This window comes from Streptomyces sp. NPDC055103, from assembly GCF_053607625.1.
Window position 1 is genome coordinate 1 of the sequence record NZ_JBSGTX010000003.1, and the last position, 55553, is coordinate 55553.

The 55553-nt window shown below is 71.7% G+C and carries 56 protein-coding genes, 1 tRNA gene and 2 pseudogenes; 30 read left to right on the plus strand and 29 right to left on the minus strand.

Features of this window, described 5'->3' with window-relative positions; translation table 11 throughout:
• Positions 1-120: 120 nt before the first annotated feature.
• The 4 genes from ACWFR1_RS03030 to ACWFR1_RS03045 form a co-directional block, all read right to left on the minus strand.
• A complete protein-coding gene (locus tag ACWFR1_RS03030) occupies positions 121-924 on the minus strand; it encodes a peptidoglycan-binding domain-containing protein (RefSeq protein WP_453545790.1) in 804 nt (267 codons plus the stop codon).
• Between the two features lie 198 nt (positions 925-1122).
• A complete protein-coding gene (locus ACWFR1_RS03035; protein WP_453545792.1) occupies positions 1123-1701 on the minus strand; it encodes a TetR/AcrR family transcriptional regulator in 579 nt (192 codons plus the stop codon).
• Positions 1689-2423: an enoyl-CoA hydratase family protein gene (locus ACWFR1_RS03040; protein ID WP_453545794.1), complete on the minus strand. Its 735-nt coding sequence runs from the start codon at positions 2421-2423 to the stop codon at positions 1689-1691. The genes ACWFR1_RS03035 and ACWFR1_RS03040 overlap by 13 nt, the downstream gene beginning before the upstream one ends.
• Complete coding sequence (locus tag ACWFR1_RS03045; RefSeq protein WP_453545796.1) at positions 2420-4027, minus strand: 4-coumarate--CoA ligase family protein; 1608 nt, start codon at positions 4025-4027, stop codon at positions 2420-2422. The genes ACWFR1_RS03040 and ACWFR1_RS03045 overlap by 4 nt, the downstream gene beginning before the upstream one ends.
• Positions 4028-4306: 279 nt before the next feature.
• Between ACWFR1_RS03045 and ACWFR1_RS03050 the strand changes: the two genes are divergently transcribed.
• Together ACWFR1_RS03050 and ACWFR1_RS03055 are read left to right on the plus strand one after the other, a co-directional pair.
• Positions 4307-4765 (plus strand): hypothetical protein, encoded by a 459-nt coding sequence (locus ACWFR1_RS03050; protein ID WP_453545799.1) that lies wholly within the window; start codon positions 4307-4309, stop codon positions 4763-4765.
• A 9-nt stretch (positions 4766-4774) separates the two neighbouring features.
• On the plus strand, positions 4775-5590 hold the full coding sequence (locus ACWFR1_RS03055) for a sporulation protein (protein WP_453545801.1): 816 nt from the start codon (positions 4775-4777) through the stop codon (positions 5588-5590).
• Positions 5591-5592: 2 nt separating this feature from the next.
• Here the strand turns inward: ACWFR1_RS03055 and ACWFR1_RS03060 are convergent, their stop codons facing one another.
• The 6 genes from ACWFR1_RS03060 to ACWFR1_RS03085 form a co-directional block, all read right to left on the minus strand.
• The gene (locus ACWFR1_RS03060) at positions 5593-6135 is read right to left on the minus strand and encodes a hypothetical protein (RefSeq protein WP_453545803.1); all 543 of its coding nucleotides are present in this window, start codon (positions 6133-6135) and stop codon (positions 5593-5595) included.
• Positions 6136-6232: 97 nt separating this feature from the next.
• Entirely contained in the window at positions 6233-7366 is a 1134-nt protein-coding gene (locus ACWFR1_RS03065; protein ID WP_453545805.1) for an acyl-CoA dehydrogenase family protein, read from the minus strand.
• Positions 7363-9309, minus strand: coding sequence for an ATP-binding protein (locus tag ACWFR1_RS03070; RefSeq protein ID WP_453545807.1), 1947 nt, complete (start codon positions 9307-9309; stop codon positions 7363-7365). The genes ACWFR1_RS03065 and ACWFR1_RS03070 overlap by 4 nt, the downstream gene beginning before the upstream one ends.
• Positions 9310-9316: 7 nt before the next feature.
• Positions 9317-10924, minus strand: coding sequence for an acyl-CoA carboxylase subunit beta (locus ACWFR1_RS03075; protein ID WP_453545809.1), 1608 nt, complete (start codon positions 10922-10924; stop codon positions 9317-9319).
• Positions 10921-12606 carry an acyclic terpene utilization AtuA family protein gene (locus tag ACWFR1_RS03080; protein WP_453545812.1) on the minus strand — a complete coding sequence of 562 codons (1686 nt, stop codon included), beginning with the start codon at positions 12604-12606 and terminating at the stop codon, positions 10921-10923. The genes ACWFR1_RS03075 and ACWFR1_RS03080 overlap by 4 nt, the downstream gene beginning before the upstream one ends.
• On the minus strand, positions 12606-13397 hold the full coding sequence (locus ACWFR1_RS03085; protein ID WP_453545814.1) for a TIGR03084 family metal-binding protein: 792 nt from the start codon (positions 13395-13397) through the stop codon (positions 12606-12608). Before ACWFR1_RS03085 ends, ACWFR1_RS03080 begins: the two co-directional genes overlap by 1 nt.
• A gap of 200 nt (positions 13398-13597) precedes the next feature.
• Between ACWFR1_RS03085 and ACWFR1_RS03090 the strand changes: the two genes are divergently transcribed.
• Positions 13598-13912: a trypco2 family protein gene (locus ACWFR1_RS03090; protein ID WP_453545816.1), complete on the plus strand. Its 315-nt coding sequence runs from the start codon at positions 13598-13600 to the stop codon at positions 13910-13912.
• A 7-nt stretch (positions 13913-13919) separates the two neighbouring features.
• A complete protein-coding gene (locus tag ACWFR1_RS03095) occupies positions 13920-17801 on the plus strand; it encodes a hypothetical protein (protein WP_453545817.1) in 3882 nt (1293 codons plus the stop codon).
• A 79-nt stretch (positions 17802-17880) separates the two neighbouring features.
• On the opposite strand, the gene ACWFR1_RS03100 is transcribed toward ACWFR1_RS03095, so the two are convergent.
• On the minus strand, positions 17881-18063 hold the full coding sequence (locus ACWFR1_RS03100) for a DUF1272 domain-containing protein (protein ID WP_453545819.1): 183 nt from the start codon (positions 18061-18063) through the stop codon (positions 17881-17883).
• A 330-nt stretch (positions 18064-18393) separates the two neighbouring features.
• Between ACWFR1_RS03100 and ACWFR1_RS03105 the strand changes: the two genes are divergently transcribed.
• The 10 genes and pseudogenes from ACWFR1_RS03105 to ACWFR1_RS03150 all read left to right on the plus strand — a co-directional run bounded on the left by ACWFR1_RS03105 (position 18394) and on the right by ACWFR1_RS03150 (position 23858).
• Positions 18394-19185 carry a recombinase family protein gene (locus ACWFR1_RS03105; protein WP_453545821.1) on the plus strand — a complete coding sequence of 264 codons (792 nt, stop codon included), beginning with the start codon at positions 18394-18396 and terminating at the stop codon, positions 19183-19185.
• Positions 19186-19315: 130 nt separating this feature from the next.
• Positions 19316-19381, plus strand: a pseudogene (locus ACWFR1_RS03110) (hypothetical protein); the annotation flags it as partial.
• A gap of 2 nt (positions 19382-19383) precedes the next feature.
• Positions 19384-19758 (plus strand): hypothetical protein, encoded by a 375-nt coding sequence (locus tag ACWFR1_RS03115; RefSeq protein WP_453546229.1) that lies wholly within the window; start codon positions 19384-19386, stop codon positions 19756-19758.
• Positions 19723-19795: transfer RNA gene (locus ACWFR1_RS03120), tRNA-Leu, on the plus strand. The genes ACWFR1_RS03115 and ACWFR1_RS03120 overlap by 36 nt, the downstream gene beginning before the upstream one ends.
• A 42-nt stretch (positions 19796-19837) precedes the next feature.
• Complete coding sequence (locus tag ACWFR1_RS03125; RefSeq protein WP_453545823.1) at positions 19838-20191, plus strand: HNH endonuclease; 354 nt, start codon at positions 19838-19840, stop codon at positions 20189-20191.
• A 1233-nt stretch (positions 20192-21424) separates the two neighbouring features.
• Complete coding sequence (locus ACWFR1_RS03130; RefSeq protein WP_453545825.1) at positions 21425-21619, plus strand: hypothetical protein; 195 nt, start codon at positions 21425-21427, stop codon at positions 21617-21619.
• Positions 21612-22130: a DUF6879 family protein gene (locus ACWFR1_RS03135; RefSeq protein ID WP_453545827.1), complete on the plus strand. Its 519-nt coding sequence runs from the start codon at positions 21612-21614 to the stop codon at positions 22128-22130. The genes ACWFR1_RS03130 and ACWFR1_RS03135 overlap by 8 nt, the downstream gene beginning before the upstream one ends.
• On the plus strand, positions 22127-22960 hold the full coding sequence (locus ACWFR1_RS03140; RefSeq protein ID WP_453545828.1) for a helix-turn-helix domain-containing protein: 834 nt from the start codon (positions 22127-22129) through the stop codon (positions 22958-22960). Before ACWFR1_RS03135 ends, ACWFR1_RS03140 begins: the two co-directional genes overlap by 4 nt.
• A 60-nt stretch (positions 22961-23020) precedes the next feature.
• Positions 23021-23233, plus strand: coding sequence for a hypothetical protein (locus tag ACWFR1_RS03145; protein WP_453545830.1), 213 nt, complete (start codon positions 23021-23023; stop codon positions 23231-23233).
• A gap of 415 nt (positions 23234-23648) precedes the next feature.
• On the plus strand, positions 23649-23858 hold the full coding sequence (locus tag ACWFR1_RS03150; protein WP_453545832.1) for a DUF397 domain-containing protein: 210 nt from the start codon (positions 23649-23651) through the stop codon (positions 23856-23858).
• 240 nt (positions 23859-24098) lie between these two features.
• On the opposite strand, the gene ACWFR1_RS03155 is transcribed toward ACWFR1_RS03150, so the two are convergent.
• On the minus strand, positions 24099-24356 hold the full coding sequence (locus tag ACWFR1_RS03155; RefSeq protein ID WP_453545835.1) for a GntR family transcriptional regulator: 258 nt from the start codon (positions 24354-24356) through the stop codon (positions 24099-24101).
• A gap of 171 nt (positions 24357-24527) precedes the next feature.
• Between ACWFR1_RS03155 and ACWFR1_RS03160 the strand changes: the two genes are divergently transcribed.
• Together ACWFR1_RS03160 and ACWFR1_RS03165 are read left to right on the plus strand one after the other, a co-directional pair.
• Positions 24528-24890: a hypothetical protein gene (locus ACWFR1_RS03160; protein WP_453545837.1), complete on the plus strand. Its 363-nt coding sequence runs from the start codon at positions 24528-24530 to the stop codon at positions 24888-24890.
• A complete protein-coding gene (locus ACWFR1_RS03165) occupies positions 24887-25090 on the plus strand; it encodes a hypothetical protein (protein ID WP_453545840.1) in 204 nt (67 codons plus the stop codon). Before ACWFR1_RS03160 ends, ACWFR1_RS03165 begins: the two co-directional genes overlap by 4 nt.
• A gap of 56 nt (positions 25091-25146) precedes the next feature.
• Here the strand turns inward: ACWFR1_RS03165 and ACWFR1_RS03170 are convergent, their stop codons facing one another.
• On the minus strand, positions 25147-25524 hold the full coding sequence (locus ACWFR1_RS03170; RefSeq protein ID WP_453545842.1) for a VOC family protein: 378 nt from the start codon (positions 25522-25524) through the stop codon (positions 25147-25149).
• Positions 25525-25695: 171 nt separating this feature from the next.
• Positions 25696-26580 (minus strand): annotated as a pseudogene (locus tag ACWFR1_RS03175) (EamA family transporter); the annotation flags it as partial.
• Positions 26581-26772: 192 nt separating this feature from the next.
• On the opposite strand from ACWFR1_RS03175, the gene ACWFR1_RS03180 reads away from it, so the two are divergent.
• Positions 26773-27630: a LysR family transcriptional regulator gene (locus tag ACWFR1_RS03180; RefSeq protein ID WP_453545845.1), complete on the plus strand. Its 858-nt coding sequence runs from the start codon at positions 26773-26775 to the stop codon at positions 27628-27630.
• Positions 27631-27705: 75 nt separating this feature from the next.
• Here the strand turns inward: ACWFR1_RS03180 and ACWFR1_RS03185 are convergent, their stop codons facing one another.
• Both ACWFR1_RS03185 and ACWFR1_RS03190 read right to left on the minus strand, forming a co-directional pair.
• Positions 27706-29766, minus strand: coding sequence for a GDSL-type esterase/lipase family protein (locus ACWFR1_RS03185; protein WP_453545847.1), 2061 nt, complete (start codon positions 29764-29766; stop codon positions 27706-27708).
• A gap of 355 nt (positions 29767-30121) precedes the next feature.
• Positions 30122-32956 (minus strand): FAD-binding and (Fe-S)-binding domain-containing protein, encoded by a 2835-nt coding sequence (locus ACWFR1_RS03190; RefSeq protein WP_453545850.1) that lies wholly within the window; start codon positions 32954-32956, stop codon positions 30122-30124.
• A 51-nt stretch (positions 32957-33007) separates the two neighbouring features.
• Between ACWFR1_RS03190 and serC the strand changes: the two genes are divergently transcribed.
• Positions 33008-34126: a phosphoserine transaminase gene (serC, locus tag ACWFR1_RS03195; RefSeq protein ID WP_453545852.1), complete on the plus strand. Its 1119-nt coding sequence runs from the start codon at positions 33008-33010 to the stop codon at positions 34124-34126.
• A 106-nt stretch (positions 34127-34232) separates the two neighbouring features.
• On the opposite strand, the gene ACWFR1_RS03200 is transcribed toward serC, so the two are convergent.
• Together ACWFR1_RS03200 and ACWFR1_RS03205 are read right to left on the minus strand one after the other, a co-directional pair.
• Positions 34233-34598: a hypothetical protein gene (locus tag ACWFR1_RS03200; RefSeq protein ID WP_453545854.1), complete on the minus strand. Its 366-nt coding sequence runs from the start codon at positions 34596-34598 to the stop codon at positions 34233-34235.
• Between the two features lie 68 nt (positions 34599-34666).
• Positions 34667-35668: a WD40 repeat domain-containing protein gene (locus ACWFR1_RS03205; RefSeq protein ID WP_453545856.1), complete on the minus strand. Its 1002-nt coding sequence runs from the start codon at positions 35666-35668 to the stop codon at positions 34667-34669.
• A 91-nt stretch (positions 35669-35759) separates the two neighbouring features.
• Between ACWFR1_RS03205 and ACWFR1_RS03210 the strand changes: the two genes are divergently transcribed.
• The gene (locus tag ACWFR1_RS03210) at positions 35760-36611 is read left to right on the plus strand and encodes an alpha/beta fold hydrolase (RefSeq protein ID WP_453545858.1); all 852 of its coding nucleotides are present in this window, start codon (positions 35760-35762) and stop codon (positions 36609-36611) included.
• Positions 36612-36697: 86 nt separating this feature from the next.
• On the plus strand, positions 36698-37384 hold the full coding sequence (locus ACWFR1_RS03215; protein ID WP_453545860.1) for a GDSL-type esterase/lipase family protein: 687 nt from the start codon (positions 36698-36700) through the stop codon (positions 37382-37384).
• Here the strand turns inward: ACWFR1_RS03215 and ACWFR1_RS03220 are convergent.
• Together ACWFR1_RS03220 and ACWFR1_RS03225 are read right to left on the minus strand one after the other, a co-directional pair.
• A complete protein-coding gene (locus tag ACWFR1_RS03220) occupies positions 37378-37515 on the minus strand; it encodes a hypothetical protein (protein ID WP_453545862.1) in 138 nt (45 codons plus the stop codon). The genes ACWFR1_RS03215 and ACWFR1_RS03220 overlap by 7 nt on opposite strands.
• Positions 37516-37609: 94 nt before the next feature.
• On the minus strand, positions 37610-38029 hold the full coding sequence (locus tag ACWFR1_RS03225; protein ID WP_453545864.1) for a carboxymuconolactone decarboxylase family protein: 420 nt from the start codon (positions 38027-38029) through the stop codon (positions 37610-37612).
• Positions 38030-38181: 152 nt separating this feature from the next.
• Here ACWFR1_RS03225 and ACWFR1_RS03230 point away from each other — a divergent pair, with 152 nt between their 5' ends.
• Positions 38182-38661, plus strand: a complete 480-nt coding sequence (locus tag ACWFR1_RS03230) for a MarR family winged helix-turn-helix transcriptional regulator (RefSeq protein ID WP_453545866.1) — start codon at positions 38182-38184, stop codon at positions 38659-38661.
• 12 nt (positions 38662-38673) lie between these two features.
• On the opposite strand, the gene ACWFR1_RS03235 is transcribed toward ACWFR1_RS03230, so the two are convergent.
• Complete coding sequence (locus ACWFR1_RS03235) at positions 38674-39663, minus strand: aldo/keto reductase (protein WP_453545868.1); 990 nt, start codon at positions 39661-39663, stop codon at positions 38674-38676.
• 175 nt (positions 39664-39838) lie between these two features.
• Entirely contained in the window at positions 39839-40447 is a 609-nt protein-coding gene (gene thpR / locus ACWFR1_RS03240) for an RNA 2',3'-cyclic phosphodiesterase (RefSeq protein WP_453545871.1), read from the minus strand.
• A 37-nt stretch (positions 40448-40484) separates the two neighbouring features.
• Here thpR and ACWFR1_RS03245 point away from each other — a divergent pair, with 37 nt between their 5' ends.
• Entirely contained in the window at positions 40485-40985 is a 501-nt protein-coding gene (locus ACWFR1_RS03245) for an N-acetyltransferase family protein (protein WP_453545873.1), read from the plus strand.
• 65 nt (positions 40986-41050) lie between these two features.
• Here ACWFR1_RS03245 and ACWFR1_RS03250 read toward each other — a convergent pair whose 3' ends face one another.
• The 3 genes from ACWFR1_RS03250 to ACWFR1_RS03260 all read right to left on the minus strand — a co-directional run bounded on the left by ACWFR1_RS03250 (position 41051) and on the right by ACWFR1_RS03260 (position 44497).
• A complete protein-coding gene (locus ACWFR1_RS03250) occupies positions 41051-42490 on the minus strand; it encodes a phage baseplate protein (RefSeq protein WP_453545875.1) in 1440 nt (479 codons plus the stop codon).
• A 198-nt stretch (positions 42491-42688) separates the two neighbouring features.
• The gene (locus ACWFR1_RS03255) at positions 42689-44026 is read right to left on the minus strand and encodes an MFS transporter (protein ID WP_453545878.1); all 1338 of its coding nucleotides are present in this window, start codon (positions 44024-44026) and stop codon (positions 42689-42691) included.
• Between the two features lie 27 nt (positions 44027-44053).
• Entirely contained in the window at positions 44054-44497 is a 444-nt protein-coding gene (locus ACWFR1_RS03260) for a MarR family winged helix-turn-helix transcriptional regulator (RefSeq protein ID WP_453545880.1), read from the minus strand.
• A 221-nt stretch (positions 44498-44718) separates the two neighbouring features.
• Here ACWFR1_RS03260 and ACWFR1_RS03265 point away from each other — a divergent pair, with 221 nt between their 5' ends.
• On the plus strand, positions 44719-44970 hold the full coding sequence (locus ACWFR1_RS03265; protein ID WP_453545882.1) for a hypothetical protein: 252 nt from the start codon (positions 44719-44721) through the stop codon (positions 44968-44970).
• Here ACWFR1_RS03265 and ACWFR1_RS03270 read toward each other — a convergent pair.
• Entirely contained in the window at positions 44940-46385 is a 1446-nt protein-coding gene (locus tag ACWFR1_RS03270; protein WP_453545885.1) for an NCS2 family permease, read from the minus strand. The two genes, ACWFR1_RS03265 and ACWFR1_RS03270, sit on opposite strands and share 31 nt — an antisense overlap.
• 144 nt (positions 46386-46529) lie before the next feature.
• Here ACWFR1_RS03270 and ACWFR1_RS03275 point away from each other — a divergent pair, with 144 nt between their 5' ends.
• Together ACWFR1_RS03275 and ACWFR1_RS03280 are read left to right on the plus strand one after the other, a co-directional pair.
• On the plus strand, positions 46530-46898 hold the full coding sequence (locus tag ACWFR1_RS03275; RefSeq protein ID WP_453545887.1) for a DUF2530 domain-containing protein: 369 nt from the start codon (positions 46530-46532) through the stop codon (positions 46896-46898).
• Positions 46899-46986: 88 nt separating this feature from the next.
• A complete protein-coding gene (locus ACWFR1_RS03280) occupies positions 46987-49395 on the plus strand; it encodes an HAD-IC family P-type ATPase (RefSeq protein ID WP_453545889.1) in 2409 nt (802 codons plus the stop codon).
• A 20-nt stretch (positions 49396-49415) separates the two neighbouring features.
• Here the strand turns inward: ACWFR1_RS03280 and ACWFR1_RS03285 are convergent, their stop codons facing one another.
• The 3 genes from ACWFR1_RS03285 to ACWFR1_RS03295 form a co-directional block, all read right to left on the minus strand.
• Positions 49416-49781 carry a hypothetical protein gene (locus tag ACWFR1_RS03285; RefSeq protein ID WP_453545891.1) on the minus strand — a complete coding sequence of 122 codons (366 nt, stop codon included), beginning with the start codon at positions 49779-49781 and terminating at the stop codon, positions 49416-49418.
• 125 nt (positions 49782-49906) lie between these two features.
• The gene (locus tag ACWFR1_RS03290) at positions 49907-50749 is read right to left on the minus strand and encodes a hypothetical protein (RefSeq protein WP_453545893.1); all 843 of its coding nucleotides are present in this window, start codon (positions 50747-50749) and stop codon (positions 49907-49909) included.
• A 282-nt stretch (positions 50750-51031) separates the two neighbouring features.
• Positions 51032-52372, minus strand: a complete 1341-nt coding sequence (locus tag ACWFR1_RS03295; RefSeq protein WP_453545895.1) for a tetratricopeptide repeat protein — start codon at positions 52370-52372, stop codon at positions 51032-51034.
• Between the two features lie 112 nt (positions 52373-52484).
• Between ACWFR1_RS03295 and ACWFR1_RS03300 the strand changes: the two genes are divergently transcribed.
• The 5 genes from ACWFR1_RS03300 to tgmC are packed head-to-tail and all read left to right on the plus strand — an operon-like array spanning position 52485 to position 55363.
• A complete protein-coding gene (locus ACWFR1_RS03300) occupies positions 52485-52667 on the plus strand; it encodes a hypothetical protein (RefSeq protein ID WP_453545897.1) in 183 nt (60 codons plus the stop codon).
• Positions 52664-52927, plus strand: a complete 264-nt coding sequence (locus ACWFR1_RS03305; protein ID WP_453545899.1) for a hypothetical protein — start codon at positions 52664-52666, stop codon at positions 52925-52927. Before ACWFR1_RS03300 ends, ACWFR1_RS03305 begins: the two co-directional genes overlap by 4 nt.
• Before the next feature lie 50 nt (positions 52928-52977).
• Positions 52978-53295, plus strand: a complete 318-nt coding sequence (tgmA, locus tag ACWFR1_RS03310) for a putative ATP-grasp-modified RiPP (protein ID WP_453545901.1) — start codon at positions 52978-52980, stop codon at positions 53293-53295.
• Positions 53292-54242: an ATP-grasp ribosomal peptide maturase gene (gene tgmB / locus ACWFR1_RS03315; protein ID WP_453545903.1), complete on the plus strand. Its 951-nt coding sequence runs from the start codon at positions 53292-53294 to the stop codon at positions 54240-54242. The genes tgmA and tgmB overlap by 4 nt, the downstream gene beginning before the upstream one ends.
• On the plus strand, positions 54239-55363 hold the full coding sequence (gene tgmC / locus ACWFR1_RS03320; RefSeq protein WP_453545906.1) for an ATP-grasp peptide maturase system methyltransferase: 1125 nt from the start codon (positions 54239-54241) through the stop codon (positions 55361-55363). The genes tgmB and tgmC overlap by 4 nt, the downstream gene beginning before the upstream one ends.
• Positions 55364-55553 lie beyond the last annotated feature (190 nt).

Here is a 55553-nt window from a genome sequence, read left to right on the forward strand (position 1 = left end):
GCGACGACCCCGTCCAGCAGCGCCTCGGGCGTGGGCGGTCCGGCGGGGTCGGCGGGGGGGGGGGGGGGCGCGGGCCCCGCCCCCCCCCCACCCCCCTTCCTCCGTGACGGAGCTACCGGCTCAGTACCAGTTGTGGCTCTGCCAGAAGGTCCACGCCGCGCACGGCGAGCCGTAGCGCTCCTTGATGTAGCCCAGACCCCACTGGATCTGGGTCGCGGGGTTGGTCAGCCAGTCGGCGCCGGCGGTCGCCATCTTCGTGCCGGGCAGCGCCTGCGGGATGCCGTACGCGTCGGAGGTCGGATTGTCCGCGTACACCTTCCAGTTGCTCTCCCGGAACCAGAGCTGGTCCAGGCAGGAGAACTGGCCGGAGACGGACCAGCCGAACTGCCCGAACTTCCACTGGGCGGTGATCTTCACCGTACGGGCTATGCCCATCGCGTTCATCGTGGCCGGGCCCGTGATGCCGTCCACGGAAAGGCTGTGCGACCGCTGCCAGTTGGCCACCGCCGTGGTGGTGCCGTCGCCGTAGGCGCCGTCGGCGGTGACGCCCGCCTTCCGCTGGACCTCCTTGACCTTGTTGTGCAGGCCGAGTTCGGTACGACCGCCGTACGTACCGTCCTCGTCAAGGCCGTTGTCGCGCTGGAACGCGCGGACCGCGCTGGTGGTCTGGCTGCCGTAGACGCCGTCGGCGGAGCCCTGGGGCAGGTAGTTGAGGCCGATCAGATTGCGCTGGATCCAGGTGGTGGAGTCCAGGGCCTGCGCCGCCGGCGCCTGGACGAGACCGAGGGAGACGGCGAAGAGCAGGGCGAGTGCCGCGGCGACGCAGGAGACGAGCCGTCCGCGTCGGTCGCGGCCGTCGCGTCGGTCGCGGCCGTCGGGGACGAGGGGTTGGGGGCGGGCTGTTCTTCGGATGGTGGCCGGCATTCCGGGGGCTCCTCGGGATTCGGATGATGTCCGGAGGTACGGGACCCGGCCATCGTGGAGGCGCCCGCGGGTCGGAAAGGGCCTCGAACGGCGGGTACGGGACAGTGCGGGACAACCACGGGATGTCCCAGGACGCCCGGGACGCCTCCCCCGGCCGGACGCGGCTCCCCGATCAGCGCACGACGCCCGGCACCGCCGTTACGCCAGGGCCTCGTTCACCAGCCGCGCCCACTGGGCCACCACCCGTTCCCGGCGCGCCCGATCGTCCGTCAGGAGGGTGGCGAGGCCCAGGCCGCGGGCCATGTCCAACAGGCCCTGGACCGTTTCCCGTACACCCGGGCGGGACTCGTCGGCGCCCAGGACCTCGACGGCGATCCGGTGGGACTCGCGGCCGACGCGCGCCTCCAGCTCGGTGACCCGGTCCCGGAGCTGGTCCTCGCCGGAGGCCGCGACCCAGAGGTGCAGCGCCGCCCGGAACAGCGGCCCGGTGTAGAGGTCGACGAGGGCCTCGACGGCCTCGGTGCGGTCCCGGGACGGGAGGCCGCGCAGGGCCTGCGAGCGTTCCTCGGCGACGTACTCGACGGCCGCCGTGAAGAGGTCCTCACGGGTCGGGAAGTGGTGCTGCGCCGCGCCCCGGGAGACGCCGGCCCGCTCGGCGACGACGGCCACCGTGGACCCCGCCCAGCCACGCTCGGCCAGACAGGCCACGGCGGCCTCCAGGAGCCGCTGCCGGGTGGCGCGGCTCCTGTCCTGCTTGGGTGCGGTCACAGCCGCCATTCGGGGTCCCGTCGTTCGAGGAAGGCCGTCATCCCCTCGCGCGCCTCGGCGGAGGCGAAGAGCGTGGCCGACCTCCGCACCAGGTCCTCCGCGTCGCGCTCGAAGGCTTCCAGGACTCTAGCGGTGACCAGCCGTTTCGCCTCCCGCAGGCCCTGCGGGGAGGCCGCGCGCAGGGCGTCGACGATGCCGTCGAGCTCGGTGTCGGGGGCTGTCACGAGGCCCATGGCGAGGGCCTCGGGGACGCCGAACCGCTCCCCCGTGAGGTAGTAGCGGGCGGCCGCGCGGCTGTCGAGCTTCGGGAGGAGGGTGAGGGAGATGACGGCCGGCGCGACCCCGATCCGTACCTCCGTGAGCGCGAAGTCCGCGGCCTCCCCCGCCAGCACGATGTCGCAGGCCCCGAGCAGGCCGAGGCCGCCGGCCCTGGCGTGGCCCGTGACGAGGCCGACGACGGGTTTCGGCAGTTCGACGAGCTGCCGGAGCAGGTCCACGAAGGCGTACGGGCTGGGCGGGGCCTTCAGGTCGGCGCCCGCGCTGAACGTGCCGCCGGTGTGGGTGAGGACCACCGCCCGGACCGCCGGGTCCTTGCCGCAGGCGGTGAGGGCGTCGGCGAGCTCGGTGACGAGGTGCGTGGAGAGGGCGTTGCGGGTGGCCGGGGAGTTCAGGGCGAGGGTGGTGATTCCCCGCTCCTCGGAGACGTCCAGCAGTGGCGTACGCGAGGTCATGCGCGGTCCCTCAGTTCTCGGCGGAGGATCTTGCCGGACACCGCCCTCGGGATGCTCTCGACGAACTCCACGCGGCGGACCTTCTTGTACGGGGCGACGCGTCCGGCGACGTACGCGATGACGTCCTCGGCGGTGAGGCCGGGCGCGGGGAGGCCGGGGGCAGTGGAGCCGGGCGCGGTGGGCTGGCGGACGACGAAGGCCTTCGGGATCTCGGTGCCCTCGGCGTCGGTGACGCCGATGACGGCGGCGTCGGCGATGCCGTCGTGCGTGAGGAGGAGCGCTTCGAGCTCGGCCGGCGCGACCTGGAAGCCCTTGTACTTGATGAGCTCCTTGACCCGGTCGACGACGAACAGCCAGCCGTCGTCGTCGACGCGTCCGATGTCGCCGGTGTGGACCCAGCCGTCGCCGTCGATCATCGCGGCCGTGGCGTCTGGACGGCCCAGGTACCCCTTCATGACCTGCGGCCCCCGGATGGCGACCTCGCCCGCCTCGCCCGGAGCGGCGTCCTTCGACGGGTCGTCGAGGGAGAGGATCCGCAGCTCGGTGGAGGGCAGCAGCTTGCCGACGGTGCCGGGCGGCGGGTTCTCGACGGAGAGCGGGGTGACATGGGTGCCCGGGGAGAGCTCCGTCATGCCGTACGCCTGGCGGACGGGCGGCAGCCTGAGGCGGGCCGAACAGGCCTCGGCGAGAGCCGCGTCGAGCGGGGCGGCGGAGCAGACGATGTACTCCAGGGACGACAGGTCGTAGTCGGCGACGGCCGGGTGCTTGGCGAGGGCGAGGACGATCGGCGGAGCCACGTACAGGCCGTTGATGCGGTGCTTCTGGATCGCGCCGAGGAAGGTGTCGAGGTCGAAGCGGGGCAGGACGACGACGGTGGCGCCCTGGCGGAGCGGGGCGTTCATGAGGGCCGTGAGGCCGTAGATGTGGAAGAAGGGGAGGACGGCGAGGACGCGGTCGCCCGGGCCCATCGGGACCAGCGGCGCGAGTTGGGCGAGGTTGGTGGCGATCGACGTGTGCGTGAGCATCACGCCCTTGGGGACGCCGGTGGTGCCGGAGGAGTACGGGAGCGCCGCGATGTCCTCGTCGGGGTCGATGGAGGGCTCCGGGACGGGTCCGGTGGAGGCCAGGAAGGACTGCAGCGAGCGGATCCCCTCGCCTTCCGGCGCCTGGTCGCAGACGAATATCTCCGCGATGCCGCCGACGAGTTCGGCCGCCGCCCGGGCCGCGGGGAGCAGCGGCGAGACGGTGACGATCCAGCGCGCTGAGGAGTCGCGGAGCTGCTTCGCGAACTCCTCGGGCGTGGCGAGCGGGTGGACGGTCGTGACGGAGGCGCCGGCGCGGGTGGCGGCGTAGAACGCGATCGGGAAGAGCACGGTGTTGGGGCTGTGCAGGGCGAGCACGTCGCCCTTGCGGACCCCCGCCTCGGCGAGACCGGCGGCTACCCGCCGGTGGAAGGCGTCGACCTGGGCGTGCGTGAGGGTCAGTTCGCCGGCTCCGTCGATGAGGGCCGGGGTGTCGCCGAACTCGGCGGCGCGGCCGAGGACCGCGTCGTGGATCGGGAGGGAGACGGTGGGAACGTGCTCGTACTCGCTGTGGAACACCATGTGTTGCCCCCTGAGCGGCGATGGAAGATGAGACCTCTCGGCACCGGAAAACAATCAAGCACGCTTGCATGGTTGTTGGGAAGACGTGGGGCGGCGGGGGCGGCGGCGGGATCCGGCAGGGAGCGGGGGGCGGGACCCGGGAGGGCCGTCGGCGGGATCCGGCAGGGAGCGGAGGCGGGATCCGGCAGGGAGCGGAGGCGGGATCCGGCAGGGAGCGGGGAGCGGAGACTGCCGTGTGCGGGTAGTGCGGTGGGTGGGCGCGGGCGGGACCCTGCCTCCATGCGAACGAGCTTCAAGGTCCAGGCCGCCCTCTCCGGCGGACTGAGCGCGCTGATGCTGCTGGCGGCGGCGCTGACGCTGCTGCCGGGGCGGCTGCCGCTGCCGTCCCCGCGGACGCTGACGGTCGTGGACTTCGCCGTGCTCTTCCCTCTCCTCGGGGTCGCCGTCCTCTGGGGGATGGCGTACGGGGCCGACCGCGGCAACCCGTGGCCGGCCTTCCGCTGCCTGCCCGGCCGGGTGCAGGTGGCGACCGGAGCGCTGTTCGGGGCCGGGATCGCGATGAGTGTCGCGGCCTTCGCGACGGAGCGCACGGCGGCTCCGGAGAGCCTCCAGTGCTTCGCGCTCGCCCTCCCGGGGACGGTGCTCGCCGGAGCGGCGGTCCTGATCCTCGTCTGCGGGGAGTTGCGGCGGGCGGACGATGCCGTGGCCGCCGACGCCCGTGCGGCAGTGGGTGGTTGACCTGCACGCATGGTCTTCAAGCGTCTGTTGGGCAGGGGCGGCATACCGCTCGAAATCGATACGATCATTCATTCCGGGCCGGCTCGGCCGGGCGGCCGGCTCTCCGGAGAGGTCGTGGTGCGCGCGCCCGAGCGGGACGTGGAGGTGGGGTCCATCAGCATGCGGCTCGCGGCCAACGTCTCGGTGGCGCACAAGGGCGACGGCGACGGTGAGCATCGCGGTGAGACCTTCGCCTTCCCCGACGCGAGCGGCTGGTTCACGCTCAAGAAGGGCGAGGAGCGACGGCTGCCCATCAAGCACCGGCTCAAGTGGGAGAGTCCGCTGTCCGAGGTGCGGGGGCGGGAGGTCGCGACGCTGGGCGTGCATACCGAGGTCGAGGCCGAAGGCGTCAAGGACCAGACGGACGACGACTTGGTGCGGATCACCTCGACGCCCCTGCACGACGCGGTGTTCGAAGCTTTGGCCACCGCGGGATACGAGCTCCGGACCTCGCGGATCGTCCCGGACACGATCCCGGGCACCGAGTACCACGTCTACCTCGCGCAGAGCTTCCTCCTCGTCGACCAGTCGCCGAGCGGCGAGTCGTCGAGCGGGGAAACGCGCGCCAAGAGTCTGGAGTTGGTGTTCCACGCCAACGCCGTCGGCTGCGAGATCTTCCTCCGCAGGGGAGCCCTCCGCGAGAAGACCTGGAGGGAGAAGAAGCCCGCACTGCGGTATGTCGCCGCCCATCACGACGTCGGCCGGGTGGACTTCGAGGCCGAGGTGCGGCGCTGGATCTCCGAGGTCACGCTGCTCGGTGACCGTCAGGGCGACGACGAGGACTGACGTCACCGGCCGCCCGTGCGGGTCACGCGGCGGTCCAGCGCGGCCTGGCCGCGCGCGAGCCACCGCACCGGCCAGTGCAGCAGCACGGCGAGGCACAGCAGCCAGCCGAAGGCGTGGACCGCCCAGACACCGGCCATGGTCGGGCCGCCCCAGGCCTGGTGGTAGTCGGTGTCCAGGTACCAGATCGGGTAGCCGAGGTTGCGGACGGTGTTGAACAGCGCGTAGCCGACGAGCACGAAGGCCGCCGTGTCCAGCGGCAGCCCGAGCGCGGCACGGGAGAGCACCCGGCCACCGGTCCAGCCGCCGAACCCGCCGGCGGCCTCGCGACCCGGCTCGGCGACGGCCTCGCGGCGACCCGGCCCGCCGGCTGCCTCGCGACCCGCCCCGCCGACCGCATCACGACCCGGCCCGTCGGCGAGCCGTGCCCGCAGGCGCGCGGCCCGGTCGCGCCGGCCCGTCAGGGTCAGCGCGACCGCCGCCGCGCCGCACGGGAGGGCGAGGAAGGCGCGTGCGGTGGTGCGGACCGTGGTGGCGATCGGGGACATCTTCGGGCTCCTCACCCTCGCTGGGCTGACGCCCGCACTGTCCCGCCCCCACGGTGTCGCCGTCGTCGCACCCTGGAGCCAGATGCGAGGTCATACCTCAGTACGACTTGGGCAGCCCCAGCGTCTGGTGCGAGACGAAGTTGAGGATCATCTCCCGGCTGACGGGGGCGATCCGCGCCACGCGGGCCGCCGTGACCAGCCGGGCCAGGCCGAACTCCTTCGTCAGGCCGTTGCCGCCGAGGGTGTGGACGGCCTGGTCGACGGCCTTCACACAGGCCTCGGCAGCCGCGTACTTCGCCATGTTGGCGGCCTCGCCCGCGCCCATGTCGTCGCCCGCGTCGTAGAGCTGGGCCGCCTTCGCCATCATCAGGCGGGCCAGTTCCAGCTCGATGTGGGCCTGCGCGAGCGGGTGCGCGATGGCCTGGTGCGCGCCGATCGGCGCCTTCCAGACGGTGCGCTCCTTCGCGTACCGCACCGCCTGCGCGAGCGCGTACCGGCCCATGCCGATCGCGAACGCCGCCGTCATGATCCGCTCCGGGTTGAGCCCGGCGAAGAGCTGGAGCAGGCCCGCGTCCTCGTCGCCGACGAGGGCGTCCGCCGGCAGGTGGACGTCGTCGAGCGTGAGCTCGAACTGCTTCTCGTCGGCGTCCAGTTCCATCTCGATGTGGCGCCGCCCGAAGCCGGGCGCGTCGCGCGGGACGATGAAGAGACAGGGCTTGAGGCTGCCCGTACGGGCGTCGGACGCGCGGCCCACGATCAGGGTCGCGTCCGCGATGTCGACGCCCGAGACGAAGACCTTCCGGCCGCTCAGGACCCAGCCCTCCTCGGTGCGGGTCGCGGTGGTCGTGATGCGGTGGGAGTTGGAGCCCGCGTCGGGTTCCGTGATGCCGAAGGCCATGGTCTTCGAGCCGTCCGCGAGGCCCGGGAGCCAGGTCCGCTTCTGCTCCTCCGTGCCGAAGCGGGCGATGACCGTGCCGCAGATGGCGGGCGAGACGACCATCATGAGGAGCGGGGCCCCGGCGGCGCCCGCCTCCTCCAGGACGATCGACAGCTCGGCCATGCCGCCGCCCCCGCCGCCGTACTCCTCGGGGAGGTTCACCCCGAGGTAGCCGAGCTTGCCCGCCTCGGCCCACAGGGCTGCCCGGTCGAAGCCGGGGCCGTGGCGGTGCCCGAGCGCGGAGACGGCGGCGCGGAGCGCGGTGAGCTCTTCACTCTCGATCATGCTGCTCATACGGTCTTGTCCTCCTGTGCTTCGGTCTGTACGACGGCGAGCAGGGCGCCGACCTCGACCTGGCGGCCGGGGGCGGCGTGGAGCGCGGTGAGCGTGCCGGAGGCGGGAGCGGTGACGCGGTGCTCCATCTTCATGGCCTCCAGCCAGAGGAGCGGCTGTCCCGCGGTGACCCGGTCGCCGACGGCCAGGCCGTCCGCGACCCGGACGACGGTGCCGGGCATGGGGGCGAGCAGGGAGCCGGGTTCCCGCTGGTCGGCGGGGTCGGGGAAGCGGGGGCGGGCGGTGAGGCGGTGGGGGCCGGCGTGGACGGTGCCGTCCTCGTACGCGGTGACGTCGAAGCGCCGTACGACTCCGCCGATGTCGAGGCGTACGCCGTCGGGAGCGGCCGACACGACCCGGACGCCCTCGGGGGCCGTGACCTCGTAGCCGCCGCCCCGCGCGGGCCGGTAGCGGATCTCGTGCTCGCCGTACGCCTTGACCTGGTCCTGGGAGGCGATGTTGCGCCAGCCGCCGAACCTGCCCGTGTTCCCTGCGGCCTCGGCGAGCGCGGCGGCGACCGCCGCGTACACCTCGCCGTCCCGGGGGGCGGCCAGCGCGTCCGGGTTCCGCTCGTAGAACCCGGTGCCGAGCCGGGCGGGGTCCGCGAACTCGGGGTGCCGCAGGGAGGCGACGAGCAGGTCCCGGTTGGTGGCGGGACCGTGGATCACCGTCCGTTCGAGGGCGTGGGCGAGCTTGCGGACGGCCTCGGCGCGGGTCGGCGCGTGCGCGACGACCTTGGCGAGCATGGCGTCGTAGTGCACGGGCACGGTGTCCCCGGAGGCGTATCCGGTGTCGACGCGGATGCCCGGCCCGGTGGGGAACTCCAGGCGGTGCAGGAGGCCCGCCTGCGGGGTCCAGCCCGTGGCCGGGTCCTCGGCGTAGAGCCGGGCCTCCACGGCGTGGCCGCTCGGCGCCGTCGGGACGGCGGGGAGCCGGGCGCCCTCGGCGACGGCGATCTGGAGGGCGACGAGGTCGATGCCGTACACCTCCTCGGTCACGGGGTGCTCGACCTGGAGGCGGGTGTTCATCTCCAGGAAGTGCACCGCGTGGTCCTCGTCGACGAGGAACTCGACCGTTCCCGCGCCGACGTAGCCGACGGCCGTCGCGGCGTCCCTCGCCCGCTCGTACAGCCCCTGGAGGAATTCCTCGGGGTATCCGGGGGCGGGGCTCTCCTCGATCACCTTCTGGTGGCGGCGCTGGAGCGAGCAGTCGCGGGAGCCGATCAGCCGGACGCCGCCGTGCCGGTCCGCGAGGACCTGCACCTCCACGTGCCGGCCGTTCTCCACGTACCGCTCGACGAAGACCTCGCCGTCCCCGAAGGCGCTCTCCGCCTCGGCGGACGCGGCCTTCAACGCGCCTTCCAGTTCGTCGAGTTCGCGGACGATCCGCATGCCGCGCCCGCCGCCGCCCGCCGCCGCCTTCACCAGGACGGGGAGGTCGGACGCGGTCACCTCCGTGAGCGGCTCCACCCGCATGAGCTCCTTCGCCCGGGTCTTCGAGGCCATCGCCTCGATGGCCTCCGGCGGCGGGCCGATCCAGACGAGACCGGCGGCGGTCACGGCCCGCGCGAAGTCGGCGTTCTCGGAGAGGAAGCCGTAGCCGGGGTGGACGGCGTCGGCACCCGCCGCGAGCGCCGCCCGCACGACGAGGTCGCCGCGCAGGTACGTCTCCGAGGGCGCCGCCCCCGGCAGCCGTACCGCCGCGTCGGCCTCCCGGACGTGCAGGGCGTCGGCGTCCGCGTCGGAGTACACGGCCACGGTGGAGATGCCCAGCTCACGGCAGGTGCGGAAGACCCGGCAGGCGATCTCTCCCCGGTTCGCGACCAGGAGGGTCGAGATCGGGACGGCCGGGGGCGGGACGGCCGGGGGCGTCGTCAGGGGCTTCGGTTCGGTCACGTCGGTCATCTGGGCCTCACATCCGGAAGACGCCGAAGCCGCCGCGCGCGCCCTCGACCGGTGCCGTGTGGATCGCGGACAGGCACAGCCCGAGGACCGTGCGGGTGTCGCGGGGGTCGATGACCCCGTCGTCGTACAGCCGCCCCGAGAGGAACATCGGGAGGGACTCCGACTCGATCTGCGCCTCGACGAGCGCGCGGAGACCGGCGTCGGCGTCTTCGTCGTACGGCTGTCCCTTCGCCGCCGCGCTCGCGCGCGCCACGATCGACAGGACGCCGGCGAGCTGCTGCGGCCCCATGACGGCGGACTTCGCGCTCGGCCAGGCGAAGAGGAAGCGGGGGTCGTACGCCCGGCCGCACATGCCGTAGTGCCCGGCGCCGTACGACGCGCCCATGAGGACGGAGAGGTGGGGGACGCGCGAGTTCGCGACGGCGTTGATCATCATCGCGCCGTGCTTGATGATGCCGCCCTGCTCGTACTCCTTGCCGACCATGTAGCCGGTGGTGTTGTGGAGGAAGAGGAGCGGGATGTCGCGCTGGTTGGCGAGCTGGATGAACTGCGCCGCCTTCTGCGACTCGGCGGAGAACAGCACGCCCTGCGCGTTGGCGAGGATGCCGACCGGATAGCCGTGCAGGGACGCCCACCCGGTCGTGAGCGAGGTCCCGTACAGCGGCTTGAACTCGTCGAAGTCGGAGCCGTCGACGATCCGGGCGATCACCTCGCGCGGGTCGAAGGGCGTCTTGAGGTCGCCGGGAACGATCCCGAGGAGTTCGTCCTCGTCGTACTTCGGGGGCTGCGCGAGTGGCGGATCGGTGTGCGCCTTGCGGTGGTTGAGGCGGGCGACGATCCGGCGGGCCTGGCGGAGCGCGTCGACCTCGTCGACGGCGTAGTGATCGGCGAGGCCGGAGGTCCTGGCGTGCATCTCGGCACCGCCGAGGGACTCGTCGTCGCTCTCCTCCCCCGTCGCCATCTTCACGAGCGGCGGGCCGCCGAGGAAGACCTTCGACCGCTCCTTGATCATCACGGTGTGGTCGGACATGCCGGGGACGTACGCGCCGCCTGCCGTCGAGTTGCCGAAGACGACCGCGACAGTGGGGATGCCGGCGGCGGAGAGGCGGGTGAGGTCGCGGAAGAGCGCCCCGCCGGGGATGAAGATCTCCTTCTGGGAGGGCAGGTCGGCGCCGCCCGACTCGACGAGGGAGATGACGGGCAGCCGGTTGGCGAACGCGATCTCGTTGGCCCGCAGGGCCTTCTTCAGCGTCCACGGGTTGGAGGCGCCGCCGCGCACGGTCGGGTCGTTGGCCGTGATCAGGCACTCGACGCCCTCGACGACCCCGATGCCGGTGACGAGCGAGGCGCCCACTGTGTACTCGGGGGAGGCACTGCCCCAGGCGGCGAGCGGCGACAGCTCCAGGAAGGGGCTGTCGGGGTCGACGAGCAGCTCTACGCGCTCGCGGGCGAGGAGCTTGCCGCGCCCCCGGTGCCGGGCCGTGTACTTCTCGCCGCCGCCCGCGAGGGCCTTGGCGTGCTCGCCTTCGAGGGCGGCGAGCTTGTCGAGCATCGCGGCGCGGTGCTCTCGGTACTCGGGTCCGCCGGTGTCGAGGGCGGTGGCGAGGACGGTCACAGGAGTACCTCCGGTATGTCCAGGTGCCGGGAGCGGAGCCACTCGCCGAGGGCCTTGGCCTGGGGGTCGAACCGGGCCTGGGAGGCGACGCCGTCGCCGAGGATCCCGGAGACGGTGAAGTTGAGAGCCCGGAGATGCGGGAGGACATGCCGCGCGATCGGCAACTCCGCTGTCTCCGGCAGGAGTTCGCGGAACGTCTCCACGGTCAGCGCGTGCGCGAGCCAGCGCCACTCCTCGTCCGTGCGGACCCAGACGCCGACGTTGGCGTCGCCGCCCTTGTCGCCGCTGCGGGCGCCGGCGATCCGGCCGAGGGGGGCGCGGCGGGTGGAGTCGTACGGGAGGGGCGGTGGGAGCTCCGGGTCGGGTACGGGGACCAGGTCCGCGCCGCTCGGCGGTACGGGGACGGGGACGCGGGTGCCGTCCGGGAGCACGGCCGTGTGCGGGACGTCGGCGGCGGGGACGTACGCGGCCCCGAAGACGCCGTAGGGGGCGCCCTTCCCGGGGGGCGCGGTGACGTGGAAGCCGGGGTAGCTCGCGAGGGCCAGTTCGATCGCGGCGCCGGTCAGGGTGCGGCCGACGGCTTCCGGGGAGGGGTCGCGGACGACGAGGCGGAGCAGGGCGCTCGCGGTCTCCTCGGTGGGGGCGTCGGGGCGGTCGGTGCGGACCAGCTCCCAACGGACCTCCTGGGGGCGGGAGTCGGCGCGCTCCAGGGCGTCCTCGATCTGGTCGCGGACGAGCCGCGCCTTGGCCTCGATGTCGAGGCCGGTGAGGACGAACACGACCTCGTTGCGGAAGCCGCCGAGGCGGTTGAGGCCGACCTTGAGGGTGGGGGGCGGGGCCTCGCCCGTCACGCCGTGGATCCTGACCCGGTCGGGTCCTTCCTGGACGAGCCGTACGGTGTCGAGGCGGGCCGTCACGTCGGGGCCGGGGTAGCGGGCGCCGGCCGTCTCGTACAGCAGCTGGGCCGTGACCGTACCGACGTCGACGAGGCCGCCCGTGCCGGGGTGCTTGGTGATGACGGCGCTGCCGTCGGCGTGGAGCTCGGCGAGCGGGAAGCCGGGGCGGCGGAGGGTGGACGGGTCGTGTGCGGCGAAGAAGGCGTAGTTGCCGCCGGTGGCCTGGGTGCCGCACTCCAGGACGTGCCCGGCGACGACCGCGCCCGCCAGCCTGTCGTACTCCTCCGGGCCCCAGCCGAAGTGCCACTGCGCGGGTCCGGTGACGAGGGCCGCGTCGGTGACGCGGCCGGTGACGACGACGTCGGCCCCGGCGGCGAGGCAGGCGGCGATACCGGCTCCGCCGAGGTAGGCGTTGGCCGTCAACACCCCGTCCTGCCAGGGCAGTCGGTCGCCTTCGACGTGGGCGATCCGGGTCGGCAGGCCGAGCTTCGCGGCGAGCGCACGCAGGGCCTCGGCGAGTCCGGCGGGGTTCAGGCCGCCCGCGTTGGCGACGATGCGGACGCCGCGCTGGTGGGCGAGGCCGAGGCCCTCCTCCATCTGGCGCAGGAACGTCTTCGCGTATCCGGCGGCCGGGTCCTTGAGCTGGTCGCGACCGAGGATGAGCATGGTCAGCTCGGCGAGGTAGTCGCCGGTGAGGACGTCGAGCTCGCCGCCGGTGAGCATCTCGCGGACGGCGTCGAAGCGGTCGCCGTAGAAGCCGGAGGCGTTGCCGATGCGGAGGACCACTACTCCGCCTCCCTGGGCGCGCGGCCGGTGCCCGCCGGGCCGGCGAAGGCCTGGGCGATGCCGAGCCAGCGCTCGGCGTCGGGGCCGTGCGCGACGAGCGCGGTGTCCTCGCGATGGACGCGCTGGGTGACGAGGAGGCAGAAGTCGAGGGCGGGGCCGGTGACGGTCTGGGCGGCGCCCTCGGGCCCGTACGCCCACATCTCGCCGCCGGGGGCGGTGAGTTCGACGCGGAAGGGCTCGACGGGCGCCGGGATCCCCCGCACGAGGAAGGCGTAGTCGCGGGCCCGGACGCCGATCCAGGCGACGTGCCGGAGCCGGGCGGTGGGCGCGCGGACGGCCCCGAGGGCGTCGGCGACGTCCTGGCCGTGCGCCCAGGTCTCCATCAGCCGGGCGGTGGCCATGGCCGGGGCGCTCATCGGCGGCCCGTACCAGGGGAAGCGCACGCCCTGAGGAACCGCCCGGAGGGCGTCCTGGAGGCGCTCGCGGCCCGCGCGCCAGGCGGCGAGGAGCTCGGCGGGCGGCAGTTTCGCGCCCTCCTCCGCGCCCTCGTCGACGAAGCGGTCGGGGGCGGCGAGGGCCTTCTCCGTCTCGACGGCGAAGGCCTCGGGGTCGGTGGCGGCGAGGAGGGCCGCCCGGTCGGTCCAGGCGAGGTGGGCGATCTGGTGGGCGACGGTCCAGCCGGGCGCGGGGGTCGGCGCCGCCCACCGCTCCGGACTCAACTCACGTACGAGCCTGTCGAGTTCCTGGCTCTCCTCGCGCAGATCGTCGAGGACGACGGCGGGATCGGACACGGTGCGCTCCCCTCGGGACACAGCGGCGGCACGACGACGGCGACGGCGGCGCTCGGCGGCGTGTCCCGGAGCATGGCAGCGAACCAGAAAACAATCAAGCATGCTTGCTTTGATTTTCCGGCACCCGTCGGACCACTGCCGAACTCGCTACCCTTCTGCAACACTTGACGAGCACCGCTTCGCACGACCACGGGGGTCTCATGAGCATGGACATCGAACTCTCCGACCTGCTCGCCTCGCTGCGCTCAGAGATCAGCCGCGCCCGGCTGGAGGCGGCGAACGAGGACGTGAGGTTCCGTATCGACTCCATCGACCTGGAGCTCCAGGTCTCCGTGGAGAAGTCCGCCGAGGCGAACGCGGGCATGAAGTTCTGGGTGGTCTCGCTCGGCGGCAAGGCGGGCGCGAAGAGCGGCCAGACGCACACGGTGCGGATGACGCTCTCCGCGGAGGAGGCCACGACCGGGCAGAAGGTCCTCACCGGCGACGACGTCTCCGACCTCCTCGGTGCCGGCTGAACGGCCCGTGACCGTACCCGACACGGCCCGGGTGGCCGAGGTCGTCGTCACGGGGAACGGCACGATCGGGTACGGCTCCGGATACCGCATAGCGAACCGGCTCGTCCTCACCGTGAACCACCTCTTCGGCGAGGACCCGCGCCCCGGCACGTGCACCGTCCGCCTCGGCGGCGGCGACATCGCGCTGGCGGCGACGCCCGTATGGCGCGGCAAGGACGGCCGGGACCTGGCCCTGTTACGCCTCGACGACGCCCCCGCGGACACCGTCCAGGCGGTGTCCTTCGGCGTCCTGCCGCCGGGCGCGGGCAGCGTGCCCTTCATCGGGATCGGTTTCCCGGCCTTCGCGACCCGTCCCAAGGAGCCCGGCATCGAGGGCCTGCGGCGGCGGGACAGCCGGCAGGCCCAGGGGTTCGTCCTGCTGGGCTCCAACATGAAGTCGAGGTACCTCGACCTCCAGTACACGACCACCGCGCCCCTCCCGGCCCCGGGCGAGGAGGACCCCGACCCGTGGCGGGGCATGTCGGGCGCCGCGTTCCTCACCCCCACCGGTGGACTCCTCATCGGTGTGCAGGCGCACCGGCTGCCCGCCGCCGGGATCGCCGGCGCCGAGGCCGAGCCCATCGCTGACGCCCTCGACGACCCGGACCTCCGCCACCAGCTCCTCCTCGGTGGCGTACGGTACGAGCCCCGGCCCGTCGCCCTCGGCGACGAACCGCCCGAACCCGAGCCGGAGCCGGTGCTGCGCGCGGTCATCCCGCAGCACGAACTCGTCAGCGGCTTCGGTGACTTCAAGAAGAACCTCACCTCCGAGCAGCTCTCCTTCGTCTCACCTGGACCCGACCACCCGGCCGAGCCCGCCAACCTCTTCGTCCGTCTCGTCGGCTCGGGCGACCGGGGCGTCCTGCTCGTGGGCGCGGCCGGCACGGGAAAGACCCGGGCCGGCATCGAGGTGGGCCGGATCGCCCTCGACGCGGGCTGGCGCGTCCTGCACGTCCTGCCCGGCGAGGACAGCTCCGTCACCGAGGTCATCGCCGAGCAGGTCTGCGCGGAGCAGACCCCGGCCCTCGTCGTCGTCGACTACCTCAACGAGTCGCAGCTCGACCTGCCGGCGCTGCGGCACCGGCTCATCCCGGCGGCGCGCCGCCGCGACATCCCCGTCGCGATCCTCGCGTCCGTACGCCCCGGGTGGCTGCGGAGGGCCAACCGGGGGCAGCTGCACGACCTGTTCGACGAGGTGGAGCTGCGCCAGGACGACGCCTTCCAGCAGCAGGTCGCCGACAACGCCCTGCACGCGCTCGCCCCCGCGGCGACGGAGCACTACGGCATCGCGCGGATGCGGGAGATCTGCGGGCACCGCCCGATCGTCGCGCTGCTCGTCGCGCGCGAGGTGGAGCGGCGCGTCACCTCGGGCCTGTCCCTGCCGGAGCCGACGGGGCTGCGGGAGGGCGGGGAGATCCCCCGGTGGCTGAAGAGCCGCCTCGGCGAGGACGACCTGGCCGTGCCGGGCCGCACCCATGCCTTCGTACCGGCGCGCGCCTCCCACTCCCTCGTGGCCGCCGCCGCTGCCACGGCGGCGTGCCCGCAGCCGCGCGAGGAAGTGACGACGGCGGCACGCGCGGCGCTGGCGGCGGCGGCGGGGGGACCGGAGGTGGCCGGGGACGGCACGGCACTCGCCGGACCACAGGGAGCCGGACCACAAGGAGCCGGACCACAAGGAACCGGACCGCAGGGAGCCGGACCACAAGGAGCCGGACCACAAGGAACCGGACCGCAGGGAGCCGGACCACAGGGAGCCGGACCGCAGGGAGCCGGACCGCAGGGAGTGATACCGCAGGGAGTGATACCGCGCGCCGAGGACGTCGTCGCCACCCTCCTCTCCCTCGGCTGGCTGGAGAGCGACCCCGACGGCATGCTGACCGTCGCCCACGACCTCGTCACCGACCAGCTCGTCGAGTCCGTCCTCCTGCCCGAGCGGGACGGGGCGCCGGACACCGCCGGGGCGTACGCCCTGCTCGCCGGGTGTCTCGTGAGCCCCCGCGCGGTGGGCCGCGCCGCGCTGAACGTCGGGCGGCTCGTCAACGACCTGGCGCTCGCGGACCGTTCGGGGCCCGTCTCCGCCGTACTGAACACCTGGTTCACCCAGCACACCGCGGCTCTCGGCGCCGTCCTGCGCCTCGACGCCGGCGTCGGCAGCTACGCCCTCGGCGCGGTCTGCTCGGGCGCGCCCTGGTCCGTGTCCGCGGTCCACTGCTGGCCGCAGGTCGTCGGCCCCTGGCTCGCGGACTTCGGCACCCGCATCGTCGCCCGGCACCTGCTCTACCGGGGACTCCACCACCTCCCCGAGGAGGGCGCCCGGCTCCTGCTGCCCACGGTGTGGTCCTGGCTCGCGCGGCACGGGCAGAACGGGCAGGCGAGCTTCGTCCTGGGCCCGCTGCTGTCCCGTACCGACCTCGACCCCGACGCGGCGGCGAAGGCGATCACCACCGCCCTCACCTGGCTCACCACCCACACGACCGCGCAGGAAGCGCAGTTCGTCCACAGCCGCCTCCTGCCCCGTACCGACCTGGACGCCGACGCGGCACGGGTGGCGATCACCACCGCTCTCGCCTGGCTCGCCGCGCACCCCACGGCCCGGGAAGCCCAGTTCGTCCTCAACCCCCTGCTCTCCCGGACCGATCTCGACGTCGCCCCCGGCGCGGCGGCGAAGGCGAACGCGACCGGCCTCACCTGGCTCGGCACCCACGCCACCACCCTGGACGTCGGCTTCGTCCTCGGGCCCCTGCTGGCACGCGCCGACCTCGACCCCGAGACGGCGAAGAGGGCGATCGCCGCGGGCCTCGTCTGGCTCAGGCACCACGGCGCCATCACCGAGGCGCAGTTCGTCCTCAACTCGCTGCTCTCCCGAGTCGACCTGGACGCCGACACGACGAGGACGGCGATCGCCACCGCCCTCGCCTGGCTCAGGAGCCACGGCACGACCCCGGAGGCCCAGTTCGTCCTCGGCGCGCTTCTCAAGCAGCTGCCGCACGGAGACGCCTCTCCCGAGGTGCGGGACATGGTCGACACCTGGGTGGGCCTCCACACGCCGCAGCAGGACTTCGCGTACTTCAGCAAGTGGGTGCTGCGCCAGCGGCTGATGAGCCCGACGATCCTGCGGGCGCTGCTCGACTGGGCCCGCGCCAACCCCGACAACGAGGACCTCATCCCGCGGATGGCGGGGACGGCGTTCCAGCTGGGGCCGTACCTCACGACGTGGGAGGAGGCACGCGACTGGATCCGCACCGTCGAACTCTGCCTGGACCACGCCGAGCGCCACGGGCCGTCGTCGAACGTCAACGGTGTGCTGGACACCCTCGTGTCGACGCTGCCCCAGCACTTCCGTACGGGGGTCGGGGCGGCCTGGGCGGACGACTGCATCCGTAGGTGGCTGGCGCTGCCCTTCGCCATGGACCCCCAGGTCTTCCGCCACCACCACGGGATCATCACCCGCAGCCACGCGGTGCTCCTGAGAGGCGGGTACGACCGGGCCGAGCGGGAGAGGGTCGCCCGGCGGTTACGGGCGTGGGTGTCGGCCTGGCCCACGCGCGAGTGGAACGCGGCCGTCCTCGACTACATCGACACCCACATGCTGCCCCCACGCCCACCCATCCCCAAGCCCCGCCCACCGGCACCGGGCCCCCCGGCACCACGCCCGCCGTCATCGGACGCCCCGGCACCGGACGCCCCGCCCCCGACCTCGCCGGCACCGCGTCCCCCAGCACCACGCCCACCGGCACCGGACGCCCCGCCCCCGGCCCCTCCGGCACCACGTCCTCCGGCGCCGCGTCCCGCCCCGCCCAGGAAGCGGCCCGCTGCGGTCAGTCCCCCTGCTCTTCCGCGAGAAAGCTGACCGGTCGGCTCCTCACCCGCGAAGGGAAGCCGGGGGATCGGTCCTGGCCGAGGTCCTGGCCGAGGTCCTGGCCGAGGGCCTAGCGGAGGGCCCGGCGCGGGCGGGGGACGAGTTCGCCGCCGCAGTTGGGGCAGACGTCGTTCATCGCGTCGGCGCACGGTACGCAGAAGCTGCACTCGTACGTGCAGATCCGGGCCGGTCCGTCCACGGTCAGAGTCGCCGTCTCACAGCGCTCACAGCGGTCTCGCATCTCCAGGGCCATGATCGGCTCCCCCCTCTTCGTACGTCCGGTTCCCCCTCATCCTCCGAGGCCGCCCCGTGCCTCCGAAACAGGCCGGAAGACAAAGATCGAAAGGATCGGGCCACCGGCTCGCGGGGCCTCCGGCTCAGTGCCGGACCAGGCAGAACGGGTGCCCGGCAGGGTCTCCGATCGCTCCGGAACCACCGTTCTGGAGGCGTGCCGGTCATGGCAGCATCTGCGCAGGTCAGCGAGCGTGTGAGGGCTCGCGGGAATCCGTTGTCCCCTATAGAGACTGTGAGGACGAAACGCGAGGCGGACGGAAGCGGGAACTCGTCCGGCCCTACGGGGAGCATGGAGGAACGGCACACAGAGGGGCATGACGGTGGGCTCTCGACTGCGGAGGGACGCGGGATCTTCCCGCTCTCTACAGCCAGCGTGGGGACAGATCGCAGACAGCCCGTAACGGTCGAGCCGGACAGCCTGCGCGGCGTACGCGTCGTCCGGCTGTCCGTCTGGACCGACGAGACCACCAGCCCCGAGCGGCAGCGCGACGCGGACGACCAGGCCGCCGCAGCGCTCGGGATCGATTTCGGAGAGGGGGACGCAGCACGCAAAGCGGTGGACCTGGACGTGTCCGCGTCCAGGGTGACCCCCTTCGACCGCCCCGAGCTGGGCAAGTGGCTCGCCCGGCCGGACGAGTTCGACGCGCTCGTTTGGTGGCGCTTCGACCGTGCCGTCCGGTCCATGGCCGACATGCACGACCTTGCCCGCTGGGCGAGGGAGCACCGGAAGATGCTCGTCTTCGCCGAAGGGATCGGTGGGGGCCGGCTGGTGTTCGACTTCCGCAACCCGATGGACCCCACGTCCGAACTCATGATGATGATGCTCGCCTTCGCCGCCCAGGTGGAGGCGCAGAGCATCAAGGACCGGGTGACCGGCGCGCAGGCCGCTATGCGGCTGATGCCGTACCGCTGGAAGGGCGGACGGCCGACGTACGGCTACAGGATCGTGGACATGCCGAAGGCGGGATTCCTTCATCACGTCCCCGGCTCTGATCGGCTGGAAGATGCACGACGGCAAGCCGGTCCGGGACGGGCAGGGGATGCCGGTCATGGTGACCACGACGCCGGTTCTCACCCGTGAGGAGTTCGACGTGGTGGGCAGGGCGTTCGCGGCCCATCGTGAGAGGTGCACGCCCCACAGCCGCAGCGACCAGGCGTCCAAGCTGCTGCGGGTCGCGCACTGCGCCGGCTGTGGCAGCCGCATGTATCACATGTCCAACAAGACCAGGGGAGTTCAAGCAGCAAGCTACAAGTGCACTGCACACCTGACGGGCATCAAGTGCCCCGCACCCGTGGCGATCCGCGCGGACTGGTTCGAAGAGTACGTAGAGCGCGAATTCCTCGCCCTGGTCGGCCCGATCCCATCAGCCGCACCATCGTCACACCCGGCTACGACCCCGCTCCGGAGATCGCCGCGACTCTCGCCGAGTACGAAGCGCACCAGGAAGAGAAGGGCCGCCAGAAGTCCAGCGCGGCAAAACGGGCCTGGCAGGAACGCGCGGACGCCCTCGACAACCGCATGGCGATGCTGAAGGCAACCCCGGCCCGACCGGAGACACGGGAAGTCACGCCGACCGGGCGCACGCTGGCGGACGAGTGGGCAGAGGCGGACGACGAAGCCCGCCGGCCCAACGGCAAGAGGCGTCGCGCTTAGACCGCGAAGGTTCCCGGTTCGAGTCCGGGGGCGGGCACGCAGAGAACGACGACCAGGCCGACGACATCGAGGGGGCGCCATGCGCTGTATCGACTGCACGGAGCCGGCGACCCATCGGGGCCGCTGCAAGACCCACCACGGGGCGTACGAGCGACGGCCGACCGTCCGCACTCGCCGAGCACGGAGCCGACGACGAGCGGCCCGGAACGATGCTGCTGCACGGCTCCGGAGCCGTATCGACGGACGGGGCTCGGCCTGGTGTGACTGGTGCCTAGACGACTTCCCCGCCGATGCGGTGGACGTGGACCACGTGCGGCCCCTCTCGATGGGAGGGACCGACACGGACGGCAATGTTCAAGTGCTGTGCCGGGGCTGTCATGGGTTGAAGACGCGGACGGAGTTCGGGGCCGCTGGATCGTGCCGCACTTCGTGAAGGTGCTGTACGGCAACAATCCCGGCTCGCCTACCGCTGTGCCCACCATGTTCCGGCTACCCCGCCAGCAGTGGTGACCACGGCGACGAGCCAGGACGGGACGCGCTGAATGGTCAAGTGCACCGGTCCCGCCCGCAGTTCGAAAACGGGTCGGGTCTTGGCGTCGGTTGTCATGGCTGCCTTTCGCATGTGGGTGCGTTCATCGAAATCTCGGTGGGCTGGTTGCCGCTCCTGTGAGGAGTCAACTAACACCGCCCGCTGCGCCGTAAGGCGTGCAGGGGGCAAACAGTTTGCGCAGGGGCGTGCAGTGGTTCAGCTCTGCGGAACGTAGGGCCCAACAAGCGGTTGATTGTGAGCCCACCACGTCAGACAGGGTGAGGACTACAGCTCACCGGTAGTCCCGCTGCCGACCAGTACGGGTCTTTAGTTCACCGACGACTCACGCCGGGGCCCACTGAACAGTCAAGTGTGCTGGGCTTGCCAGTAGTTCGAACTGTGGGTGCGGGTCATCGTGGGTGCGCGACATGCGTACATGCTGCACCACGACCTTTGGAACATGTTCTGTGTCATCCGCTCAGTCATGGGACATGGAGGCAAAGAGCCGGAGAGGAAACACACCGCAACGTCCATCCATGGGAGGGGAGATGATTGCCCATGCCCCGACGGCCCCGCCCCCCGTGCTCGGTACCCGCGTGCCCCGAACTGACCGCCCGTGGCGGACGCTGTGCCGCACACGAGCGTGAGGCGAACGCACTACGGGAGACACCAGGGACGAGCGCGTACGGGCGACGGTGGCCGAACATCCGGCGCCGCTACCTCTACGCCCATCCGTGGTGCGTGCTGTGTACGAAGCCAGCGGCGGTGGCTGACCACTTCCCGGAGTCACGTCGCTCGCTGGTCGCGTGGCGTGCCCGATCCCGATGCGTGGTCGCGGCTGCGTCCGCTGTGCACGTCGTGCCACAACCGAGAGACCGCGAAGCATCAACCGGGCGGATGGGTTGCCGAGCGTCGCTCTCAGCGCGAAGCGGAGCGTCCGCCGTACTGAACAGGGGGTGACCCCCTACCCCTCCCGAGATTGCTCGGCAGGGAGGCAAAAAACTCGCATGGCTGATTACAGCTTTTGCGCGGAGCAAGGCGCCCGGTTTCCCGTCTTGGAAATCGGAACCCCTTGCTGCGCACTGCAGTGCAAGGCAACGATTAGACAGGACAGGGAACTTCGGGAAGGGAACGTGCATGAAGGTGACCATGCTCGCCACGACGTGCGACAAGTCCGACTGCCCCACCATCTACAAGACGGACCGGGGAACGATCCTCGTGCAGGGCGAGACGCCCACGGACCACGGGCTCTCGATTCCCGCTCACGAAACCCTCGTGGAGATCCCCATGGACCTGATCCGAGAGGCGTTCGGAGCCCAGCTCAGTGACTAGGACCCTCGGAGATCTCTTCGGCTCGTTCCAGCGAGAGGCGTTCCGGCTGGAAACCCTCGCCGACTACAGCCGATCTGGCAGCGTGGACGCGTACCGGATGTACCTGGACGGTCTGCCCAAGCCCGACGACTACAACGCCGACTGGCTTGCCGACGTACGGACGCACACCACCGCCGGGCGGCGGATGTACCGGGTGCACGTGCTCGCCCGGCCCCTCACCCCGTATCTGCGCTTCGAGCTCGGATGGGGCTACGTCACGAACGCCACGGCCGGCGAGGAGTTCTTCATCCTGGACGTGACGGAGCAGCCGAGTCCGCTGCCGCCGGGCGTCGGAGACTTCTGGCTGTTCGACGACACCGTCGCCGCCCCCATACGGTACGACGAAGCGGGCGGCTTCCTCGGGGCGGACGTGCTGGCCGATGACCGGGGCCCCGAGTACGTCACCTATCGGGATACGGCTCTGGCGCACGCCGTTCGCTTCGCCGACTGGTGGGCGAAGCACGAGACGTGAACCGTTCGGAGCTCGGCGCGGCACTGCGGGCACTACGTGACGCCTCCGGCAAGGAGGCGAAGGTGGTGGCCCGCGGTGCCGTCATGTCACAGAGCAAGTTCAGCAAGATCGAGACGGGGAAGCTGAGCCCCAGCGCCGACGACGTCGAGCGCATCCTCACCGCGATCGGCGTGTCCGACCAGGTGAAGGCCGAGTACATGGACGCGGCCCGTGCCGTCGCCACCGAGGCCAAGGCGTGGCGTCTGATCCAGCGCGCGGGGCTGCACAAGGCACAGCGGAAGCTCAAGGCCGTCGACGCCGACATGGGCACGCTTCGACTGTTCCAGCCCGCGCTCGTCCCTGGGCTCCTCCAGACCCCGGAGTACATGCGGGCGATCCTGTCCCGCCACAAGGACCTGACGGAGGCCACGGTTCGAGAGACCGTGAGCGCGAGGATCGAGCGGCAGGAAGTCCTGTACGACGGCAGCAAGACTCTGCGTTTCGTGATCACTGAACCGGTGCTGTCGTGGCTCATCGTGCCCCCGCTGGTCATGGCGGGGCAGTTGGACCGGCTCGTCTCCGTGTCGCGTATCCCTCATGTGGATCTGCGGGTGGTTCCGCTCGCCGGCCCGAAGCACGACATCCCCAATCACGCCTTCGTCGTCCGGGACGACAGGGCCGTGACCGTGGAGACCGTCCATGCCGAAGTGATCGTCACGGACCCGCGGGACGTCGCTCTGTACGTCGCGAAGTTCGACGGGTTCGCCGCTCATGCCCTTGAGGGCGACGAGATGCGCGCCCTGATCACCCGCACCCGGGACGAGCTTTTGCGGCAACGGGAAACGGGCTAGAAGCGCACCCCTGGGACGGCGACGCTCTACCCATCACAGGTTGAGCGAGGGAGCGGCGCCATGGCCACGAAGGCTGCGGTCGACACCAGCAGGGACGAGTACACGACGTACGTGCCGAGCGGTCACCGCTGCGTCAGGTGCGAGCAGCCGATCACCTCGTCGGAGCCATGCCGCCGGGCCACCCTCGGCACGGGGTCCGGCTCGCAGACCGTCACCTACCGGCACCTCGGCTGCAAGGACCCGCACAGCACCGAGCACGGGGCCTCACAGTGACCGCCCCGAAGCCGATCAACCCGATCGATGACGCTGACGGGCCGTACGCGGCTTCGCCCGAGGGCTGGTGGACGCGGTACGGAGGAGCCATCGACACCCGCTCCGGTGTCGTCCGCATCCCGTCCGGTCCGGACACGGCAGCGCTGCGTACCCATCCGTCCCCGTGCCGTTGCGGGGGCCGGTGATCGGCAGCGTGATCACCGTGCAGGAATGCCAGCGGTGCAGATGCCGCGTTCGCGGCGTGAACGGCCTCTACGCGTGCCCCAGGTGCGAGCACGTCAACCACTGGTCAGAGGCGCGTACCGCACAGACTCCCGTCCCTTCCGTGCTGACGCCGATGCGTACGGACGGGACGGGTACGCAGGACCGGCCCGGGGACCGCTTCCCCGTTCGTTCCGCCGAAGGGACACGCACCATGACGCGACAGCCGGAATTCTCCTTCGTCAAGACGGCCGCTTGCCGTGACGCGCAAGTGAACAACTGCCCCGAGGTCGCGACCAACGTTCCGGGGATCGTCGCGTTGCGCGACAGCGACCGGCCGGACACCATCGTCACGATGACGGCGGCGCAGTGGGCGGACCTGACGGCCGCTGTGAAGGCCGGCGAGTACGACGTGAGCGCCTGAGAGCAGGTCCGTCCCGTGCCGAAGTGCCCCCGCTGTGAGTCCGAGTGCCCCAACGACCCGGAGAACGGGTTGCCATGGTGTGCGCGGTGCGGGACCCACTTCGGGATCACCCCTCCCGCCTGCCGAGGGATGCGGTGGTGGCACAGCGTCGCCACCCGTACCCCGTTCCGGCCGCGCCAGCACTGAGCCGGACCACCCCAATCGCCCCGTCCGCGCGGCCTCACGGCTCCGTGGGCGGGGCTACTCGTCGTCCTGGTGCTGTACTTCGCGGCTGCTGTCGCGGACGAAAGAGCCCATGCCGGGGGTCGTGACGATGAGCCCGTCTTCCCGCAGTGCCGCGGTGGCCTTGCGGATCGTGGTTCGGGCCACGCCGAACTCGGCTTCCAACTGCACTTCGGACACCAGATGGCTCGGCGGGTATTCACCACTGGCGATGCGGCGGCGCAGGGTGTCCGCGATCTGCTGCCACTTTGGGCGGGTGGGGTCGAACTCAATCACGGACGGACAGTACTTATTCACCCTCATAGATACATAGAGGCACCTGTATACCCCTTGCTATGGACAGGGATATACAACATCGCTAGCGTCGGCGAACGAAAGCGCCCCGACAGACCGCTTAGGACCGGTCCGCCGGGGCTCTGCCGAACAGCTTTTGGGAGCTGAACGACCATGCGCGATGCTATCGCCCGCACCCTTTCCTGGGTGCTGTCCGTCCTCGCCCCTCGCCGGCCCGGACGCCACTCCGCCGCCTTCCTCGACGACCAGGCCGAGCGCCTCCCCGTCGCTCCGTGGACGAAACCGTGGCCGACGCCGACCCCCGAGCACGTCCGAGCGCTCTACACCCCACTGCGCGGCGAAGACGTCTCACTCATCCGTCCGTACTGCCGCATGGACGACACGATGGAACTCCGTGTGGTCTGCGAGCGGCGACGTGCTGCCGCCCTCGCCACACTCGGCGTGGACTGGCCGTACGGATACGAGGGGGACCAGTTCCAAGCCCTCGCCGATCTCGCCGTGGCGGTGACCGCATGACCCGCGATGGACTGACGAACCCGCTGCCCCGCGTGAACGTCGCGCTCTGCGTCAAGTGCCACACGCTCACGGAGACCCCGGTCCCCGTCCGCTGGATCCAAAGCAACAGCGGCCCCGGAACCACCCTCTACGCGTGCCCCGATCACTGGGAGGAACTCGCCCCCGGTCCGATGCCCGGAGAGCTTGAGCGGGACGTGTAGCCCCTCGCAGACACGAAAACGCCCCGTGCGGCCAAGTGCCGTGCGGGGCCTCCGGCTCAGTGCCGGACCAGGCAGAACGGGTGCCCGGCAGGGTCGGCGTACACCCGCCAGCTACGCCTGCCGTCCCCCTCGTCCAGGACGGTCGCGCCGTGGGCGAGGACCTGTTCCTGGGCCCTGTCCAGGTCCGCGACGCCGAAGTCGAGGTGGGACTGCTGGGGGCGTTCGGGGTCCGGCCACGTCGGCGGGCGGTGGTCGGCGACGCCCTGGAAGCAGAGCACGAGCCCGCCGGGGGTGTGCAGGGTGGACCAGGCGTCATCGAGGGACCAGCGGGGATCCGGCCGGTCGACCTCCCCGCCGAGGAGGGAGCGGTAGAACCCCGCGAGCTCGCGGGGCGCGGAACAGTCGATCACGAGGCACTGCAGGTCGGCGATCACGCGCGGATTCTAAGCGGCGACCCGCTCGGTGCCGCGCTTGGCGGCCCCATCGACCGCCGTCTCTGCCTTTCCCTGAGCCGCCACCCCTGCCGTCCCCTCGGCCTCCGTCCCTGCCGTCCCCTCGGCGGCCCGCTCCGCGTCTGCCGCGACCTCTGCCGCCCTCGCCGCCTCTCGCCTGGCCGCTCGGACCTGGGTGCGGACCGCGCCCATGCTCGCCGCGATGACCAGGGCGATGGCCAGTGCGTCGGTCGCGGAGAGCGCCTGGCTGAGGATGAGGAAGCCGGCCGCCGCCGCGATGGCCGGTTCCAGGCTCATCAGGATCGCGAAGGTGGGCGCGGGCAGGCGGCGCAGGGCGAGGAGTTCGAGGGTGTACGGCAGGACGGACGACATCAGCGCGACCCCGAGGCCGAGCAGGACCGTCGACGGTACGAGAAGCTTGTCGCCCGCCTCCGCGATGCCCAGCGGCAGGCTGAGGACGGCGCCGAAGGCCATGGCGAGCGCGAGCCCGTCGGCCTGCGGGAAGCGGCGGCCCGTGCGGGCGCTGAAGACGATGTACGCGGCCCACATCGCCCCCGCGGCGAGCGCGAAGGCGGCGCCGACGGGGTCGAGGCGGTCGAAGCCGCCACCGCTGAGCAGCACGACGCCGCCGAGGGCGAGTCCGGCCCAGAGGACGTTCGTCAGCCGGCGCGAGGCGACCACGGAGAGGATCAGCGGGCCGAGGACCTCCAGGGTCACGGCGGCGCCCAGCGGGATCCGGTCGGCGGCCTGGTAGAAGAGGATGTTCATGCCCGCCATGGCCGTACCGAAGGCGACGACGGTTCCCCAGTCGGAGCGGCTGTAGCCGCGGACCTTGGGCCGGCAGACGGCCAGCAGGACGACGGCGGCGAGTGCGAGCCGCAGGGTGACGACGCCGAGGGCCCCGGCGCGGGGCATGAGGAGAACGGCGACGGCGGAGCCGAACTGTACGGAGAGTCCGCCCGCGACGACGAGGGCGACGGGCCCGAGATGCCGGCGCGCACTCCCCCGCGCGGGAGCCCCCGGGGGCTCGACGGTCACGGCGACCGGCGTCACGTCCTTGCCCGCACTGTTCACCGTCTGCTCCTCCACACGACCATTAGTTCATTGAACTGTACGTCAAGTCCAACAGAATGCACTCACGTCGTACTCCCGCCAGGATCCCCCTCTCACGCTACGAGCCCCCGCGCGGCACCGGAAATGCCGATTGCGCTGCGGTTATGCTCCAGAGACATGAGCATCGAGCTACGCCACCTCCGCTGCTTCCTCGCCATCACCGAGGAATCCAGCCTGACCAGGGCGGCCGCCCGGCTCCACCTCACCCAGCCGGCCGTCTCCCGCACGCTCGCCGCGCTCGAACACCACCTCGGCGCCCGGCTCGTCGACCGCTCCACCCACCACCTCGCCCTCACCGCCGAGGGCATCGCCTTCCGGGACAGGGCGGCCGCGGCCCTCGCCGCCTTCGACGCCGCCGTCGACCCGGCCAGGCTCCGGCACCGCCCCCTGCGCCTCGGGCACGCCTGGTCGGCCTTCGGCCCGTACACCACTCCCCTGCTCAGGCGCTGGCAGCGCCGACACCCCGAAACCCCGCTCGAACTCCTCCGCATCGACGACCGCACGGCCGGGCTCGCCCGCGGCGAGGTCGACGCGGCGCTGCTCAGGGGCCCGGTCGACGCGCCCGGCCTCGTCACCGAGGAGCTCGCCACGGAGGAACGGGTCGCCGCGCTGCCCGCCGACAGCCCGCTCGCCGACCACCCCCGCCTCGCCCTCGGGGACCTGGCCGCCGAGACGATCGTCCTCAACACCGTCTCGGGTACGACCACGCTCGCGCTCTGGCCGGCCGGCGCCCGCCCGGCGGCCACGCTGACCGTCGCCAACACCGACGACTGGCTCACCGCGATCGCCGCGGGCCGCGGCACCGGCGTCTCCTCCGCCTCGACGGCCGCGCTCCACCCGCACCCGGGCGTCGCCTACCGCCCGCTGTCCGACGCGCCGCCGCTGCCGGTGGTCCTCGCCTGGCGGGACGCCTTCGCGCACCCGGCGACGGGCGCGCTGGTCGCGATGGCCCGCGAGATCGTCAGCGGGGACTGACGGAAACCGGGTCGGTTCGCCGAGCGGATCCGGGCTCCCGCCCGGGCGGGGGGAGTCACGCCAGGGGTCAGGCGGTCAGGCCGGCTCGACGAGGAGCTGGCCGCCGCTGAAGTGGACCTGGGCCTGCGTCCCGGCGTTGATGTTCCACTGCGGCGTGATCGTGACGCGTTCGCCGGGCTTCATGCCGGCGAGCAGGTGACGGCGGGAGGCGTAGACGCGGCTGGGGCCGTGGGCGGAGAGTCCGCGGGCGGGACTCTCCGGGGTGTACCCGCCGCTGGCCCGCCACAGCGCCCACACGGTGGCGGTGGCGCCGGCCGTGGTGTGCAGGGCCGCGGAGATGGTGACGTAGGCGGCACCGGACGACGGCACGGTGAAGGTGATGGGCGCCCAGGCCGCGGCGGGGAAGTCCTCGGAGGTCCCCAGGCGGTCGCACGCGGGGGCGGCCTTCTGGCTCGAGATCAGCAGCGGGGGACGGTGGGTGCCTTCGGTGAAGGGCGCGTCGGCCTGCCGGCGCAGCTGCTCGGCGGTGTGCCCGGCGGGTATCCCGTGCACCTGGATCCGTACGGTCGCGGGCTCGGAGTGGTTGCTGGCGACCCAGGCGACGGCGTCGATCCTGCGGGGACCGGCGGACCAGGTCTGCGGCGGGCTCCAGCTCCACTTGCCGTCGGCGTCCACGGGGGACTCGCCGACGCGGACGCCGTCGTCGAGCAGGTGGACGGCGCGCACGCCCTTCTGGGCGGTGCCGCGGAACTCGGGCCGGGGGTGGGTGTACGAGCCGTCCAGCGGCGTTTCGATGACAGGGGGTTCGACGTGGGTGACCACGTCGAAGGTGACGGTCGCGGTGTTGGTGAGGTCCTCGCCGCGTCCCGCGGCGACGACCAGGGTGTTCTCACCGGCCGGCCAGCCGCTCTCGCGGCGCCAGTTCCAGACGCCGTTCGGGCCGGGGGGCGTGGTTCCCACGCAGCGGGTGCCGACGAAGAAGTAGAGGGCGTCCGTCTCCGGCGGGCAGGCGCCGGTCAGGGCGACGAGCGGGCCGACGATCGCGTTCGCGCGCGGGGCCGTGATCGTCACCGGCTTCGGAGCGACGGGCTCGGGCTGGGGCTCGGGCAGCGGCTGGGACTGCGGCGGAATCTGCGCCTGGGGCTGGGGCTGGGACTGAGGCTTGGACTGGGCGCGCCACGGCCACTGCCGCTTGCGCTGCGACTGCGGCTCGGGCTGCGACTGCGTCTCCAGCTGAGGCACCGGCTGAAGCTGAGGCTGCGCTTCCGACTCCGACTCCGCCTCCTGCTCCGGCGCCGACTCCGGCTGCGGCTCCGGCCGCCTGCCCAGCCACGCTTCGGCCTCGACCAGCCGGGCTTCCCGCTCGGCGCTCGCGCTCTTCAAGGCGTCGGTCTCGTCCTCGCTGAGGACGGCGTCCACCGCTCGCTGCGGGAGGTCGGCAGGGGCGAGCAGGTCGTGCTCGACGAGCTGGGCCAGCAGCCAGGCGGCCGTGGCCTCCGCGCCGCGGGCGTTGAGGTGGGTCCAGTCCCGCTTGCCCTGCGGGTGCGCGGGGTGCTCGCCCGGTTCGAGCCAGCCCAGCAGCCGCACGGCCGCCGTCGGGCCGAGGTCCTGCCACAGCTCCGCGGACCACCGGTTGAGGTCCACCAGCGGCACGTCCGTGTCGGCGGCGGTCTTGACCATGAGGTCGGCGCGCTCGCGCAGCCCGTTGGCCACCCGCCCGTCCGCGTGGAAGGTCCCCCGCGCCAGCGACGTCACGAACACCGGCGACACCCCGAGCTCCCGCAGCGTCTGCGCGAACAGCTCCAGATACGCCCGGTATTCCTCGGGGCTCGTGTACTTGTCGGGCTCCATCATGTTCTGGTCGTTGTGCCCGAAGGAGATGAGCGCGATGTCGCCCCGCCGCGCCTCGTTGAGAACGCGGATGAAGGGATGGGTGTAGAAGCTGCGGCTCGAAGCGTTGTACAGCGCGTAGTTACGCACCTCGATGTGCCCGGCGAGCACCTCGGTAAGCGCCTGGCCCCAGCCCTGCAAGGGACGCTGCTGGGGATTCACCGCGGCGGTCGAGTCACCCAGAACAAGGATGCGCGGTCCGTTCGGACCGTCCGTCACGGATTCCTGTACGGGTGCGGTGGTCATGACGGGAACGCTCCGATGCGAACAGAGAACTTGTCGAGAAAGGGGTGGCTTCGACCGCAGCCCGACTTCCGGAGCGGGCCCCGGAGTCTCGCCTCAACGATTCCGCCATCGGAATTCGCCCATGCTTCCACGAGCTGATTCCGAAAGGGATTCGCCCGTAGCGCGGGCGCGCCTGGACAACATGCCACGCCCGGGACGAACGGTCAAAGGATTCTCACAGGGAACTCCGAGCCCCGCCGAAATCCCCACTCCGGATTCGAGCGAAAGACGAAGGATGCCCGAATTCATGAGCCTTTGGAACCGCCAGGGGTGACCAACCTCATGGCATCAGCAGGAGAGGGATAAATGCCCACTCTCACGACTTTTCCGGCCCGCTCCCCAGCCCCTCCTCCAGCCCCTCCGCGAGGAGTTCCGCCAGGTGTCGGCCCCGGAGGTCCGTCAGGTCGCCGATCTGGGTGCGGCAGGAGAAGCCGTCGGCCAGGACGGTCGTGCCGTCCGGGGCCGAGCGGAGCGCCGGGAGGAGCTGGTCCTCGGCGCAGGCCACCGAGACCTCGTAGTGGCCCGGCTCGAAGCCGAAGTTGCCCGCCAGGCCGCAGCAGCCGCCCGACAGCTCGCCCGTGAGGCCCGCGCGGGCGCGGAGGCGGCGGTCGGCGGCCTCGCCCAGGACCGCGTGCTGGTGGCAGTGGGTCTGGCCGGCGACCGGGCGGTCCAGGCGCGGCGGAGCCCAGTCGGGGGCCAGGGTCTCCAGGGCCTCGGCGAAGGTCAGGACGGAGGCCGCGAGGCGGGCGGCCCGGGGGTCGTCGGGGAGCAGTTCGGGCAGGTCGGTACGGAGGGCGGCCGCGCAGGAGGGTTCGAGCACGACCACCGGCCCGGGGCCGGACCCGCCCGAGCCGGGCCCCGCCGCGGACCCCGCGGAGGAGGCCTCCAGCACCTCCAGCACGTCCAGCGTCCGTCGCATCACCTTCCGCGCCGCCCCCAGCCGTCCCGTCGACACGTACGTCAGGCCGCAGCAGACCCGCCCCGGTGGGAGCGCCACGCCGAGGCCCGCGTCCTCCAGGACCCGTACCGCCGCGCTGCCCACCTCCGGGGCCAGGTGGTTCGTGAAGGTGTCGGGCCAGAGGGTCAGGGACGGCGGGCGGCGCGAGCCGCGCTCGCCGAACCACGACACGAACGTCCGGTCCGCCACCGTCGGCATCGACCGCTCCGGCGTCACCCCCGCGAGACGCGCCGCGAACGGCAGCCGCGTCGCGACGTTCACGCCCCGCCCGAACAGGTCCAGCCACCGGGGCAGACCGCCCATCGTCCAGTGGGAGCGCGGCCGCCGCCACCGGCCGGCGAGGCCCGCGTAGTGGTGGTCGAGGAACTCCGCCTTGTACGCGGCCATGTCGACGCCGACCGGGCAGTCGCTGCGGCACCCCTTGCAGGACAGGCACAGGTCGAGCGCCTCACGGACCTCCTCCGAGCGCCAGCCGTCGGTGATGACCTCCCCGAGCGCCATCTCGTGCAGCAGCCGCGCCCGCCCCCGCGTGGAGTGCTTCTCCTCCCCCGTCGCCCGGTAGGAGGGGCACATCACGGTCGCACCCGAACTGGGTCCGGCCACCCGGCACTTGGCGACGCCGACGCACCGCGCCGCCTCCCTCCCCACCCCCACCAGCGGCAGGCCCTCGAACCTCAGCCCCTCGTCCAGCCGCTTCGGGCGGACCAGCATCCCCGGGTTCAGCCCCCCGTCCGGGTCCCACACGTCCTTCACCGCACCGAAGAGGCCGACGAGCTCCTCCCCGTACATCCTCGGCAGCAGTTCGGCCCGCGCCTGCCCGTCGCCGTGCTCGCCGGAGAGCGAGCCGCCGTGGGCGACCACGAGATCCGCCACCGCCTCCGAGAAGCGGCGGAAGTCCCGTACCCCCTTGCCCGTCCACAGGTCGAAGTCGATCCGGACGTGCACACAGCCGTCCCCGAAGTGCCCGTACGGGATCCCCCGGAGACCGAAATCCGCCAGCAGGGCGCGGAACTCCCGCAGGTACGCCCCCAGCCGGGCCGGCGGCACCGCGCAGTCCTCCCAGCCCGGCCAGGCCTCCCCGCCCTCCGGCGTCCGCGTCGCCGTCCCGGCCGCGTCCTCGCGGATCCGCCACAGCGCCCGCTGCCCCGCCGGGTCCCGGACCAGAGCGGAGTCGAGCGCGTCCGCCGCCCGGACCAGGCCGCGCGCCGCGCCCTCCCCGTCCATCTCCACGAACAGCCACGCCCCGCCCCGGGGCAGCCCCGCGCCACCCTCGCGCACGAGGTCGGCGGCCATGCCCTCCACCGTCAGCGGCGCGTACGAGAGAAGTCCCGCCGCAGCCTCCGCCGCCGCGCTCTCGTCCGCGTACCCGAGGACGACGAGCACCGGCTCGGCCGGCAGCGGGACGAGCCGTACCGTCGCCTCCGTCACCACCCCGAGCGTGCCCTCGCTCCCGCAGAACGAGCGGACGACGTCCACACCCCGCTCCGGCAGCAGCGCGTCGAGGGCGTAGCCGGAGATCCGGCGCGGCAGGCCGGCCGGGTAGCCGGTCCGCAACAGGGCCAGATGACGGTCGACGAGCTCCCGGAGACCGGGCGGCGCGCCCTGCCCGTCCCGGCCGAGCGTCAACATGTCTCCCCGGTAGGTCACCACATCCAGCGAGCGCACGTTGTCCGCCGTGGTCCCCCAGGCGACCGAGTGCGCCCCGCACGCGTTGTTGCCGATCATTCCGCCGAGGGTGCAGCGGCTGTGCGTCGACGGGTCGGGGCCGAAGGTCAGCCCGTACGGGCGTGCCGCCTCCCGCAGCCGGTCGAGGACGATCCCCGGCCGGACCACGGCCGTCCGCGCCTCCGGGTCCAGGGAGACGAGACCCGCCATGTGCCGTGTGAGGTCGAGCACCACGCCCGCACCGGTGGCCTGGCCGCCGATGGAGGTGCCGCCGCCCCGCGCGACGACCGGTGTCGTCCCGTGCGCCCGGCACACCTCCAGGGCCGCCGCCACGTCGGCCGCGTCGCGCGGCGCGACCGTACCGACCGGCACCCGGCGGTAGTTGGAGGCGTCCATCGTCGTCAGGGCCCTCGCCGAGACGGAGAAGTCGACGTCTCCGGCGAGGGCGGCACGCAGGTCGGCGGCAAGGGCGGACGCAAGATCCTCGTGTGTTCCCACAACGCCAGGATGTCTCAGTCCTCGTCTCATCGGGCGGACATCTCGCGACCGGCGCCTTCCCGACCCGATACTCTCCGCCTCGTGGCTGAGATCCAGATTCCCGCTGACATCAAGCCCGCCGACGGCCGTTTCGGCGCGGGCCCCTCCAAGGTGCGTACGGAGGCGCTGGACGCCCTGGCCGCGACCGGCACCTCTCTCCTCGGCACGTCCCACCGCCAGGCTCCGGTCAAGAACCTGGTCGGCGAGGTACGTACCGGCATCAGTGACCTCTTCTCGCTGCCCGAGGGCTACGAGGTGATCCTGGGCAACGGCGGCTCCACCGCCTTCTGGGACATCGCGACCCACGGACTGATCGAGAACAAGTCGCAGCACCTCACCTTCGGCGAGTTCTCCTCCAAGTTCGCGAAGGCCGCCAAGCTGGCTCCCTGGCTTGCCGAGCCGACCGTGATCTCCTCCGACCCGGGCACGCACCCGGAGCCGGTGGCCGAGGCGGGCGTCGACGTCTACGCGTACACCCACAACGAGACCTCCACCGGTGTCGCCGCCCCGATCAAGCGGGTCGCCGGTGCCGACGAGGGCGCGCTCGTCCTGGTCGACGCGACCTCGGGCGCGGGCGGCCTGCCCGTGGACATCACCGAGTCGGACGTCTACTACTTCGCCCCGCAGAAGTCCTTCGCCGCCGAGGGCGGCCTGTGGCTCGCGGTCTTCTCGCCGGCCGCCCTGGAGCGCGCCGCCCGAGTCCACGCCTCGGGCCGGCACATCCCGGAGTTCTTCTCGCTGCCGACGGCGATCGACAACTCGCTGAAGAACCAGACGTACAACACCCCGGCGCTCTCGACCCTCTTCCTGCTCAACGAGCAGCTGAAGTGGATCAACGGCCAGGGTGGTCTCGACTGGTCCGTGGCCCGTACGAAGGAGTCCTCGGACGCGCTGTACGGCTGGGCCGAGGAGTCCAAGTACGCGTCGCCGTTCGTGACGGACGCGGCGAAGCGCTCGCAGGTCATCGGCACGATCGACTTCGCGGACGAGGTCGACGCGGCGGCGGTCGCGAAGGTGCTGCGCGCCAACGGCATCGTGGACACCGAGCCGTACCGCAAGCTCGGCCGCAACCAGCTGCGCATCGCGATGTTCCCGGCGATCGACCCGGCGGACGTGCGCAAGCTGACCGCCTGCATCGACTACGTCATCGAGAAGCTCTGACACCTGGTTGTCATACGAGGGCCCGGCATCCGACACGGTCGATGCCGGGCCCTCCGCCGTACCGGGCCGCCCGGCCTCGGCCCGTCCCGCCTCGGCCCGCCCGGCCTCAGCCCATGTTCGCCTTCACATGGGCGACCACCGCGTTGAACTCGTCGGTCGGCGAGAACTCCACGAGGTCGACGTCCTCAAGAGCCTCGGGGGCATGACCGGGGCCCCAGTAGTAGGCCTGCCCGGCCTCCAGGATCTCCTCGCCCGAGGCGGTCCGCATCCTGATGCGGCCCTTCAGGAGATACCCCCAGTGGGGGCACTGGCACAGGTCGCCCTCCAGGCCCTTGAACGCCGGCGCCATGTCGGTGCCGGCGGGAAGGTGGATGAAGGCTGCGCTCATGCCGCCCCCGGCCTCCTTCACGCGCAGCTCCACGCCGCCGCCTTCCAGGGCGACAGGGGTGGTCTCTCGGGTGGTTGCCGTCATGACTCCTCCACGGCCGATCCGGCCCGGTCCTCGGCTCTCCGGTCTCCTTCCAGTCTCACCCCCGGACGTCAGCGGCGCAGCAGACGCTTGAAGCCGAGGACGAGGACGGTGGCGCCGGCGAGGACGAGGAAGCCGGTGGTCGCGCTCCCCTGCCCGTCTCCCTGGGTGTCGCCGGTGGCGGTCGGGGCGGGCGTCGGGGCAGCGGACGCCCCGGGCGTCTTCGGAGCCTCCGCGTCCGGCCCGCCGCCCGTCTCCCGGTCCACCCGCACCACCTTGCTGTTCGCGCCCTCCGAGCCGAACATGAACGCCGAGCCGTCCGTCGTGTACGTCACCGACTCCGCCTGCCCCTGGAAGGGGGCCCCGACGCCCGTGCCGCCGTCGCCGAGGCGCCCGTCCTTCCACGCGTACTCCTTCGCGCTGAAGTAGCCGCGCAGGACGAGCCGTCCGCCGTCCGGGGAGAAGGCGCCGTCGGTCACCCACGGGACGTCGTCGACGCGCCGGAAGACGTTCGTGCCGGAGGAGGAGAGCCGCTCGGGGCCGGCGTACAGGCCGCCGCCGTCCTGGTTCTTGCTCGCGATGTACACCCGGCCGGTCTTCGGATGGACCATCAGGGCCTCGGCGTTGCGCGGCCCGTCGGCGTACTTCACGACGTACTGCTTCGCCGACACCTTCTGGTCCTTGAGGGTCTTCGGCTCGGGGAAGCGGTAGATCCAGACGTGGTCCCAGGAGCCGTCGAGGTTGTCGCCGATGTCGCCGACGTAGATGTCGCCGTCCGGGCCGACGGCGATCGCCTCCATGTCACGGGGGGTGCCGACGCCCTGCATGGTCAGGGTCGCGACGGTCTCGCCCGTACGGGAGTCGATGCCGTAGATCAGGGGCGCGTCCTGGTCGTTGTGCGTCCAGTAGATCCCCGGGTGGGCCCGGCTCGCCGCGAGCCCGCTGGACTCGGTGATCCGGGGGTCCGCGATCGTGAAGTCCCGGTCGGGGTCCTGCACTTCGGCACGGGCAGGACCGGCGGGGAGCAGCGCCAGGGCCGCCGCCGCGCCGAGGGCGCACAGAGCAGTTCGCATGCCCTCAAGCCTGCCACGGGACCGGGGGAAACCCGCTGACCTGCGAGAAACCCCCTTGACCGGCGGGGGAGCCGCTGCGATGGTCGCGCCCATGCCCACTTTCACCGCGCCCGACGGCACGGAACTCGCGTACCACGTCACCGGTTCCTTCCCCGGCTCCGGCGCCCCGCTGCTCTGCCTGCCCGGCGGTCCGATGCAGGACTCCGCCTACCTCGGGGACCTGGGCGGGCTCACCGCCTTCCGCCGGGTGTTCCGGCTCGATCTGCGGGGCACGGGCGCGTCGGCGGTGCCGGACGACCCGTCCTCGTACCGCTGCGACCGGCTCGTCGAGGACGTCGAGGCGCTGCGGATCGAGCTGGGGCTCGACACCGTCGACGTCCTCGGGCACTCGGCGGGGGCGAACCTGGCCGCGCTGTACACGGCCGCGTATCCGGAGCGGGTCTCCCGGCTGGTCCTCGTGACCCCGGGCACGGCGGCGGTCGCGCTGGAGACGTCGGGCGAGGAGCGGCTCGCGGCGGCGCGGCTGCGGAGCGCGGAGCCGTGGTTCGGTCCGGCGTACGCGGCGCTGGAGGAGCTGGCGGCGGGGCGGGGGTCGGCGGAGACCTTCAAGGCGGTGCAGCCCTTCTTCCACGGCACGTGGGACGAGGCGGCGCAGCAGCGCAACGAGGACACGGTGCGGCAGCGGAACGGTGAGGCCGCGGGGGTGTACGCGGGCGAGGGCGCGTTCCGACCGGAGGCGACCCGTGCGGCGTTCGCGGAGTTCGGGCGGCCGGTGCTCGTCGTCGCCGGAGAGGGCGACGCGAACACGCCGGTACCGACGGCCACGGCGTACGCGGAGCTGTTCCCGCGGGCCACGCTCGCGGTGCTGGCGGGCGGCGGGCACTTCCCGTGGCACGACGACGAGAAGTGGTTCGCGGAGACGGTCGACTCCTTCCTGGGATAGGCGCCTTCCCTGAGGCCGCGGCCCGACGCGGACCCGTGTCCCGGATCACGTCGCCGCCCCGGGGAGCGGTCCGCGATGATGTGACCATGCGTTTTCTGTTCGTCGGCGACAGCATGACCATCGGACGCGTCGGCGACTGGACCTGGCGCCACCGGATGTGGGAGCACCTGGAGGCGACGCTGCCGGGCGGGTACGAGATCGTCGGCCCGCGCACCGGGCTCTACGACCCGACGGCGGCCGACGACCCCAACGGCGTCGAGGCCTACGCCGACCCCGCCTTCCCCTCCCCCGCCCGGCGCCATCTGGCCGGCTGGGGCGAGGGCTGGCTGCACATGGCGCCCGTGATCGGCGAGACCGTGACGGCCACGGGCGCCGACGTCCTGCTGATCTCCCTCGGTCTGATCGACCTCGGTTTCTACACGAACAGCGACCAGACCGAGGAGAACGTCCGCGCGTTCGTCGCGGCGGCCCGCGCCGCGAACCCGCGCGTGCGGGCCGTGCTCCTGCCGGTCATCCCGAACGTCCGCGCCGAGTACGACGCCCCCTTCGCCGCCGAGTGCGCCCGCTTCAACGAGCTCCTCGCGAAGGCGGTCGCCGACCTGGACACGGCGGCCTCGCCGCTGCTCCTGGCGACCGTCCCGGAGTCGTACGACATCCACACGGACACCTACGACGGCACCCACCCGGGCGTGACCGGCGAGCACAAGCTGGCGGCCGCCTTCGCGACGGCGATGCACCAGGCCTGGGGGCTCGGCGGCCCGTACCGCTACTGACCCCGGTGGCGGATGCGGGAGCCGAGCCAGGCCGCGAGGAAGGTCACCACCGTGCCCGTCACGACGTAGAGGGCGTTCATCCGGCCGGGTCTGATCCGGTACCGGCGGGGCAGGGCTGAACTCGTTGCCATGACGTTCCCCGTTCAATCGTTGAACGATCCGACGACAAGCGGGATGGATCTCAACCACTGCACCACGTAAGGGATTTGACGGGCTCCGGGTGCTTCAGGCCGCCCGGGTGAGGCGGTTCGCGAACGTCGAGAGCGTGTACGCGCCGATGCCGAGGACGACCTCCAGGGCGTTCCGGCGGGTGTAGCCGTGGGAGGCGAAGGCCGCCAGCTCGGCGTCGCTCACGGCACCCGAAGAGGCGAGCACCTGGAGGGTGAAGAGGCGGACAGCGGCGAGGCGTTCGGGGGCGGGAGCGGCCTCAGGGTCGAGGGCGGCCATCTTGGACTCGTGCATGTCGACGCACAGATGACACTGGTTGCGGGCGGCGACGGTCAGGATCACGGTCTCGCGGGAGTACGGGTCGAGGGTCGTGGACTCGAAGATCTCGCTGAGCTTGAGGAAGCCGTTCAGAGTCTCGGGCGACTCCTTGAGGAGCGCGACGGCGCCGGCGGTGCGGGCGGACAGGTCTACGGACAAGGCTTCTCCTGGTGGACCGGTATAGAATCGACAACATGGTTGACCATGTTGATGGAGAGAACGTAAACCAGGTTGTCGATCTGGGCAAGGGGGAATCTCTGAAATCCTCCGCACCCAAGGCATCCGGGGAGCCCGGGGCATCCCGGGAGGCCGTGGCGTCCAGCGCATCCGGTCCCGGCTACGAGCTGCCCCTGCTCCTCTTCGGCGGCTTCCGCACCCTCATCGACCGGCTCCACACCCGCCTCGCCACCCAGGGCCATCCCGACATGCGCCCCGCGCACGGCTTCGCCATGCAGGCCATCGGCCCCCAGGGCGCGACCGCCAGCGACATCGGGCGGCGCCTCGGCGTCTCCAAACAGGCCGCCGGCAAGACCGTCGACCGACTGCTCACCCTCGGCTACGCGGAACGCGCCGACGACCCCGCCGACGCGCGCCGCAAACTCGTCCGCCTCACCCCACGCGGGTACGACGCCCTCGCCCGCTCCGCCGCGATCTTCGACGAACTGCGGGCGGAGTGGGCCGCGACCCTCGGCGCGGACCGCGTCCACGACCTCGAGACGGCCCTGCGGAACGTCGTCCCCGCGGAGACGGCGTTCCGCCTGGACGCCACGAGCTGGCTCGGCGGCACCTGAGGACTCAGCAGGTCACCAGGCGAAGGCCTCCGGCGACGGACCAGGGCCCGGGAAGATCTCGTCCAGCGCGGACAGGACCTCCTCGCTCAGCTCCACCTCCAGGGCGCGCAGCGCGCTCGTCAGCTGCTCCGGCGTGCGCGGGCCGACGATCGGACCCGTCACACCCGGGCGGGTGAGCAGCCACGCGAGGGCCGTCTCGCCCGGCTCCAGGCCGTGCTTGTCGAGCAGGTCCTCGTACGCCTGGAACCTCGCCCGCGCCGCCGGGTCGGCGAGCGTCGCCGCCGCACGCCCCTCCGTACGCCGCTTGCCGCCCGCCTCCTTCTTCAGGACGCCGCCGAGCAGGCCGCCGTGGAGCGGCGACCACGGGATGACCCCGAGGCCGTACTCCTGCGCGGCCGGGATGACCTCCATCTCGGCGCGCCGCTCGTAGAGGTTGTAGAGGCACTGCTCGCTGACGAGCCCGACGGAGCCGCGCCGGGCCGCGGTCTCGTTGGCCTGGGCGATCTTGTAACCGGGGAAGTTCGAGGAGCCCGCGTACAGCACCTTGCCCTGCTGGATCAGGACGTCGACGGCCTGCCAGATCTCCTCGAAGGGGGTCGACCGGTCGATGTGGTGGAACTGGTAGACGTCGATGTAGTCGGTGCCGAGCCGCTTGAGGCTGGCCTCGACCGCCCGCCGGATGTTCACGGCGGAGAGCTTGTCGTGGTTGGGCCAGGCCTCGCCGTCGGGGCCCATGTTCCCGTACACCTTGGTGGCGAGGACGGTCCTGTCACGGCGACCGTCACCCCCGGCGAACCAGGAGCCGATGATCGACTCCGTACGCCCCTTGTTCTCGGCCCACCCATACACATTAGCGGTGTCGAAGAAGTTGAGCCCCGCGTCGAGCGCGGCGTTCATGATGGCGTGACTGGTGACTTCGTCCGTCTGCGGTCCGAAGTTCATCGTGCCGAGGACGAGTCGGCTGACCTTGAGTCCGGTGCGTCCGAGCTGCGTGTACTTCATGAGACACAAGCCAACTGCTTCGAGCCCGCTCGAAGCAAGGAGATTCCCACGGAGTGAACGACGCCTGCTGAGGCTCCTACTGTCCGGTCACCGCTGCCACCGCGATGATCGCGAACATCAGTACGAGCACGCCGGCCATGATTCGGTTACGGGTCTTCGGGTCCACGCATCGAGGTTAACCCGGCCGACCCTCCCGACCTCCCCCGGCTCCCGCTCCGCCCCCCTCAAGGGGCCAGCCGTCGAGCCTCTCGTACCGGGGCTGCTCGCCCCGCACCCCGCTCACCGGCAGGTTCGAGCGGACGAGCGCCAGCTCGGCCACCTGCCAGCGGCTGCCCTCGAAGGCGCGGAGCTCGTCGACGAACGGATGGAGATCGACCTCGACCGCCCGCGCGCGGGCCAGCGTCAGATGGGCCTGGTAGCGGCGGTGCTCCTCCATTGCCACCCCGGCCCGGCGCGCGGCGGCGTCGGCCCGCTCGGCGAGCAGCCTCAGCTCGTCCAGGTCCCCTGCGACGCCCGTCCACAGGGCGCGGCGGCCGAAGTGACCGCCGCCGTGGAGGCGCAGCGGGAACGGCGGGGTGCGGTGCGCCGCGCGGGCGAGCCGGACCCGCAGCTCGGGCAGCAGCTCCTCGTCGACCTCGCCCATGAAGGCGAGCGTGAGGTGCCACGCGGGCCGCGAGGTCCAGCGCAGCCCGTCGGCGCCGGGCAGCCGGTGCAGTCGGTCCGCGACGTGTCCGAGCTCGGTCAGCTGCTCCGCGGGCGGCAGGACGGCGGCGAAAAGCCTCATGGGAAGAGTCTGGCAGGCCGGGGCTACCCTCTGCGGAATGAAGATCCGAAAAGGCGGGGTGGAGGACCTCCCCGCGATACTCGCCGTGCTCGACAGTGCCGTGGTGTGGCTCAACGGCAAGGGGATCACCGCGCAGTGGGGCACGGAGCCGTTCTCGGCCCGCCCCGCGGCGGTGAAGCAGGTCGAGGACACGATGGCCGAGGGCGATCCGTGGATCGTCGAGATCGACGGCGTACCGGCGGGCACGATGACGCTGACGCCGCACCCGGGCAGGCATGTGCCGCCGGCGGACGAGCCGGAGGTGTACGTCCGGCTGCTCGCGACCGACGCGCGGTTCCACGGGCACGGGGTGGGGGCGGCGCTCCTGGCCCACGCGGCGGAGGAGACCCGGCGGCGTGGGGTGTCGCTGCTGCGGGTGGACTGTTTCGCGGGCAGCGAGGGCCGGCTCGTCGCGTACTACGAGGGCCAGGGCTTCACCCGGACCGAGCCGTTCGCGGTGGGCGAGTGGCAGGGACAGATCCTGGAACGACGGGTCTGAGGACCCGCCGCTCCAGGGCGCCGCGCGATCAGGTGTTCACGCTCGCTGATCGCGCGGTCGCGCGGTCAGCTGGTGAAGTATCCGGCGTCCAGACCGATCCAGCCGACGATCTGGCGCTCGTCGTAGACGCGCAACTGGCCTTCGGGGTTGATTTCCCAGCGGACGGTGAGCGGGCCGGTGACGCCGGCGCCGGTCGTCTGGCCCACCATGCCCTGGGTGCGGCTGGGGCGGAGGAACGGCGGGAGGGTCAGGATCACATCGCCGCTGGTCCAGGCCTTGGCGTCGACGCGGGTCACCCGGAGGTGGAGGTCGACGCGGTTGCCCGTCTGGCGGTACTGCGGGAGGTAGCTGCCGGAGGCGGCGTAGAGGGTCTTGTCCCACTCCAGGGCCGTCCACGGGGCGTGGTCGCCGGAGCCGTCGGTGGTGCTGGTGATGCCGTAGAGAGCCATGTGTCGGGTTTCCTGGGTGGCGAAGCCGAACACGAGCTGCGGCCCGTCGGGCGTTCGGCGGACGGTGATGGCTTCGGTCTCGCGGTGGGCCAGGTGGAGAGCGGTGGTGTTGAAGGTCCGCTCGATCACCTCGCCGGTGGTGACGTCGTAGACGTTCCACCAGGAGTTGCCCGGTCTCGGGTTGGTGGCGCTGTAGGCGCTGCCCTCGTTCTGGTAGACGAGGTTCCCGTACAGGCACCAGGACTGGGTGCGGTACTTCGCCGGGAAGCTGCGCTGCGGGGTGAACTCGCGGCGCTTGAAGGCGGCGAGGTCGTAGACGCGGTACTCCGCGACGCCGGACGACACATGGCGTACGGCGATGCGGCCGTGGTCGACGTCCAGGGACGGGGTCATCCGCGTGGCCCCGGGGACGGGGTCGAACACCTCGACGAGCTCGCTCGTGGCGTCGACGACGGCGCCGGGCGTGAACGCGATCCGGCCGATGTGCTTGCCGTAGGCGAATTCGTCGGTGTCGGGGTTCCCGTCGTCGGGGACGGGGTCCGCGTCGGTCTCCACCCAGAGCCAGGGCGTGCCGTCGACGTGCTCGACGCCGAGTCCGCCGCCGTGGCCGAAGCCCCTCAGGTACATGAAGGCGAGGACGGTGCCGTCGGGCGCGAGCTGGTTGACGCAGAGGTGGCCCAGGCGGTTGCGGTCCTCGCCGGACACGGGAGCGGTTTCGTTCCCGACCGTCTTCCCGCCGCTGATCAGCTGTACGGCGTAGGCCAGGCCGGTCACCGGGTCGAAGGCGACCTGCTGGTGCACCCTGGTGTGCTTGAGGAGGAGCTCCTTGCCGTACAGGTCGACGGGCTCGGCCTTCAGGTCGAACCTGTGCCCCACGGGCAGGCTGCCGGGCGGCAGGCTCTCGGCGACGGCGGCTGCCGCGGACACGGCCTGGGCGCCGGCTGCGGGCGCGGCCGCGTGGGCGGCGCCGACGGGGGCGAGGACCGGGGTGGCGGCCATCGCGGTCAGAAGGGAACGGCGGCTCAGCGGCATGGCGGGACGTTTGGGCGTGGGCATGGGCGTGCAAGCCCCCCTTTCAAGATCAAACACCTGCACGGTGCCGCGATCTTCGCACACGGAAGCGAGGGATCAGGGGGGAGATTCGCGGGCCTGGAGGAGGGCCGGGGCGGAGAAGCGGGCCAGGGGCGGAGGAGCGGAATCCCGCTCCCCTGCCCCGGAAAGGCGGAGGCAGGGCCTCCGCCTCACCGTGGAGCGTCAGGCCGCCGTCGCCAGCCGCTCGCGCGCGACGAAGCGGACCTGCGGGTGGCCGTGGCGCCAGCCGAGGGCGACCTTGAGGCCGCCGACCTTCGCCAGGATCAGGCCGATGACACCCGCCGCGGCCAGCGAGATCACGCCGCCCGTCGCGAAGCCGACGCGGGCGCCGTACGTGTCGGTGACCCAGCCCAGGAGCGGGGCTCCGATCGGGGTGCCGCCGGCGAAGACCATCATGTAGAGGCTCATCACCCGGCCCCGCATCGCCGGGTCGGTCGCCATCTGGACCGCCGAGTTGGCGGTGATGTTGACCGTGAGGCCGATCATGCCGATCGGCACGAGCAGCAGCGCGAACAGCCAGAACGTCGGCGACAGCGCCGCCGCGATCTCCAGGACGCCGAAGACGGCCGCCGCGACGACCAGCATCCGCAGCCGCGTCGAGCCGCGCCGGGCCGCGGCGAGGGCGCCTACGAGGGAGCCGGCCGCCATCAGGGTGTTGAGGAAGCCGTACGTACCGGCGCCGACGTGGAAGACCTCCTCCGAGAAGGCGGTCAGCCAGATCGGGAAGTTGAACCCGAAGGTGCCGACGAAGCCCACGAGGACGATCGGCCAGATCAGGTCCGGCCGCCCGGCCACGTACCGCAGCCCCTCCCGCAGCTGGCCCTTGCCGCGCGGGGCGCGCTCCACCTTGTGGAGCTCGCTCGTCCGCATGAGCAGGAGACACGCGACAGGAGCGAGGAAGGACAGGCCGTTGAGGAGGAACGCCCAGCCGCTGCCGACTCCGGCGATCAGGACGCCGGCGGCGGCGGGGCCGACGAGCCGCGCGGTCTGGAAGTTGGCCGAGTTCAGGGAGACGGCGTTACGGAGCTGGTCGGGGCCGACCATCTCGGCGACGTAGACCTGCCGGGCCGGGTTGTCGACGACCGTCACCATGCCGAGGAGGAAGGCGATCAGGTAGACGTGCCAGACCTGGACGGCGCCGGAGAGGGTGAGGACGGCGAGCGCGAGCCCGCACAGTCCGAGGGCGGCCTGGCTGACGAGGAGCAGGCGCCGCTTCGGGTAGCGGTCGGCGATGACACCGCCGTACAGGCCGAAGAGCAGCATCGGCAGGAACTGCAGGGCTGTGGTGATGCCGACGGCGGCGGCCGAGCCGGTGAGGCTCAGGACGAGCCAGTCCTGGGTGATGCGGGCCATCCACGTACCGGTGTTGGAGACGATCGCTCCGGTGAAGAACAGCCGGTAGTTGCGGATTTTGAGCGAGGAGAAGGTTTCCCCCCGCCCACGGGTCTTGAGGGTGGGTTTGTGGACGGGTGCGGAGTCTGCTCCGGGTCCCGTACTCAAAGTGCGTTCGCCTCCTCGGCTGCGGGTCTACAGATGGGCGAGCTTCTCCAGAACGGGGGCGGCCGCGCGCAGCTTGGCCCATTCGTCCTCGTCCAGGCCCTCGGCGAGGGAGGCCAGCCAGGCGTTCCGCTTGCGGCGGGACTCCTCGAGCATGGCTTCGGCCTGCTCGGTCGGGCTGACCACCTTCTGCCGGCGGTCGTCGGGGTGCGGCTCCAGCCGGACCAGTCCCTTGGCTTCGAGCAGCGCGACGATGCGGGTCATCGACGGCGGCTGGACGTGCTCCTTGCGGGCCAGCTCACCGGGAGTGGCCGAGCTGCAGAGCTTCAGGGTGCCGAGCACCGACATCTCGGTAGGGCTCAGCGACTCGTCGACACGCTGGCGCTTGAGGCGTCGGCTCAGTCGCATGACGGAGGAGCGGAGCGCGTTCACGGCCGCGGCGTCGTCGGCGGTGCCGTGGGACAGGTCAGGCATGTTCGTTAGCCTAACTCATTACTCTTCCTAAATACCAACCGGAATGCGCCGACGTCGCGGGGATCACACGCGGGGATCACGCCACAGCGCGTGTGGATCACGCCATAGGGGGACAGGCGGGTCACGGGGGTCACGCTTCGGCATCCATGTATCACCCAAATGAGTGAGTCGGATCCGGAAAGTGACGCAAAGAGCCGCCGTGTGCCCCGACCCTGAACGACATGGGATCGACAGTGCTCAGCCTGCGCATCGACGGTGAGCTGCTCGACCGGCTCAGGAGTCACGCCGCGAAAAGAGGAATGAGCGTCCAGGACTATGTCGTCCGGACGCTCATTCGGGAGGATTTCGACGAGCGGTTCAAGACCGCCGTCGACGAGACGGAGAGGTTCTACGGGTCGGAGACGGCGTCGGGGGCGGCATCAGCCGCGCCTTCGCCCGACGATCACGTGAGGCCGAGCGCCGGCATCGCGTAGTAGAAGACGAAGACCGCCGACACGACGTACATGGCCGCCGGGACCTCACGGCCCCGGCCGGTCGCGAGCCGCAGCACGCTGAACGCGATGAAGCCGATGCCGATGCCGTTCGTGATCGAGTACGTGAACGGCATCATCAGCATGGCCAGGAACGCCGGCACCGCGATGGTGAAGTCGCTCCAGTCGATGTCCTTGATCGAGCCGGCCATGATCAGGAAGCCGACCGCGAGCAGCGCGGGCGTGGCCGCCTGCGACGGGACCATCGTCGCCAGCGGCGTGAGGAACAGCGCGACCGCGAAGAGACCGCCGGTCACCACCGAGGCGAGGCCGGTGCGCGCGCCCTCGCCGACACCGGCCGTGGACTCCACGAAGCAGGTGTTGGCCGAGGAGGAGGTGCCGCCGCCGGCCGCGACCGCGAGGCCGTCCACGAGCAGGACCTTGTTGATGCCCGGGAAGTTGCCGTCCTTGTCGATCAGCTTGGCCTCGTCGCCGACGCCCAGGATCGTGCCCATCGCGTCGAAGAAGCAGGACAGCAGCACGGTGAAGACGAAGAGGATGCCGGTCAGGAGACCGACCTTCTCGAAGCCGCCGAAGAGGCTGACCTCGCCGACCAGACCGAAGTCGGGCGAGGCGACGGGGTTGCCCGGCCACTTCGGGGTGGTGAGACCCCAGGACGGGACGGTCGCGACCGCGTTGATCACCATGGCCACGACCGTCATGGCGACGATCGAGATCAGGATGGCGCCCGGCACCTTGCGGATGATCAGGGCGAGGGTGAGCAGCGTGCCCAGGATGAAGACGAGGACCGGCCAGCCGTTCAGGTGACCGTCGCTGCCGAGCTGGAGCGGGACGGTGGTGTGCGCGGCGTCGGGGATGCGGGAGACGAAGCCCGAGTCGACGAGGCCGATCAGCATGATGAAGAGACCGATGCCGATCGCGATGCCCTTGCGCAGGCCGACCGGGACCGCGTTCATGACGCGCTCGCGCAGACCGGTCGCGACGAGCAGCATCACGACGACACCGGCGAGGACGACCATGCCCATGGCGTCCGCCCAGGACATCTTCGGGGCGAGCTGGAGCGCGACGACCGTGTTGACGCCGAGGCCGGCGGCGAGCGCGATCGGGACGTTGCCGATGACGCCCATGAGGAGCGTCGAGAACGCCGCCGTCAGGACGGTCGCGGTGACGAGCTGGCCGCCGTCGAGCTGGTGCCCGTACATGTCCTTGGCGCTGCCGAGGATGATCGGGTTCAGCACGATGATGTAGGCCATCGCGAAGAAGGTGGCGAAGCCACCCCGGACCTCGCGGGCGACGGTCGAACCGCGCTCGGAGATCTTGAAGTAGCGGTCGAGGCCGGAAGACGGGGCTCCGGGACTCTCGGGGGACGGGGCCGTGGCGGTGGCCGTGGTGCTCATGGGGTTCCTCTTCGGAAGAAGTCCTTTTTGGCGGTTCATACGAAGGAAACCCGCCAGAGGCAAACCGTTTCAGTATGAACACATGAACGAGCGAGCGTCTATCTCCGCGCGTAGATACGAATTCTCGCCACCTAGACTGAGCCCATGGCGAAGTGGACACCGAAGCACGAGGCACCCGAGCCCCTCGAAGGGCCCGTCGTCGCCACCATCACCGGCGGCACGATCCTCTGGTTCGCGCTGTTCCTCGTCCAGGTCCCCTTCTACGGCTGGTTCGACGACCGGGACCTGACCTGGTGGGTGTGGACCTGCCTGGCCGGCGGCGGACTCGGCCTGATCGGCATCTGGTACGTACGGGGACGGGACGCGGCGCTGAAGCGACACGCGGCGGCACGGGCGGTGGAGGCGGTGGAGGCGGTGGAGTCGGAGACGGTGGACACCCCCGGTACGGACACCCCCGGCACGAACCCCGGCACGAACCCCGAGACGACCCCCGGCACGACCTCGGGCTCGTAGCACCACGGGACGATTCCCGTCCTCCCCCGGTCGGATCTTCGCCCTCCTCGGCAGGTGAACGCCCCATTCCGGTCGTACCGTCGAGAACATGACTCAGCGGGCGAAGATCGACACGGACGGCAGCGAGACCGGGGCGGTGGAACCGCCCGTCGTGCACCGCCCGGCCGGGCTCACCTCGGCCGAGGTCGCCGAGCGGGTCGCGCGCGGCGAGGTCAACGACGTACCGCTGCGGAGCTCCCGCTCCACCACCGACATCGTCCGCGCGAACGTCCTCACCCGCTTCAACGCGATCATCGGCGTGCTGTGGGTGATCATGTTCTTCGTCGCGCCGATCCAGGACAGCCTCTTCGGCTTCGTGATCATCGCCAACACCGGCATCGGCATCATCCAGGAACTCCGCGCCAAGAAGACCCTCGACGGGCTCGCCGTCATCGGCGAGGCGAAACCGACGGTCCGCCGCGACGGGGTGGCCGCCGAGCTCTCCACCTCCGAGATCGTCCTCGGCGACCTGATCGAGCTCGGCCCGGGCGACAAGGTCGTCGTCGACGGGGTCGTCGCCGAGGCCGACAGCCTGGAGATCGACGAATCGCTCCTCACCGGCGAGGCCGACCCGGTCGTGAAACAACCCGGCGACCCGGTCATGTCCGGCTCGTTCGTGGTCGCCGGCGGCGGCGCGTTCACCGCCACCAAGGTCGGCCGCGAGGCCTACGCGGCCCAGCTGGCCGAGGAGGCGTCCCGCTTCACCCTCGTCCACTCCGAGCTGCGCAGCGGCATCTCCACGATCCTCAAGTACGTGACGTGGATGATGATCCCGACCGCGATCGGGCTGATCATCAGCCAGCTCGTCGTCAAGGACAACGACCTCAAGAACTCGATCGCCCGCACGGTCGGCGGCATCGTCCCGATGATCCCCGAGGGCCTCGTCCTCCTCACCTCCGTGGCCTTCGCGATCGGCGTCATCCGCCTCGGCCGCAAACAGTGCCTCGTCCAGGAGCTCCCTGCCATCGAGGGCCTCGCCCGCGTCGACGTCGTCTGCCTCGACAAGACGGGCACGCTCACCGAGGGCGGCATGGACGTCACGGAGCTCCGTCCGCTCAACGGCTCGGACGAGGAGTACGTACGCAGGGTCCTCGGCGCGCTGGGCGAATCGGACCCCCGCCCGAACGCCTCCCTCCAGGCGATCATCGACGCCTACCCGGACTCGGTGAACTGGCGCTGCACGGAGTCCCTCCCCTTCTCCTCGGCGCGCAAGTACAGCGGAGCGGCGTTCAGCGAGGGCAACGGCGAGAACTCGACGTGGCTCCTGGGCGCCCCCGACGTCCTCCTCCCGACCGGGGACGCCACCCTCACCGAGATCGACCACCTCAACGAACAGGGCCTGCGGGTCCTCCTCCTCGCGCGGACGACCCACGAGCTCGGCGACCCCGGGGTCGCCGCCGACGCCCGCCCGACGGCCCTGGTCGTCCTGGAGCAGCGGCTGCGCCCCGACGCGGCCGACACCCTCGCGTACTTCGCCGACCAGCACGTCACCACGAAGGTCATCTCGGGCGACAACGCGGTCTCGGTGGGCGCGGTGGCCGGAAAGCTCGACATGCCGGGCGCCGAGAACACGGTGGACGCCCGCACACTCCCCACGGACCGGGAGGAGATGGCGAAGGTCCTCGACGAGAACGCGGTCTTCGGCCGGGTCAGCCCGCAGCAGAAGCGGGACATGGTGGCGGCGCTCCAGTCCCACGGCCACACGGTCGCGATGACGGGCGACGGCGTCAACGACGTCCTGGCCCTCAAGGACGCGGACATCGGCGTCTCGATGGGCTCGGGCTCGGAGGCGACGAGGGCGGTCGCCCAGATCGTCCTCCTGAACAACTCCTTCGCGACGCTCCCGTCGGTGGTCGCGGAAGGCCGGCGGGTCATCGGCAACATCACGAGGGTCGCGACCCTCTTCCTCACCAAAACGGTCTACTCGGTCCTGTTGGCCGTCCTCGTGGTCTGCTCACAGGTCGAGTACCCCTTCCTCCCCCGCCACCTCACGCTCCTCTCCACCCTGACGATCGGCGTCCCGGCCTTCTTCCTGGCCCTCGCCCCCAACAAGGAACGGGCGAGGCCGAACTTCGTCCGCCGGGTCATGCGGTACGCGATCCCGGGCGGCGTCATCGCGGCGGCGTGCACCTTCACCACGTACCTCCTCGCCCGCCACCACTACAGCGGAGAGGGCGCCCTGGAAGCGGAGACGAGCGCGGCGACCCTCACGCTCTTCCTGGTCTCCATGTGGGTCCTGGCGATCATCGCCCGCCCCTACACGTGGTGGCGCGTCACGCTGGTCGCCACGATGGCCGGCGCCTTCCTCCTCGTCCTCGTCGTCCCCTGGCTCCAGGACTTCTTCGCCCTGAAACTCGTCGGCACGACGATGCCGTGGGCGGCGGTCGTGATCGCGGCGACGGGCGGGGTGCTCCTGGAGGTGGCGTACCGCTGGGTGAGCAGGAGGTTCCCGGCGTAGAACGGCCCGGTCTCTCCCCCTCACAACCGCCGGACGCGCAGGACGGCGGTCAGCATCGGGAGGATGAACTCGCCGTCGGCGGTCTCCGGCGTACCCGCGAGGAACGCCCGGATCCGGCCGAGCGCGGCCTCGCGCTCCGGCGCGGGCATGACGAGCATCCCGGCGCGGGTGGCGAGGGTAGCGACGAGGGAGTCGGCGGTACGACGCTGCCCGTGCGGAAACAGCTCCTGCTGAGGCGAACGGAACCGGGCGGGGCGGTCACTCGCGGCGCTGGTCGCGGCACCGGTCGGAACGTCTGCCCGAGCACCGGCCCCGACGTCGGCCCCGGCCTTGGACCCAGCCCCGGCCCCGGACCCGGACCGGCCGGCGCTCCCGGGAAGGTGCATGTCCACGGTCTCGGCGCGCGGCGGCCGCACCACCGAACGGCGAGCTGTGAAGGAGCCGTTCACCCTTGTCCACGCGGGCCACCCTAGCGACGCCGAATCGGCACGGCTACGGGCCCGGAGCCGCCTCACGCACGGCAATCACCACAGACGGCCTCAGGATCTCGACTCCGAAAAGCCCGTTCGCACCCGTCACAGGTCACCAGCGGGGCGGGCCCCTCGACCACGGCCGACGGCGCAGGACCGGCGGACAGGGCGGGCGGCCGGAGGGCGGAGAGGCGGTACTCCAGGAACCGGCCCGGGTGGTGGATGGGCACGTGCGCGGGCGGGAGGGCGGCGGTGAGCGTACGGATGACCTGGGCGGGAGTAGCGGCCCGGTCGAACCACGCCTCGACGGCGGGCGCGAGCCGCAGCACTTCCCGCCAGGGCAGCAGCAGCCGGGAGTCGACGGTCCGCAACCGGGCGAGGAGATCGGCGGCGGGCCCGGAGGGCTCCGGATCGGGCGCGCACTCGGGAACGACCTCCGCCGCCACGACGTCAGGCTCCACCGGCACCGGCACCGGCACCGACACCGCCTCAAGCCGGTCCGACATCCCACACCCAGGCTTGTCGTACGACACGATCCGCGTGGCGAACCGCCCACCCCCGAGCGGCATCCGATGCCGCTCCAAGTACCCCTCCACAACCAGCCCGTTGAGGGCGCGCCGGATGGTGATCTCGCCCTCGGTGAAGCGGTTCGTGAGGGTCTTGACGGTGACGTCGGAGCCCTCGGGCAGCGACTGGATGTGCACCCCGAGCCCGATCGCCACGGCCGACAGGGTCGGGTGCTGAGCGAGGTGATTGCCGACGATGGTGAACCGGTCGGTATGCCGGAACCGCACCCGGATCACCCCGGAGCGGGGCGCGTCGACGGGGATCTCGAACGGAACGGGGTACGCGGACGCGACCGCGTTAGACTGCGGACAAGCCATGGGGAAGCGTTCTCTTCCTGATTGGTCAGGCCCTCGCCAGGATGCCAGTCCTGTCGGGGGCCGAGCTGTTGCATATGCCGTTGTTGCGGCCGACCGTACCGCACCCGTCCGCACAGCGGACACTCCTTCACCCGAACGTGTGACCAGGCCAGTTGGGGAGCGGGAGGGGCGGGTTGGGGGAGTTCTCTACCCGTTACTTATAGGGCGTCGCGCCGCACCGGGGCGTGGCCGAGCGCGCCCCGGTGACAGCCTCGGGACAAGCCCTCAGGCTCAGTCCAGGGATCAGCCAGGCGCCGCACCCCGCACCATCGAGCGGCCCCGCTCGAAGACCTCCAGCGCATGGGTGTTGCCAAGGTGCGGCCGGAGGGCGGAGAGCATCGTTGCCACCCGGTCGTCACAGCGGCCGGACTGCACGTGCGGATAGTCGTCCAGGACACGTCCCCAGTCGGCGCAGGCCTCCTCCAGGCGGCCGACCTCCAGCTTCCGCTCCGCGAGCATCGCGTTGTACCGGACCCGCGTGCGGCGGTAGACGGGCTCGCGCAGGCGGTCGGCCAGCTCCAGCGACTCGATCGATCCGGCGACGTCGCCGAGTTCGTAACGGACCTGACCCACGTGGTAGTTCAGCGCGGACGGGTCGTACGACCCGAACGCCTTCGCCCGCGACTCCGCCCTGTCCATGGACCTCTCGGCTTCCTTGAGCCTCAGCAGAGCCCCCACCGGGTCGCCGGTCTGTGCGGTGGCGTGGGCCTGCTGTCCCGCCAGGAACGCGACCATGCGGGGGCCGGCCTGCGGGGAGGCGGCAGCGGCGGCATCCGCCAGGCGCGAGGCGAGGGATCCGTGACCGAGATCGACCGCCTGCACGCTCATCCCGCGCAGGGTGGTGCAGTAGGTCAGGTGGTCACCTGCCGCACCGGCCAGTTCGAGGGCCTTGGTGTAGTACTGCTGGGCGAGCCCTTCCTTGCGCTCGTCCATCGCCATGTACCCGGTCAGATAGCAGTGGTCGGCGGCCGCCGATCGCAGTGCGTTCCTCACACCGTCGGAGGCCGTCGCCCTGAGCGCCGGGACGATCGCGTTCACGAGGAACGCCGCCGCCATGGGACGGGCCATCCGGCCGCCGAACTTGTCGTCGAGATCGCTGATGTGCTCGGTCATGGCGGCGATCGCCGCGACCTCGGGATGCCCGATCCGCGCGTGCGGGTCGGCCTGCACCTTCTCCAGCCGGTCCCGCACGTCCGGCCACCCGGGGATGACGGCGGCGGCCGAATAGACCCCCGCCCCGAGGACGCTCCTGCGTGATGGGTCCATGTCCGCACTCCCGAGGTCGGCCAGTCCCGCCACGGTATCCGGCGTGCCCTCGAACCCTTCGGGCGAATGAGCGAATCCTGCGGCGTACGGGCTGACGGGACGGCCGAGCTTGCGCGCGAGCGCCTCCAGAACCAGCGGCCGGACCGGCTTCCGCGGAAGCGTGCCCGCCAGCCAGTGCGGCACCGCGGATTCGTCGTACCGGAACGGGATGCCGACCTCGGCACCCACCCGCGCGATGGCACGGACGAACTGGCCTCTCGACCAGCCTGTCTCCTCGAAGAGAGCGGCTAACGCGACGTTCGGTGTACGTGCCGCCATGGCGACCCCCTGAACTTTCACGGCTTTCACGGTCCGCTGCCCAACGAACAGTACTCACGCCCTGTGCCGACCAGTTGACTGAACATCACGTCATCACGAGAGGAGAAGCGGCATGACCACGTCCGACCTTCCCCGCCGAACGCCCGGTTCCAGCGGCCGGAGGTACGCCGCCCCCGAAGCGGCACCGGGTGCGCCGAGTCGGGCGCTCCGGATGCGCGCGGCGGCCGGCTGGGCGAAGTTCATGAGGCGGGCCGAGGCGGACGCTCGCCTCCCGGAGACGGGGACGGGGACGTGAACCCGGTCGGTCACGACGGCTACGAACAACACCCCCTGCTCCACACGCGCGTCCGCGACATCGCCAGCCGGGGCGAGGGACAGCTGACGGCGGTGACGCATGAACTGCACGACGACGGCCGCGTGGTGCGCGTCGCCCACATCCGACCCACGACCGGCATCGAGTGGACGACCTCGGCGGACAACGTACAAGCCGCCCTCCAGCCCGCCGGACTCCCGGCTCTGCCGCGCGACGCATCACCGACCCACGCGGCCGAGTAGTCGCACCACACCCGATCCGACCCTCATCCCGACCAACCCTTGGAGGAGTCTTGTTCCATCACATGGACCGGCTTCCGACCGGATCTGCCCTGCCCATGGGCCACCCCACGGCCGTGCCCTGGGGCGTCCAGCGCATGGCCCCGTACCCGGCCAGGGCCATGGCCCCCGCCTACGCCCGGGCCGAGATCGACCCGGTCAGCCAGACCGCCCGTTACTTCGGCGCCACCGGTCAGGTCATGGAGATGCCTGGTCATGGGACAAGTACCGGTACCAACCCCGGTACGAACACCGGCAACCCGTCCGACGGGTCCAGCGGTGGCGGCTCCGGCGGCGGGGACAGCGACACCGGGAACGACTCCGACCAGTGACCCCCGTCGGCCCGGTACTGGTCGTCACCGTGATCGACGACCCCACGTCCGACCTGGTGATCAGCGAACTGCACGACCGGGGCGTCCCGGTCGTGCGGCTCGACTCCGGGGACTTCCCCGCCACCTTGTCGTTCGCGGCCACGTTCACGCCTCAGGGCATCGGCGGAACACTGTCCACGCCCACCAGAACCGCCGACCTGTCCCGCGTTCGGTCGCTGTACTACCGACGGCCGTCCGGCTTCACCTTCACCCACCTCGACGAGCAGAACGCCCGCTTCGCCGTCACGCAGGCCCGCTACGGCCTCGGCGGCGTCCTCGCCTCGCTCCCTGGTTGCCTGTACGTCAACCACCCCCACCGCATCGGGGACGCCGAGTTCAAGCCCTCCGGCCTCGCCGCCGCCGCCCGGTGCGGCTTCTCAATCCCCCCGACCCTCGTGACCTCGGACCCTGATGCCGCCCGCTCGTTCGCCAGGACCCACGGGCCCGTCATCTACAAACCGCTGTCGACGCCCCTCTACCGGATCGACGGCGCCTCCTGCACGGTCGAGGTGGGCGAGGTGGCCGCAGACGAGATCGACGAGCAGGTGGCGGGTACGGCCCATCTGTTCCAGCACCGCGTGGACAAGGTCGGCGACGCCCGCGTGACCGTCATCGGGCGGCAGGTGTTCAGCGTACGAATCGACTCCGGGCTCCTCGACTGGCGAACGGACTACGACCGGCTCAGCTACACCGTCGTCGAACCACCACCCGGGATCACCGACGCTCTGTACCGGTACCTGGATCACTTCGGGCTGGTCTTCGGCGCGTTCGACTTCGCCGTGGACCGGGCGGGGACATGGTGGTTCCTCGAATGCAACCCGTCCGGCCAGTGGGCATGGATGGAACCGGAGACCGGACTGCCCATGGTCGCGGCCATGGCCGACCTCCTGGAACGGAAGACCGCGTGAGCGACGACGAGATCCTGCGCGAGGCACTGGCCGACCGGCTCGCCGCCGGCGGTCAGCTGCGCTCGCCGGAATGGCGCCGGGCCGTGCTCGACGTTCCCCGGCACGAGTTCCTCCGCGGCGGCTACTTCCGCCGGGTGGACGGCAACGGCCCCACCGGATGGGAGCCGGTCATGCCGGACGACCCGGCCTGGCTCCCGGCCGCCTACGAGGACGACTCGCTCGTGACCCAGGTCGCCGGAACCCTCTCCCCCGGCGACATCCAGGGCCGCGTGTTCCGGTCCCCGACCAGCTCCAGCACCATGCCTAGCCTCGTCGTGCGGATGCTCGAAGACCTCCAGGTGGACGACGGCATGCGCGTCCTGGAGATCGGCACCGGTTCGGGCTACTCCACCGCCCTCCTCTGCCACCGCCTCGGCGACGACCTCGTGACCTCGATCGAGGTCGACCCGGACGTGTCCACCCGGGCTCGCGCCGCCGTCGGCGCCACCGGGCACCTGCCCCGGCTCGTCGTCGGGGACGGCCTCGTCGGGGACCCGGAGGGCGGCCCGTACGACCGGATCGTGGCCACCTGCGGCGTCCTCGACGTCCCGCCGCCCTGGCTCGCCCAGGCCAGGCCCGGCGGCCGGATCCTCGCCACGGTGTGCGGATGGATGTACTCCTCCGAACTCGCCCGTCTCACGGTCGAGGCCGGCGTCGCCCACGGCAGGTTCCTGGGCGGCCGGATCTCCTTCATGCTCGCCCGCCCCCACCTACCACCGCCCTTGGGGGTGCTGCCGGACCTAGGCTCAGGCGAGGAGCGGGAGGCCGTCATCGGCGCGGATGCCCTGGACGACTGGACCGCCCGGTTCGTCGCCCAGCTCGCCGCGCCTCGCACTCAGCTCCTCCGGCTCTCTCTCGACGGCGGCGAGGCACACCCCGTACTCCTCGACGTCGATTCCGGGTCGTGGGCCTCCCTCCACCGCCTCGGCGGGCGTTGGATCGTCCGCCAGGGCGGCCCGGACCGCCTCTGGGACCACGTCGAAGACCACATGGCCCGCTGGCGACGGGCCGGATCACCGGACCTCGAACGCTTTCGGATCACCGTCACCCCGGACGCCCAGACCATCACCTGGCCGAACTGAACAACCCGCGCGCCGGACCTTTCAGATCGAGAGCCGACGAGGGCACCCGGCTGCTGGGCGGGTCCTGGGGGCCGGGGGCCCCCGGGGGCCCCGCCCCCCGGCGCCCCCCCAGTGCGGAAAGCGGGCGCCCCCCCCGGGGCAAGGGCGGTGTCTTATAAACAAAAGACGCGGCCCACCACAAAAGCAGGGT

Coding starts and splice junctions, on each gene's coding strand:
- ACWFR1_RS03030 (WP_453545790.1), bottom strand. CDS start 924: ATGCCGGCCACCATCCGAAGAACAGCCCGCCCCCAACCCCTCGTCCCC.
- ACWFR1_RS03035 (WP_453545792.1), bottom strand. CDS start 1,701: ATGGCGGCTGTGACCGCACCCAAGCAGGACAGGAGCCGCGCCACCCGG.
- ACWFR1_RS03040 (WP_453545794.1), bottom strand. CDS start 2,423: ATGACCTCGCGTACGCCACTGCTGGACGTCTCCGAGGAGCGGGGAATC.
- ACWFR1_RS03045 (WP_453545796.1), bottom strand. CDS start 4,027: ATGGTGTTCCACAGCGAGTACGAGCACGTTCCCACCGTCTCCCTCCCG.
- ACWFR1_RS03050 (WP_453545799.1), top strand. CDS start 4,307: ATGCGAACGAGCTTCAAGGTCCAGGCCGCCCTCTCCGGCGGACTGAGC.
- ACWFR1_RS03055 (WP_453545801.1), top strand. CDS start 4,775: ATGGTCTTCAAGCGTCTGTTGGGCAGGGGCGGCATACCGCTCGAAATC.
- ACWFR1_RS03060 (WP_453545803.1), bottom strand. CDS start 6,135: ATGTCCCCGATCGCCACCACGGTCCGCACCACCGCACGCGCCTTCCTC.
- ACWFR1_RS03065 (WP_453545805.1), bottom strand. CDS start 7,366: ATGAGCAGCATGATCGAGAGTGAAGAGCTCACCGCGCTCCGCGCCGCC.
- ACWFR1_RS03070 (WP_453545807.1), bottom strand. CDS start 9,309: ATGACCGACGTGACCGAACCGAAGCCCCTGACGACGCCCCCGGCCGTC.
- ACWFR1_RS03090 (WP_453545816.1), top strand. CDS start 13,598: ATGAGCATGGACATCGAACTCTCCGACCTGCTCGCCTCGCTGCGCTCA.
- ACWFR1_RS03100 (WP_453545819.1), bottom strand. CDS start 18,063: ATGGCCCTGGAGATGCGAGACCGCTGTGAGCGCTGTGAGACGGCGACT.
- ACWFR1_RS03105 (WP_453545821.1), top strand. CDS start 18,394: ATGGAGGAACGGCACACAGAGGGGCATGACGGTGGGCTCTCGACTGCG.
- ACWFR1_RS03125 (WP_453545823.1), top strand. CDS start 19,838: ATGCGCTGTATCGACTGCACGGAGCCGGCGACCCATCGGGGCCGCTGC.
- ACWFR1_RS03130 (WP_453545825.1), top strand. CDS start 21,425: ATGAAGGTGACCATGCTCGCCACGACGTGCGACAAGTCCGACTGCCCC.
- ACWFR1_RS03145 (WP_453545830.1), top strand. CDS start 23,021: ATGGCCACGAAGGCTGCGGTCGACACCAGCAGGGACGAGTACACGACG.
- ACWFR1_RS03150 (WP_453545832.1), top strand. CDS start 23,649: ATGACGCGACAGCCGGAATTCTCCTTCGTCAAGACGGCCGCTTGCCGT.
- ACWFR1_RS03160 (WP_453545837.1), top strand. CDS start 24,528: ATGCGCGATGCTATCGCCCGCACCCTTTCCTGGGTGCTGTCCGTCCTC.
- ACWFR1_RS03165 (WP_453545840.1), top strand. CDS start 24,887: ATGACCCGCGATGGACTGACGAACCCGCTGCCCCGCGTGAACGTCGCG.
- ACWFR1_RS03180 (WP_453545845.1), top strand. CDS start 26,773: ATGAGCATCGAGCTACGCCACCTCCGCTGCTTCCTCGCCATCACCGAG.
- ACWFR1_RS03185 (WP_453545847.1), bottom strand. CDS start 29,766: ATGACCACCGCACCCGTACAGGAATCCGTGACGGACGGTCCGAACGGA.
- ACWFR1_RS03190 (WP_453545850.1), bottom strand. CDS start 32,956: ATGAGACGAGGACTGAGACATCCTGGCGTTGTGGGAACACACGAGGAT.
- ACWFR1_RS03200 (WP_453545854.1), bottom strand. CDS start 34,598: ATGACGGCAACCACCCGAGAGACCACCCCTGTCGCCCTGGAAGGCGGC.
- ACWFR1_RS03205 (WP_453545856.1), bottom strand. CDS start 35,668: ATGCGAACTGCTCTGTGCGCCCTCGGCGCGGCGGCGGCCCTGGCGCTG.
- ACWFR1_RS03210 (WP_453545858.1), top strand. CDS start 35,760: ATGCCCACTTTCACCGCGCCCGACGGCACGGAACTCGCGTACCACGTC.
- ACWFR1_RS03215 (WP_453545860.1), top strand. CDS start 36,698: ATGCGTTTTCTGTTCGTCGGCGACAGCATGACCATCGGACGCGTCGGC.
- ACWFR1_RS03220 (WP_453545862.1), bottom strand. CDS start 37,515: ATGGCAACGAGTTCAGCCCTGCCCCGCCGGTACCGGATCAGACCCGGC.
- ACWFR1_RS03235 (WP_453545868.1), bottom strand. CDS start 39,663: ATGAAGTACACGCAGCTCGGACGCACCGGACTCAAGGTCAGCCGACTC.
- thpR (WP_453545871.1), bottom strand. CDS start 40,447: ATGAGGCTTTTCGCCGCCGTCCTGCCGCCCGCGGAGCAGCTGACCGAG.
- ACWFR1_RS03245 (WP_453545873.1), top strand. CDS start 40,485: ATGAAGATCCGAAAAGGCGGGGTGGAGGACCTCCCCGCGATACTCGCC.
- ACWFR1_RS03250 (WP_453545875.1), bottom strand. CDS start 42,490: ATGCCCACGCCCAAACGTCCCGCCATGCCGCTGAGCCGCCGTTCCCTT.
- ACWFR1_RS03260 (WP_453545880.1), bottom strand. CDS start 44,497: ATGCCTGACCTGTCCCACGGCACCGCCGACGACGCCGCGGCCGTGAAC.
- ACWFR1_RS03265 (WP_453545882.1), top strand. CDS start 44,719: ATGGGATCGACAGTGCTCAGCCTGCGCATCGACGGTGAGCTGCTCGAC.
- ACWFR1_RS03270 (WP_453545885.1), bottom strand. CDS start 46,385: ATGAGCACCACGGCCACCGCCACGGCCCCGTCCCCCGAGAGTCCCGGA.
- ACWFR1_RS03275 (WP_453545887.1), top strand. CDS start 46,530: ATGGCGAAGTGGACACCGAAGCACGAGGCACCCGAGCCCCTCGAAGGG.
- ACWFR1_RS03280 (WP_453545889.1), top strand. CDS start 46,987: ATGACTCAGCGGGCGAAGATCGACACGGACGGCAGCGAGACCGGGGCG.
- ACWFR1_RS03285 (WP_453545891.1), bottom strand. CDS start 49,781: ATGCACCTTCCCGGGAGCGCCGGCCGGTCCGGGTCCGGGGCCGGGGCT.
- ACWFR1_RS03290 (WP_453545893.1), bottom strand. CDS start 50,749: ATGGCTTGTCCGCAGTCTAACGCGGTCGCGTCCGCGTACCCCGTTCCG.
- ACWFR1_RS03295 (WP_453545895.1), bottom strand. CDS start 52,372: ATGGCGGCACGTACACCGAACGTCGCGTTAGCCGCTCTCTTCGAGGAG.
- ACWFR1_RS03300 (WP_453545897.1), top strand. CDS start 52,485: ATGACCACGTCCGACCTTCCCCGCCGAACGCCCGGTTCCAGCGGCCGG.